Below are 57,671 nucleotides of genomic sequence, written 5' to 3' on the forward strand. Positions count from 1 at the left end.
TCTATGTCTGTCAGCATTGCGGAAGAAGAAGTCAAAGCGATTGGAATTGACTATCTTTTGGGTCACTACGCAGCTTGGAATTATTTTCAAACCGTCAAAACCCCTGCAAGCGAGAAGTTTGTGCAAGCGTTCAAGGCGAAATATGGTTCGGATCGCGTTGTGAACGACCCGATGGAAGCCGGTTACATTATGGTATATCTCTGGAAGCAAGCGGTTGAGAAAGCAAAAACGGCTGATCACCTCGAAATGGTAAAAGCTGCGGCTTACGGTCAAAGTTTCGATGCACCTGAAGGGAAAGTTACTATAAACGTAAACCACCACCTATCTAAGTTCGTGCGGATTGGAGAAGTCAAAGACGATGGTCTATTCCAAATCGTCTACGAAAGCAAGGATGCCGTAAAACCGATACCCTGGAACCAATTTTTAGCCGAAACCAAAGGTTATGCTTGCGATTGGCTGAATCCTTCTAAGGGTGGTAAGTATAAAATAACTTAGCTTTTATCTTGCACCTGTAAGATAGTGAAAGTCACGAGCGATCGCCAGATAATAACTGATAAAGTTGAGCTACCCAAAGTTGAAAACAGTGTAATATGCCTGGGTTTCTATTAGAAGTTGGTACAGAAGAACTACCTGCAAGTTTTCTCAGTGATGCTTTAGTGCAATGGCAGGAACGCATTCCCCAAAGCCTGGAAGCAAACAGCCTCAAGGGTGAAAGCGTCCAGGTGTATGGTACTCCCCGGCGGCTGGCGGTAGTAATTAAAGGTCTACCATCCCAGCAACCAGACCGAGAAGAAGAAATTAAAGGGCCTCCAGCCCAAGCCGCCTTTAAAGATGGTCAGCCCACAGCCGCCGCCGCAGGCTTTGCCAAAAAGCAAGGTGTGGAAATAGATGCGCTGTTCCTTCGCCCCACTGACAAAGGGGAATTTGTCTTTTTACAAAAAAGAATTCCTGGCCGTCCTGTGGCGGAAATTTTGACAGAACTTATTCCCCAGTGGATTTGGGCTTTAGAAGGTAAGCGATTGATGCGTTGGGGTGATGGGGATGCAAGGTTTTCCCGACCGATTCGTTGGCTGGTAGCTTTGTTAGATGATACGGTGCTACCTCTAGAATTAGTGAATGGTTCTAAAACGATTCAGAGCGATCGCATTTCTCAAGGTCATCGGGTCTTACATCCTGAACCTCTGACAATTGCCCAAGCTACTGATTATGTTACCACTCTCAAGTCTGCATCTGTCAACGTTGACCCAGTAGAACGGGCAAATATTATCAAAGAGCAGGTAAAGGCAGTAGCAGAGAATTTAGGCGGGTATACGGTAATTTACCCCGATTTGTTAGAGGAAGTAACCAACCTTGTAGAATATCCCTCTACAGTTGTGGGGAAATTTGAACCAGAATTTTTGGAATTACCAACTGAGGTAATTACTGAAGTCATGGTTACTCATCAGCGTTATTTTCCTGTATTCAAACCAGATAGTTTTGAGCAAGAATTATTGCCCAATTTCATCACCATTTCTAATGCTGATCCCCATAAATCAGATATTGTTGCCGTCGGGAATGAAAGGGTAATTCGTGCCAGATTAGCTGATGGCAGATTTTTCTACGAAGCTGATTTAACTAAGCCAATAGATAGCTTCTTACCACAGTTAGAAAAAGTCACTTTCCAAGAAGAATTGGGTTCGGTGCGTGCCAAGGTAGATAGAATAGTTAAAATTGCCGAGCGAATCAGCAGCCAATTAGAATTAGCTGAAAATCAAAGCCAAAGAATCCAACGTGCTGCTTTATTATGTAAAGCAGATTTGGTTACACAAATGGTGTATGAATTCCCGGAATTACAAGGTATTATGGGAGAAAAATACGCCTTAGCCAGTGGTGAAGATGCGGAAGTCGCAAAAGCTATTTTTCAACATTATTTGCCAACGGGAGCCGGTGATATTTTACCTGGAACAATCACGGGTAAAATTGTCGGTTTAGCAGATAGATTAGATACCTTGGTGAGTATCTTTGGTTTAGGTTTAATTCCCTCTGGTTCCTCTGATCCTTTTGCCTTGCGACGTGCTGCTAATGCTGTAGTTAAAATTGTTTGGTTTGGTAATTTACCGATAAATTTAGATGATTTATTGACGCAAATAGCCACAGACTTTGCAGCGAAATATCACAAAGATCAGGCATCCTTAACCAGAGCGTTGCAAGAGTTTTTCTTACAACGCATCCGCACTTTACTACAAGAAGAAAAACAGATTGATTACGATTTGGTAAATGCAGTTTTGGGAGAAAATGATCCAGAATACACAGAACGGACGTTAAAAGATTTATTGGATGTACGCGATCGCGCCTTATACTTACAACAAATCCGCAACGACAGTACCTTAGATAACATCTACGAAACTGTTAATCGTTCCACACGATTAGCCGCCCAAGGTGATTTGGATACAAAACAGCTAGAACCAACAACCGTAGTTCGTCAAGAATTATTCCAAAAGTCTTCTGAGGTAGCTTTGTATAATGCCCTAATGGAATCAGTACCGCAAACTCAAGCAGCACAAGAGACCCGAAATTATCAACTGTTAGTAGCAGCACTAACAAAAATTGCTCCCACAGTTAGTAACTTCTTTGATGGCCCAGATAGCGTTTTAGTTATGGACTCCGATCCCGAAATTAAGCGCAATCGATTACATCTGCTGGGACTAGTTCGCAATCATGCCCGTGTTTTAGCTGATTTTGGTGCGATCGTTAAAAATCTGTAGCGTAGGTCAACAAAAACTTGTGTAATTTTTGCCAATAAACGCTACTATAGGGAGTGCTTAACCAGGGACTTATAGCTGCAATCTATGTCCAGAGCTACTGTAATTGGATTGGGAAAGTCCGGTGTTGCTGCGGCGAGATTGTTGAAGCGGGAAGGTTGGGAGGTAGAGCTAAGTGATGGCAACACCTCCGAAACCCTCCTGCAACAACAACAAGAACTCGCTGCCGAGCAAATAACCGTAAAACTAGGCCAATCCCTAGAATTGAATGGTGCTAATTTACCGCAATTAATAGTCGTTAGTCCTGGCGTACCTTGGGATATTCCCGTATTAGTTAAGGCACGCCAATTAGGTATTGAAACCATTGGGGAAATAGAACTTGCTTGGCGAAATTTGCAATCGCTACCTTGGGTAGGAATTACAGGTACTAACGGCAAAACTACTACCACAGCTTTAGTTGCTGCCATTTTCCAAGCAGCAGAATTAAACGCACCCGCCTGTGGTAACATTGGCCACGCCGCCTGTGAAGTTGCCCTATCTCAGCCAAAGAGAGCAGCAGAAAAATTTGATAACTCCTCACTTGATTGGGTGATTGCCGAACTTAGCAGCTATCAAATAGAATCTTCCGTCTCTCTTGCTCCTCGTATTGGTGTTTGGACGACTTTCACACCAGATCACCTCAGTCGTCATCAGACTTTAGAGAACTATTACAATATCAAAGCCAAGTTATTACGTCAGTCAGAGTTGCAAGTGTTTAATGGTGATGATGCCTACTTGAGGCAGCTAGGACTAAATGCTTGGCCTGATGCCTATTGGACAAGTGTCAAAGGAAAAGATTCCCTAATTAGCGAAAAAGGCTTTTACATTCAAGATGGCTGGGTTGTGGAAAAATTGACTGCAACCTCTGCACCAGAAGCGATTGTGAAAGTATCTACTTTGCGGATGGTGGGAGAACATAACCTACAAAATCTCTTGATGGCAGTCGCAACGGCAAGATTAGCGGGAATTAATTGCGATGCGATCGCGCGTGGTATTGTTGAATTCCCCGGTGTTGCCCATCGTTTGGAGCATATCTGTACTTGGGAAGGGATTGATTTTATTAACGACAGCAAAGCCACCAACTACGATGCTGCTGAAGTTGGTTTAGCATCCGTTAATAGTCCAGCGATTTTAATTGCTGGTGGAGAAGCCAAAGCAGGTGATGATACTGGTTGGCTAGCAAAAATTCACTCCCAAGCTGCTGCTGTATTATTGATTGGCTCTGCTGCGCCCGCATTTGCCAAACGTCTCCAAGAGGTGGGGTATTATTCTTACGAAATTGTGGAAACAATGGAAAAGGCAGTCCCCAAATCGGCGGAATTAGCCAAGCAGTATCAAGCGCATGTAGTGTTGCTATCTCCAGCTTGCGCGAGTTTCGACCAGTACTCGAATTTTGAGGTGCGGGGCGATCGTTTTCGTCAGTTGTGCCTTGCTTGGGCAGAAGCCTGGAAGCTTCAATACAACTCGATTCTTTCATCTCCTCTGCCTTAGCTCATTCACTGTGTAGCTGCAAGTCACATAGTGAATGAATCATGTAAAATTATTAACAATTTTCGTATTTGGTAGCAAATAACTGTACTATACATAGCTAATAATACTGTACAGCCAGGAGAGATTTATGAACTTAAAATTGGTCGCAGCTTGGCAATATGCACAGAAAATTTTTGTTTTTCCAAAAAATATTATATTTTTTGGGTTGGCACTTTTGCTAATTTTAGGTTTTAGTACGATTGTAAACTTCACACCATTGGCTCAACCTGCCACAGCTCAAACGAGTCCACTCTCAACCACTATTCCACGTTATGTCGTAACGGCTGAATTTGGTAGAGATAGACCAGGTAGCGATTACACATCTTTTTTCACCTCACCATCCGCTTCACTTTGCCAGCAGTCTTGTATTAATGATAGCAGCTGTAGTGCTTATACCTATGTTGTACCAGGAGTACAAGGTAGTAATGCTGTTTGTTATTTAAAATCTGTAGCGCCAGCATCAACACCAAATAGCTGCTGTGTATCCGGTGTGAAATTGTAAGCGAAAAGTGCGGTGCGAACTTCCGCCAATCTGTACTAGAAGGATTGTTTAGAGCTAATTTAGTGGTTTACTATAATTATGTTTTGCTGTAGTTTCCAACTTCAACCTCATGAGCGATGCTGGTAGGTTTAGGAATAAGTAAACCATCTTCTAGCATTCCTTCTAGATGAAATTCAATAGCTTCTGTAATCATCTGCTTGACTTCTTCTAAAGTTTCACCCACAGCTACACAACCTGGTAAATCAGGGACATAAGCGCCGTAGCTAGTTGCTCCCTTTTCAATCACAACTGTATAACGCATCAGTCTTCCTCCAATTGAGCTTGTCTCCAGATATTTTTCAGAGTACCAATTGGCACATCCACATTTGGCTTACCAGCCACTGTTACAGTACCAGGTTTATCAGGATGTTTGAACTCTCGATTTTCAAACAACCTCTTAAACCTAGCTCCACCCGATTTTTTGCCGTTAACGTCACCTTTTAACCATCTATCAAAAGTTATCTCAACTTTTTTAGGGACTTACTGTAGCACTTGAGAGTGAATATCTTTGTACCACGATCTGCAATACGGTTCGGTTAAGAAAATTCTAGATCCAAAGACGCGATAAATCGCCGTCTCTACAAGGATCAATCTTTCGTCTTGACGGCGATTTATCGCGTTTGGTGCCTAAACCGAACCGTATTGCCCGGTCTGTCTATTTTGAGTTGAGTTAATGATGCTTTTTGATTATAGTAATTTGGCTGTTACTTTAACTCTAGTATATGACAAATCAAAGGACATCTATCAATTAATTGGACAACGGTTTTCCTCATACCAATCAAATCTTTGAGCAAGCAAATAATTAAGCTAAATCAAGTTTTTCAATTCATCTCGGCGATTATTCAAGAGGTAGTATCTTTTGAATCTAGGGAGGATAAACAATGCGGCTTTCAGATCCAGGACAACAAGTATTAGTGTCTGGGGATTATACCTAAATATCTAACTTAAAGACACATTAGGTTATTACTTATGATAGTTACTATAACTCTCTTGGATAGGTGAAAGTGATGAGTGAGAGTAAATATACTTAGTAGCTGAGGTTCAAAGCATGGACTCCACAAGTAAAGTTCAAATTGTGGACTCGTCCTGGTACGTTCCACTACCGATGAAAGAGTATGCAATGAGCCGAGTAACTGTCTACTTTTATAGCGACGGGTGGGTTCCAATTAAATATTGTTCTTTGGGAAAGGCAATTTTGCTTCACCAAAAGGCAAGCTTAGAAGGCAAGGAAATTTTATTATTTCCTGCTGATTTAGACCCTAATCAATTCTCAAACTCTTTTAAAATGCATTGAGGTAGACTATTTTTCCAAATTATTGGCAACGAATGAATCGGCTATAGAGGCGTATATATGATATATACGCCTCTATTTGTTAAATGGAATTAAAGATCACCAGATAATCAAACCAACCCAGAACGCAATGCAACGACTGCTGCTTGCACGCGATCGTCTACTGCTAATTTATTCATAATCCCTCGGACGTGAGTTTTGATGGTGTTGGGACTCAGGTAGAGTTTTTCGGCAATCTCTGGGTTACTCAACCCGTCTACCATGAGTTTCAAGACTTCTAACTCGCGCCCAGATAAGTTGGCGGTGTTGGTGGTGGGTGAAGGCGGTTTGAGATTATCAATTACTCGCCGCGCAATTTGAGGATCGAGATAGGCTGCACCATCAACTGCGGCGGCGATCGCACTTAACAATCGTTCCACACTTGCACCTTTAATACAATATGCATCTGCACCGCTAGATAGTGCCGCAATAATTTCTGTCTCTGTTTGATGAGATGTCAGCATCACCACATGAGTTGCTGGTAGCGCCGCCTTAATTTGCTGTGTGGCGGCAATGCCATCCAATCGCGGCAATCCAATATCCATAACCACCAAATCAGGTTTTAGTTGCAGTGCGGCTTGAACTCCCAAATAACCATCTTCAGCTTGTCCAACTATCTCTAACTGAGGATGAGCCATTAACGATTGCTCTAATCCGAGTTGCATCATCGGATCATCTTCAACAATTAACACGCGCAACGGCGGAGCATTGGCTGGTAAATTTAAAGGATAGCGAGTATCTAAAGACATTTTTATTATCTATAAGTCCTTTGTTCTTTGCCTTTTTTCCCTGCCAATGACCAATGACTAATGACCAATGATCAATGACTAATTTATTCTTCCACCCGATAGCCTAACTCTGCTAAACTGAGCCGCGACTGTCGCCATTTTGGTTGGACTTTGACAAATAATTCTAGGTAAACTTTACCAGCGATTAACTTTTGGATTTGTTCGCGAGCTTCACTACCAATTGCTTTGAGCATCGCTCCGCCTTTACCAATGAGTATGCCTTTTTGGGAATCGCGCTCAACGTTAATAGTAGCAAGTACACGAGTAATGCTGGGAGTTTCTTCTACTAAATCAATGGCGATCGCTACTGAATGGGGTACTTCTTCACGAGTCAATAATAAAATTTGTTCTCGGATCAATTCACCCATAATAAAGCGTTCTGGCTGGTCAGTTACCAAGTCTGGGGGATAATATAATGGTCCAATTTCTAGATGTTCAATTAATAATTCTTGAAGTTGGGGTAATCCGGCACTAGTCTTGGCAGAAAATTTCACGATTTCCCATTCATGAGACTGGGCCATCTGGGCGTAGCTATCATCTAGAAACTGAGAATCAGCTGGTTGTTGGTCGGTTTTATTCACACCCAAAATCACCGGTGTTTTACTGCGACTGAGCAATTCGGCAATATAGCGATCGCCTGCACCACAAGCTACTGCTCCATCTACCACAAACAGTAATACATCTACTGATTCAATGGCAATTTTCGCATTTCGCACCAATACTTCGCCCAATTGATGATGGGGCTTATGAATTCCTGGCGTATCTACAAAAATTAACTGTGCTTCTGGTGTAGTCAAAATGCCGCGCAAACGGTTACGTGTCGTTTGCGCTACTGGTGATGTAATGGCAATTTTTTGTCCTACCAATTGATTCATCAAAGTAGATTTACCGACATTTGGGCGACCGATAATGCCGATAAAACCTGACTGGAACTCAGGAGGAGCCTGGGGGATTGTTACTTCTCCTGAAAAAGAGAAGGTGTAATTATCAATACTAGTCACCTTTGGCTCCACCTTTATATTTTACAGTTGGGATAACTTGGTTTTTTATTAAACACAAAACAAGCATAAAAACACCCTAGCATTTTCGGGCATTGCTTTTGCTTAGGTTTAATCTACTACTGGCTCTACAGTTATATTTTACAGCTGGGATAAGTTGGTTTTGTTTTTAGGGACTTCCAAAGAAAAAAATATCCCAAAACTGACGCAAAAACCTCTGTATTTCTCCTCTCTCTGTGTTCTCTGCGCCTCTGTGGTTCGTTTATTTGCATAATTTATTTCTTGGAAATTCCTTAGACATCAAATGAAGATAAAATTACTTTGGTATTTACAGAGAAAGCTTTTTTTAGTTAAATAGTACTAACTTGGTTTTAAGTTCAATCTACTACCAAGTATGCTTCATCGAAATGTCAACATTGTCAAGTTTAAATTGATGGGTAAGCAAGTTCGTAGTAAGCACTTGAGTGCTTTAAAGTCCTGACTACGAATTTGTTCACCCCTCGTAACTATAATCCGACAGACCAGTTATGACTATTTGGCTTAACTGCGGTAAGCGATGACGGCATAAAATGGGTCTCCTCCAGCTGCACCGAACCACTGTAAGAAATTCGGTAATGTTGACTTATGAGCTATAACTTCTGCGGTTGTAAATCCTGGGACTGAGGCAAAGTAATCTTTGACTAATTCCACTCGAACTGCTTCTGAAGCCTCCCGCCAAGCTTGAATCGCTTTTTCAAAAAACATCCGGTGAGAAAAACTGATAATTGCCACACCACCGGGTTTGAGGATGCGGTAAATTTCGGAAAATACTGCTTCTGGATATTGCACATACTGCACAGATACGCAATTGAGAACAGCATCAAAATCTTCATCTGGTAAGGGTAGCTGCGGATTTTCGTTAAGATTTTGGACAAAGTAATGATTTAACCGAGGATTACGTCCTAATTCCTCAGCATTGAGTCCGTGTCCCTCCACATGGGAAAACTCTATATCTTCTGGCAGATGAGACACCCAGCTGCTCATCATATCAAAAATACGAGTGTTGGGTTTCAAGCGATCGCGATATAAATCTGTTAGCTGTTGAATAAATCCTTCATCGACATGGGTGACGAAGCGCGGATAGGCATAGAACAGCTTATCGTCTGTGTCGTCTAATTTCAGGCGTTGATTCGGTCTTAACTGCATAAATATCTGTTTTGGAGAACTTTTTCCGAAAATGCGACAACTTCAGGTATTTTTAAACAATCACTATGTAACATATTTTAATGACATCAGGACACTTAAACGAGTCTAAATAGCAGCATTCAATTTTATCAATTCAATGTTCTATAAACTACACTTCTTGCAGCATATTTGCCGAAAAATCCGCCTAGTCGGATTATTACCTTATTTGAGTTTGTTAGCTTGGATACTGCCCTTATTATTATTTACTTCTGGACACGATAGCCTGATGGCACATGATGAAGCCCTTTATGCTTGGCGTGCGCGTCTGATGTTTGATTCTGGTAATTGGATAACTCCTTGGGAAAGGGCACATCATAAAACCCCTGGACCTTATTGGTTAATCGCCAGTTTTTACAAGCTGTTTGGTATGAGTGATATGAGTGCGCGTATTCCTAGTATGATTGCGGGCATTTTTTGCTTATGGCTTGTGTATAAAATCGCCAAAATTATGCTAGAGAAAAAGTTAGCTTGGCTAGCTGCTGCAATTTTAAGTGTGGAGTTTCTCTGGTTGCAATACTCTCGTTTAAGCACACCTGATGTCCCGATGATTTTCTTGGTACTTTTAGCTATTTGGTCTTTGATGAAAACGGAATTACATCCTAAATATCGCTATTTTTGGAGTTTTCTAGCTGGTTTAAGTTTAGGTTTAGGCTTCTTAGTCAGAAGCTTTATGATTTTTTTGCCTATTATAGCTTTATTGCCTTATTTAATTTGGGAACATCGCCGTCACCGTCATCTTAGTAACCCAATTTTATATTTAGGCTTTTTTGTAGGTTTAATACCTACCTGCGTTTGGCTGTGGTTAAGCTGGCTGCACTACGGAAATCATAGTTTTGAGGAGTTGATCAAGTTTGTTGTGCATCTAGGTTTTGAGGATCAGAATAATAATGGACGGCTGTTTTATGTATGGAATATTCCTTTAAAAGCATTCCCTTGGGCTTTCTTTGGGATTTTAGGTTTAGTTCTGACTCTCCATCGTCCTATTCCTCGTTACCATTTGATCTTAGTTGGGTTTCCACTTGTCCTATTTGTAGAACTAAGTCTTTTTAGTACTCGCTTCCCTCACTATAGTCTTTGCCTTTATCCGTTTATAGCTTTGTTTGCATCTGTGGGTTTAAACTGGTTAGGCAATATTTATAATACAGGAATCCCTCCCCAATTCCCTGTTCAAAAGAGCAAAAAAAATATATTAAACCTTTTCGCCAAGAAAAATCTTCCTCGAAATCTCAGCTATGGCTTTGGTGGTTTAGGTGTTGTAGTTGTTATAGCGAGTATTGGGGTTCTGGGTTGGGGTGCTTCTGACATCCGCAAGTATGCAACTATTGGCTTGGCTATGGGGTTGGGTTGGTTAATTTTACCTGTGGTGTGGATTAGTCGTTACCACTTTGGTAAAAAGTTCCTCACAGCACGTTACTGGATTGCAGGTTGGTTAATTCCCTGTTGGCTGGCTTTGGCGGCCATGGGTAGCATCGGTCTTTTAGGTGACTATAACCCTATTTTGAAAACTTTTTTACAACAAAGTGCGATCGCTCCAATTCTCCAATCTCATCTTATCTACTATGTGGAAATAGACCAGAAAACCGAAATACTGCTTGATTTATATCTTTCTATTCATCCCCAACGAGTAGTCTCTATTTCCCAAATACCACCTTTGAGCTATGCTTTGATCTATACTGACCAGTCCCCTAATTTATCTCGCCCTCACCGCCTTGTTGGTAGAGTCGAAGAGTACCAGTTGATTCAAGTTCTTCCCTAAGACAGATACAAACCACTTGTTGCGAAAAAAGGCTAATTTATCTATAATATTACGTACACTAAGTATTTTGTGATATGGTTTCTACATCTAATCACTCCCCAGCTTTAGAGTCGTGGCAGCAAAATCTGGCACCATACAATTTGGGCTACAGAATCAAATTACTCTCGCAACTCGTCAGTCGCAAGTTTACTGAGAGGCTAGAACCCTTTGGACTAACACCATTTCACTGGTTGGTGTTGTGCTGTCTTTGGCAAGAAGATGGTTTACCTACTTCTAGTATTGGAGACAAACTCAAACAAGTAGGAGGGACTTTAACAGGCGTACTAGATCGGATGGAAGAACGTGGCTTGGTGCGTCGAGAACGCGACACCCACGATCGCCGCATCTGGCGCATCTGGCTAACGGATGCAGGTAAGGAATTAGAAGTTGTGTTACCGCCAATCGCCGCAGCCGTGCGTGATGAAGCGATGGACGGTATTTGCTTTGCCGATCGGGAAGTGTTTTCCCAAATTTTGAATCGGGCGATCGCTAACCTCTCCTAAAGATGATCCCATAATCACCCGACTGGGTGAGGCAGTATCAAGATTTGTTCTGAGATAATATTACGCATACTAAGGAAATAAGATTTTTTTCCGGGAATATTACGCATTCTAAATAAACGATTATCAATCAAATCATTGAACGAACAAGGGAGTTAAGAATCATGGGTGCTAATACTTTGAACGGACGTAACGGACACAAAACCCCAATTTTAGAAAAAGAAGTGATTCCTGATTCCGAGACTCTAGAAGCTATTACCACAGAGACATCCACAACCGCCGAAGCACCTGTTGTCACTCCTGAGATTGAGAAAGAAGTTCCACCGAAGCGGAAAAAACCGACTGGTTTAATTTTGGCAGGATTAGGCGTGGGTGCGATCGCCGCAGGTACTTTTGGTTTTCATTATTGGCAATATGCCTCCACCCACCAGGAAACAGATAACGCCACCGTTGCGGGAAACATTCACCAAATTAGTACTCGCATTCCCGGAACTATAAGTGAAGTGCTGGTGAATGATAACCAACTGGTGCAACCTGGACAATTATTGGTGAAGTTAGATCCACGAGACTATCAAAGTAAGGTACAACAAGCAGAAGCCGCCCTACAAAACGCTCAAGGACAGGCGCAAGCCGCCCAAGCAAATATTGCTTTAAGTTCACAAACCACCACTGGTAAGACAACTCAAGCGCAAGGGGATGTTAGTAGTGCGGCATCAGCAATTTCCACAGCCCAAGCAGCAGTCAAAGAAGCCCAAGCTGGGATACCAGCAGCGCAAGCTGAAGTCAGACTAGCCCAAGCAGGTATTCCCGCAGCTCAAGCGCAGGTAGCGCAAGCAAATGCCAATTTGGAAAAAGCTAAAACAGATTACAATCGTTACAACGAATTGTATAAAACAGGTGCAATTCCTCGTCAGCAACTAGACGCAGCCAAAGCAACTTATGATGTGGCGACGGCACAAAAAAACGCCGCCATTCAGGGAGTAGAACAAGCCCAAGCCAAATTAGCTTCCGCCAAAGTTGGTGTAGCCCAAGCCCAGTCTCAACTAGCACAAGCCCGAGAAAATGTAGTCACCGCCCAAGCTAAATTGGCAGCATCCAAGGGAGGATTGCAACAAGCTACCGCCGGCGGACAAGATACAACAGTCAAACGTAGTCAATACGAAGCGGCAAAAGCAGCGATCGCCCAATCAGAAGCATCGCTCAAAGACGCAAAATTGCAACTATCTTATGTTAATGTTACCGCCCCCAGTGCCGGACGCATCGGTAGGAAGAACGTGGAAGTTGGCAACCGAGTTGCAGCCGGAACACCATTAATGGCGATCGTGGATAACAACTATTGGGTAGTTGCCAACTTCAAAGAAACTCAATTAGAAAAGATGCGTCCCGGAGAGCCAGTAGAAATCAAGCTGGATACCTTTCCTCATCATACCTTTGTTGGTCGTGTTGACAGTATTTCGCCAGCTTCCGGCGCTGAGTTTGCCCTATTGCCACCGGATAATGCTACAGGTAACTTTACTAAAGTTGTCCAACGCATTCCAGTAAAAATAGTATTCGATCAAAAGAGCATTCAAGGGTACGAATCGCGGATTACTCCGGGGATGTCTGCGGAAGTTGCTGTGGCAGTCAAGTAATAGTATCTTCGGTAAATTACTTTTCATTCCCGAAAAACCCCTCCCCACTCTTCGGGCTACGGTGTACACACAAATATTCTCAAGTTGTCCCCAGGCTTTTGATCCCCCCAACCCCCCTTAAAAAGGCAGGGCTGTTTCATTCCCTAAAAGGCTCTGATTTACAAGCGCTTCAAGCAGAAAATTCAGGTGAATAAAAAACCTGATTGGGCAAGAAAATCGCGTTTGCACTGAAATTTACTCGTTGAAGTGGTATCTTTTCAATGACCAAATCAAGCAAATTTCTGACTTATACTATTGACAAAATCTCTAAGAGATCGAATGAAACAGCCCTGCCTTAAAAAGGGGGGCAAAACTTCTTAAAGTCCCCCTTTTTAAGGGGGATTTAGGGGGATCTTCCCAAATTAGCTGCAAACAGATGAAAAACCTCTTTCTAGCTGTGATCTGTTTCTACATCTATAGAGAGGCGTATAGAGATGAAGTGAGATGATATTTATCAGAGCAGATTGGTATAAAGCAAGCCATAGATGAAAAAACCGCTACTACCCGCATTAAGATCAAAAAACTACCGTCTGTTTTTTGCTGGACAAGGTATTTCCCTAATTGGGACGTGGATGACACAACTTGCCACGATTTGGCTAGTTTATGACTTAACAAATTCCCCGTTAATGCTAGGAATTGTGGGATTTTCGAGTCAAATTCCGAGCTTTTTTTTAGCTCCCTTTGGCGGAGTCTTTGTAGATCGCTTTTCTCGGTATCATACCTTAATTGCTACGCAAGTCTTGGCGATGATTCAATCGTTAACATTAGCAGCACTCGCGCTAACTGGTGTAATTCAGGTATGGCACATCATCGTCTTGAGTTTGTTGCAAGGATTTATTAACGCCTTAGATGCGCCAGCCCGCCAAGCTTTTGTGCCAGAATTGGTTGAGCGTAGAGAAGATTTAGCCAATGCGATCGCGATCAATTCAACGATGTTCAACGGTGCGCGATTAATTGGCCCTGCGATCGGGGGTTTATTAATTGCTGGCGTTGGAACTGGCTATTGTTTTTTAATTGATGGTTTGAGCTACATAGCTGTCATCGCCGCTTTATTGGCGATGGAAGTTAAACCTTGGAAAAATGTAGTAACTGTCGGTAATCCCTTGCAAAAAGTCAAAGAGGGATTTGTATATGCCTTTAGCTTCCCACCTATTCGATCCATCTTATTACTATCAGCTTTAGTCAGTCTTATGGGACTGCAAAACACTATTCTTGTACCAGTTATTGCCGAACAAGTTCTCAAAGGTGGTGCAGAAACTCTGGGGTTTTTGATGGCGGCATCTGGAGTTGGAGCTTTAACTGGTGGTATTTATCTAGCTACGCGCCAAACAATCATGGGAATTGGTAAATTGATTGCCTTGGCTCCAGCCATTTTAGGAATTGGTCTAATTGCCTTTTCTTTGTCTAGATTTTTACCGCTTTCTTTATTCACAATGTTATTTGTTGGCTTAGGAACAATTCTTCAAATTGCTGCTAGCAACACCTTTTTACAAACAATTGTTGAAGAAGACAAACGTGGGCGGTTGATGAGCTTATATACAATGTCATTTTTGGGGATGATTCCCATTGGTAATTTATTAGGAGGTTTATTAGCAAGTCATATTGGTGCGACGAACACTTTAATAATTGATGGGATAGTTTGTATTTTAGGGTCGCTCATTTTTAGCAGACAGTTACCTGCTTTAAGGAAAATAATGCGTCCAATTTATGAGCAAAAGGGTATTGTTACGACTTAGGAAGTTTAAGATTAGATTTATGTTATACCAGTTGTCAGTTGAGTATAATACAGACCTAACCCCCAACCCCTTCCCTACAAGGGAAGGGGGGCAAGATTCAAAGGCTCTATCCTCCCAGGAGAGAGGTAAAAGCAGTATTGTACTTAAGCGAGAACCTTTATAATAGGGTTTTTCTAATAATCATATTGTAATTTCGCCGCGCAGAGAGCAAGAGAAGATTTAATAATAGATTTTTTGCTACTTAACTTTGAAACAGGAAGAACACTATGACTAATACAGGTGTAATTCGTCAGCAAGGGCAAAATCCTGCTATACCACCAGAACGTGTACCGCTAAAAATCTGGATTGGTGTATTAGCCAGCATGCTTGGTGCATTTATGGCAGTATTAGATATTCAAATAACTAATGCTTCGCTGCAAGATATTCAAGCAAGTTTAGGAGCAACTCTAGAAGAAGGTTCTTGGATTTCTACAGCGTATCTCGTAGCAGAAATTGTGGTAATTCCTCTAACCGGATGGTTATCACGGGTATTTTCACTACGACGTTATCTGTTAGTGAATACTGCACTATTTATTTTCTTTTCTATCTGCTGTGCTTGGTCGTGGGATCTAAATTCCATGATTTTCTTTCGGGTATTACAAGGTTTTAGTGGAGGAGTATTAATTCCCACTGCTATGACAGTTGTATTAACAACTTTACCTCAATCTAAGCAATCAGTTGGTCTGGCTGCATTTGGTTTTAGTGCAGTTTTTGCACCATCAATTGGCCCGACATTAGGAGGTTGGTTAACAGAAAATTTTGGTTGGGAATACAACTTTTATATAAATGTAATTCCAGGGGCATTAATGCTAGCTGGCGTTTGGTACGGAATTAAGCAAGAAAAACCCCAGATTAATTTATTGAAACAAGGTGACTGGTGGGGAATTATTGCAATGGCTATTGGTTTAGGTTCCCTGCAAGTTGTTTTAGAAGAAGGTAGCCGTAAAGATTGGTTTGGTTCAGCGTTAATTGTGCGCTTAAGTGTCATTGCGGCAATTTTTTTGGCGATATTTTTCTATATTGAATTAACTCGTAAACAACCATTTATTAATTTACGGCTGGTGTTTCGGCGCAACTTTGGTTTAGCGAGTATTGTCAATGTATCGCTGGGAGTAGGATTATATGGTTCAATTTATATTTTACCTCTGTATCTTGCCCAAATTCAACAATACAATGCGTTGCAAATTGGTGAAGTCTTAATTTGGGCTGGTATTCCCCAACTGTTTATTATTCCCCTCATACCCAAATTGATGCAACGCATTGATGTGCGGTTAATGGTAGCTGTGGGTGTGACTTTGTTTTCCATCAGTGCATTTATGAACTCTGGAATGACTAATCAAACTGGATTAGAGCAGTTACGCTGGTCGCAATTTGTGCGGGCAATGGGACAACCTTTAATTATGGTGCCGCTTAGTTCTATTGCCACTGCTGGGTTGAGTCAAAAAGAAGCAGGTTCAGCAAGTGGTTTATTTAATATGATGCGGAATCTGGGCGGTTCTCTAGGAATTGCATCTTTAGCAACTATATTAAGTAACAGAGAGCAATTTCACTCCAATAGATTGGGTGATGGAGTATCTTTATATAACCCAGAAACTCAACAGCGAATTGACCAGATGACACAGTATTTTATCAGTCGGGGAGCCGATTTGAGTACAGCCCAAAATCAAGCGATCGCATCTATATCTAACGTCGTCCGTCGGGAAGCATTTGTAATGGCTTTTAACGATTGTTTCTACTTTATTGGCATTGCATTATTACTCAGTGGGATTGCAATTTTATTCTTAAAAAAGGTGAAGCCAACTGCTGGTGCTGTCGCTCATTAGATTTATGATGTGGGTTGTAATGTTTGACAAAACTATTAAAGTCCTAAAATGGTCATTAAGTGAGTACTATTTGAACTGCCTGTAATACCAATTCTGTATGAAGATGCGCTAAACCATATTTAAGTACAAGAAAGAAAAACGAACCGCATTCGCGCAGCGTCTCGTAAGAGGTTGTTTGAAAAGTTGTAAAGTATACTCAAAACCCCGCTTCCATTCCTCTCCCCGAAAGGTCGAGAGGCTTTGAAACCCCCATTCCCTTGTAGGGAAGGGGGGCTGGGGGGTTAGGTTTTTGAGGCTTAGATGTTACCAAAAAAACTTTTCAAACATCCTCTAAGAGTTGGACACAAAGAAAGAAAGAAGTTAAAAGGGTTTGGCGCAGCCTCACAAAGAAATGTATAAGTCGAAGAAGTCCCAATACGGTTTGGATAAGGTTTTTTGATGACACGCCGCTAATCGCAAAGCAAAGACGCGATAAATCGCCGTCTCTACAAAGGACTGATTATTGTAAAGACGGCGATTTATCGCGTCTCTTGCCTTAACCGAACCGTATTGGAAGAAGTCCTGCTTAATTACCAGGTAGATTATTTGGATCTACACCTAGAGAACGTAAATACTGTGCTAACTGTTCAGCCCTTTGCCGTTCTTGTTCAGCCCGCGATCGCTCCTGTTGTGCCTGTTCTCCATCTGTCAAATACCGATTTCCTTGCTCATCGTACCAACATAAAAATTCCTGTTGTATACCAGCAATTACAGCTTGGTGTCGCCCAATACCTAACCCCACCTCTGGCATCAAATAGGGTTCACCTATTTGTAGTTGGTAGTTTCCATCGATCAACTTATAGACTTCAAAGGGTTGATGTTGGTCGCGTCGCCAAAACTCCGGGTTATAAATTACGTAGTACAATACACTGAGTTTTCTATATATATCTATCTTCTCGTCATATTCACCTCCTGGGGTGTGGGATACCATTTCTAACGTGAATATTGGAACTATCCCATTTTCTTCCCAAACAGCGTAACTTTTGCGTGATTTACCACCCTTTTTCCGTTCTACTCCCACACTTAAAAAAGCATCTGGCACTACAGCTACTCTGGGATTTACTCCTGTGGTGTGATACACTCCCATATCTACTCCGAAGTACCAATCCATACGATTTGCCCAAATGGAGTTGAGCAAGAAAAGTAAAATGTTGGGCAAAAAGTTTTGGTCTTCGTTATCCACTGGTGTATCGTCTGAACAAGGAAGTTCGTCAGTAGTTGGTAACGCATTTTTGAGATCAGGTGAGAGCATAACCGTTGTCTCGCTGGCCTTTGATACCCTTATTATAAATGGGTGGCGAAAAGTTTAACGTTTGGGTGGAGCTTCACCAAACTTAATTAAAAGCGCGATCGCAATACTAACAAGCAAAATTAACGTCATACTCAAGGCTGAACCAAATCCCCAATTTTGGGTTGCTCCAAGAAACTGGTTATAAATTAACCGCGCCGCCGTCATACTAGAAGCACCACCAAGTAATTCTGGATCGACAAAATCCCCCAAACCTGTGATGAATACAAGCATGGAAGCAGCTGCAATTCCCGGAAAAATTTGCGGTACAGTTACTTTGTAAAAAGTTTCCATAGGATTTGCACCTAAATCAGCTGCTGCTTCTAATAACCGCTTGTCTAGCTTTTCGAGAGAAGCATATAAAATCAAAACCATGTAGGGTAATAAGCTGTAACTCATGCCAATAAATACAGCTTGACTCTGGTTAAGTAATTCCAAAGTAGGTAAGCCTAAATTGCTGAGTAAACTGTTAAATAAACCAGTCGGACGAAGAATTGTAATCCAAGCATAAGAGCGAAGTAACGAGGAAGTCCACAAAGGTAAGACAAAGCCTAACACCAGCAAATTTCGCCAACGCTGCGGTGCTATCTGAGCAATCCAATAGGCCACAGGGAAGCCCAAAATTAAACAAATGATGGTGGTACCAAAGGCAAAAAATAGCGATCGCACAATTACTTGTACATAAAGGGGGTCAAATATTCGGATGTAGTTTTTGAATCCGTTGGGATTGACCAAATCTCCTGGTCGAATGTCTGCAACTAAACTTAACTCGAAAATTATCAAAGTTGGCAGCACCAACAAAAGTAATAACCAAATCCCAGATGGTGCAAGTAATACCAAGGGTTGGAGCCAATTTACTCGTGGGCGATGCAATTCTTCTATTTTAGAAATATCATTATTTTCCAAATTAATCACTCCTAACTCCTAACGTACAGACACCATTAATCGTGTCTCTCCAAAGTACAGACGCGATTAATCGCGTCTCTCCTAACTCTTTTATTTAACTGCTAGTTAATTGAGTCCAATAACGATCGTAAACATCTTCAAAATCTCCTACAGGAGTAACACGCTCACAATTTTTTAAAAGTGACTCTGGCGGAAACAGATTAACGTTGTTTTGTATTCTTTTTGGCAATTGCTCAAATCCGGCGCTATTGGGGGTAGAAATATTTAGGCGTTGACTGATTTGGGCTGCTATTTCTGGTTGCAAAATCATGTTAATCCAAGCATAGGCTCCAGCCTGGTTGGGGGCTGTTTTGGGAATTACAATAGTGTCTGTCCATAATGAAGAACCACTGCGAGGAATCACATATTTGAGTTTAGGGTTTTCTTGAGAGATTTTGACTGCATCTGCTGAATAACACATTGCCAGTATTAAATCTCCTGCCAGAATTTGATTTTGCCAAGCGTCGGTGTCAAAACGTGCGATCGCAGGTTTTAGCACCTTCAACTTTTCATAAGCTTGTTTGATTTCTTGTTCATTTTTTGAATTGTAAGAATAACCTAACATTCGTAAAGTTGCACCCATCACTTCTCGAACATCATTAAGCAAAGTCATTCGCTGATTAAGTTGGTCTTGGTTTTGCCAAAGATAATCCCAGTCTTGTGGTGCATCTTTAACTTTTTCGGAATTGTAAAGTAAACCTGTCGTCCCCCAGTTAAAAGGTATACTGTAGCGGTTATTGCGGTCATAACTAGGATTCTGAAACCTGGGAAATAAATTTTCTAGTCCGATTAAGCGCTCGTGATTTATTTCTGCTAACAAATCTTTGTCTACCATCTTCTGCACCATATAATCAGATGGGTTGATGATGCTGTAAGTGCCACCCCCTCCAGCTTGCAATTTAGCCAGCATGACATCATTGGAATCATAGACATCCGCTAGCACTTTCATGCCAGTTTGGCTACTAAAAGTTTTCAGTAATTGGTTGTCAGTATATTGTGTCCAGGTAAAGACATAAAGTTCTTGACGTTGACCATTTGTATTAGAATTAGCACGTACTTCAGCCAGCCTCCAGCCACAACCAGCTAAAGATAAGCTAGAAAGTGCTGCCACCCCTTTTAAAAATTCGCGTCTGTTAGTCATTAATTTAATAGTCAATCATCTTCTGTGTTGTTGCCGATTGATTCTAGATATGGCTTTAATTGGAGTGTTGATATAGCAATCCGATTTGATTTGTGCAACCCGCAGATCCCCGACTTCTCTAAGAAGTCGGGGATCTTGTTTCTGCGCGTTTGATTCAGGATTACTATAGCTAGTTTAAAGATTAACTTAAGCGTATCTACCTGTGCAACTCTTAATAATTTACTGGAGCATCCCAAATGTGCAAAAACCTTGATATAGCGGTTCTCGGCCCTTGTGAGGTACAAGAACCCCACCCCCCAACCCCCTCCCCGCTCTTCGAGAGGGGGCTTAAGATGTACCTCACTAGATTGAGAAACGCTATAGCCCTCATCACCTAACCCCTTCTTCCATCTTTGGGATTCGGGGAACTAGAATTATGTCTCCCCTCTCCCAAAGTGCGACAGGGGTGAGGGAAAAGATTTAAGCTCTCATTGGGATGCTCCCTAATTTACAGCTATCAGCTAACGCAAGTACGTTGCTGTTCCTTAAGGGGTTTCGGCATTTCCCTTATAAAAATTAGCTAGTCAAATTATCAAGGAAACCCAGTCTGGCAAGCTCAACTGCACTTCTGTACTAGTAAAAATAACAGGGTTTCTCCTTACCTTACCAGTTAAAACTGTGACAGTAGTTTTGGATAACTGTAAGAGGATGTTTGAAAAGTCGTCATCTCGGTAGCAAAACGTTTCAGATCCCCCTAAATCCCCCGATAAATTGGGGGACTTTGACTCCGGTTCCCCCCTTAAAAAGCTTGTCATTACCAACATTTTTTCAAAAATCAGCACCTCATAAAAAGTGACGTTCTAGAACCCTGATTTCCTCGTAGACTATTCTCAATATACAAATTTAATGAGAACACATAATTCGTTTACAACCATTAAGCGATGCTCTGCAATTATTGCCATGTAAGGGTTTCAGGAGATGTTGGTAATGACAAGCCCTTAAAAAGGGGGGGTAGGGGAGATCAATAAGTGCAAAGATACAGCCAACTACTTTTCAAACACCCTCTAAGGAGAATTATCCAAATGTCTAATTGGCAAAACTTTCGCTCCCAATGGCAGCGAGTTCGATCTGACTTTTCACGGGATCTGGAAAACCTCTCTCCTAAAAGCACAGAGACTTTGAATTTTCTTCCTTCCCGCATTGGGAAGGGGATTAGGGGGTTAGGTTTTTCGTGGGCCTCATATAACGTGAAAAGTCAGCGAGTTCGATATTATCTGATTTTCCTAGCTGCCCTCTGGTTGAGCTTAGGGATTCCAGGTTGCAGTTTCTCTCTACCCAATTCTCAAACAGCTTCATCTCCTGATCCAGTCCAGATAAAGCCGACTGCACAACGCTTTGACGGTATGACGATTAATGTCATTACCCATGATGGAGCGCAAAAAGTGGCGACTTTGCGACATATTGCTGGGTTTGAAGCCCTAACTGGAGCGAAGGTCAATCTGACGACTGTTCCCTTTAAAGATTTGTATGACACGCTGCAAACGAGCTGGTCTGGTAATAATTCAAAGTACGATATGGCACTTGTTTTACCTCAGTGGCTGATCGACTTTATTAATGCTGGCTCTTTGGAAGATTTAAGCGATCGCACGAAGTCTGATGCTGCTTTGGAATGGTCAGATATTGCTCCCCTCTTTCGGAATTTCAGTGCCACTTACAAGGGACGCACCTACGCTATTCCCTTAGATGGCGACTTTCATATGATTTATTACCGCACGGATTTGTTAAAGGAAGCGGGGTTAACGCCTCCAGGAACGTGGGATGAGTATCTGGCGATCGCTAAAAAGTTTCACGGCCAAGACCTGAATGGCGACGGTACACCAGACTATGGCTCTTGTATTGAAAAACGTCCCAAAGAATTTAGTGCATCGATATTGGGTTCATTTATCACTCCCTTTTTGCAATCTCAGGGAACTGCACAAGGGATATTTTTTGACCCGGAGACGATGAAACCCTTAGTGAACAATCCAGGATTTGCCAGGGCACTACAGATATACAAAAAAACAATGGATTATGGAGTTCCCGACGATCAAAACCTGAGTCAGTCCAAAGCAAGAGAATTATTTCTCGGCGGCAGGTGTGCCCTGACTCTTGACTGGGGGGATGTGGGTACGCTGGCGATCGCTCCTGCCACATCGAAAGTGATTAACAAAGTGGGAGCCTTTATCACTCCCGGCACAACTCAAGTACTCGATCGCCAAACGGGTAAGCTGGTTGCTTGCGACAAGTTTAGCTGTCCTTACGCCATTGGAAGAGTCAATCACGCGCCCTATGCCGCTTATGGGGGATGGGTGGGTGTCATTGCAGCAAAGACAACCCCAAAGTTGAAAGATGCCGCATACTCCTTTTTGTCTTATATGGGGCAACAGGCGCAGTCAAATATTGATGTCACCCTGGGCGAAACGGGGTTCAACCCTTACCGAGTTTCTCAATTTGAGAAACTAGACCCCTGGATTAAAGCTGGGATGTCACCGGAAGCTGCCAACAGCTATTTAGGAGCGATCGGTGTGAGTCTAAATAGTTCCAATATGGTCTTGGATTTGAAAATTCCCCGCAATCAGCAATATATCGAAGCACTAGATGCGATTCGAGCAGATTTCTTAGCCAACAAAATTACCAAAGAGGAAGCAATGCAACAGATTGAACAGAGATGGGAGCAGATTACCAACAAAGTGGGGCGTGAGTCTCAACGCGCCGCTTACCGCGCCAGCCTTGGCCTAAACCCATAAAAAATTAATATATCTGGGAATAATAAATCTGTAAATCGTTAAGATTTGGCTTTTAATTGCCAGAGGGAAGGAATTATCAAATGTTTAATTGGCAAAACTTTCGCTCTCTGTTGCAGCGAGTTCGCTATTGTCTAATTTTCCTGGCTGTCCTCTGGTTGAGTTTAGGGGTTCCAGGTTGTAGTTTTTCCCCACGCAATTCTCAAATCTCTTCATCATCTCAGCCGACAAAAACTGCAAGCTCAACCCCACAACGTTTTGACGGCATCACAATTAACTTTCTTAGTCAAACTGGAAACATCACAGCATTTAAGCACCATATCTCTGAGTTTGAAGCGCAAACTGGTGCAAAAGTTAATCTGATTGCTGTGCCGTATAACAATTTGTACGACACTCTCTGGAAAGATTGGTCGGGTAGTGCTTCCAAGTATGATGGGGCGTTTTTCGTTTCTCAGTGGATGACAGATTTTGCCAAGACGGGCTATCTGGAAAACCTGACACAGCGTGTCCAGACTGATACCGCCCTGCAATGGCAAGATGTTGCGCCCTTCTTCCAAAACTTTAGTGCTACTTACCAAGGACAAATCTACGCAATGCCTCTGGATGGAGACTTTCACATGGCTTACTTTCGTAAAGACCTCCTGGAACAGGCAAAATTAGAACCGCCCAATACTTGGGAAGAGTATCTAGCGCTAGCCAAGCGATTTCACGGACAAGACCTCAATGGTGATGGTCAGCCTGACTATGGATCTTGCATTGACAGAACTTTTGATCCGATGAATGCGGCTTGGTTGTTTTGGTCAATAGTCAGTCCTTTTCTTCAGAGTCAGGGAACTGCCCAAGGGACATTTTTTGACCCAGACACGATGAAACCTTTGGTTAACAATCAAGCCTTTGCTAGAGCATTGGAAATTTCCAAACAAGAAAGAGATTATGGATCTGCCCAAACCACAAGCCTAAGCAACCTTGCAACACAATTATTTATTAGAGGGCGATGTGCGCTAGCAATTAGTTGGGGTGACATTGGCACTATGGCAATTAATCCAGCTACCTCTAAGGTTATTGACAAAGTTGGTGCGACCATTACCCCAGGCACAACCCAAATCCTTGATCGCAATACTGGCAAGTTAGTCGCCTGTGATAAGTTTACCTGTCCTTATGGCATTCAAGGAGTCAATCATGCTCCTTATGCTGCCAGTGGCGGGTGGGTTGGCATTGTTAATGCCAAAGCCAAGTTCAAGGTGAAAGATGCAGCATACTCGTTTCTCTCCTTTATCAGTCAACCAGCACAATCAAATATTGATGTCACTATTGGGGGAACAGGTCTCAATCCTTATCGCATTTCTCAATTTAAAAACCAGGAAGCCTGGATCAAGGCGGGTATGACATCGGGCGCTGCTAACAAATACTTGGGTGGGATTGGTGTTAGCCTGAACAGTCCGAATATGGTTTTGGACTTACGCATTCCCCAAAATCACCGCTATCAGACAGATGTGCTGGGGTCAGTTATGATTGATTTCTTAACCGACAAGATAACCCGCGAAGAAGCAATACAACGGATTGAAAAAGGCTGGGAACAGATTACCAATGAGGTTGGGCGTGAGTCTCAACGCACAGCTTACCGCGCCAGTCTTGGCCTAAACCCATAAAAAATTAATATATCTGGGAATAATAAATCTGTAAATGGTCAAGATTTGGCTTTTAATTGCCAGAGGGAAGGAATTATAAAATGTTTAATTGGCAAAACTTTCGCTCTCAGTGGCAGCGAACTCGATATTATCTAATTTTCCTCGCTGCTATCTGGTTGAGTTTAGGGGTTCCAGGTTGCAGTTTCTCCCCACCCAATTCTCAAACAGCTTCATCTCCTCAAACCACCCAGAGCAACCCGACTGCACAACGGTTTGACGGTGTGACGATTAATGCCATTACCCATGATGAAGCCATTTATACGGGGACTAAACGACATATTGCTGAGTTTGAAGCCTTGACTGGAGCGAAGGTCAATCTAACGGGTGTTCCCTTTAAAAATCTCTACACCATATTACAAAACAACTGGTCTGGTCAGAATTCAAAGTACGATATGGCAGTTATCTTACCTCAATGGCTGATCGACTTTATCAATGCTGGCTATCTGGAAGATTTGACTGCACGAGTGAAGACTGATGCTGCCTTGCGGTGGGAAGATATCGCTCCGATTTTTCGGAATGTCAGCGCGACTTATAAAGGGCACATCTACAGTATTCCCTTGGATGGCGATTTCCACATGGTTTATTACCGCACAGATCTGTTAAAGGAAGCTGGTTTAACGCCTCCAGAAACGTGGGAACAGTATTTGGCGATCGCTAAACGGTTTCACGGCAAAGACCTAAATGGCGACGGTAAACCAGACTATGGCTCTTGTATTTCCAAGCGTGCCCATGAGAATAGCACAAGTATGTTAATCTCCATTGCCACTCCTTTTTTGCAATCTCAGGGAACAACACAAGGGGCATTTTTTGACATAGACACCATGAAACCCCTAGTAAACAATCCAGCTTTTGCCAAAGCATTGGATATTTACAAACAAACGATGGATTATGGGGTTCCCCAGGATCAAAATCTGGGTGGTTCTAAAGCTAGAGAATTATTTATCACTGGCAGGTGCGCCCTCACCATTGATTGGGGCGACGTTGGGCCACTAGCTATTGATTTGTCTGTGTCTAAAGTGATGGATAAAGTGGGTGCTGTCGTCACTCCAGGTACGACTCAAGTCCTCGATCGCCAGACCAACAAATTGGTCGCCTGCGATAAATTTACCTGTCCTTATGCCATTGGTGGTGTCAATCACGCCCCCTACGCTGCCAATGTCGGTTGGACTGGCGTGATTAATGCCAAGGCAACAGCAAAAGTGAAGGATGCCGCCTATGCGTATCTCTCTTACATGAGTCAATCGGCTCAATCCAGTGTGGATGTGACGATTGGCGCAACAGGCTTCAATCCCTACCGAATGTCTCAATTTGAAAACTCAGATCCGTGGATTAAATCTGGGATGTCCTCTGAAGCTGCCAACAACTATCTCGCAGCGATCGGGGTCAGCCTGAACAGCCCCAACATAGTTTTGAATTTGAGCATTCCCCATAATCAGCAATATCAATTTGAAGTCCTCGATGCCGTTGTATCTGATTTCTTAGTAAACAAACTTACCAGAGAGAAAGCAATGCAGCAGATTGAACAGAAATGGGAGCAGATTACTAACACAGTGGGGCGCGAGTCTCAAAAGTCCGCTTATCGGTCTAGCCTTGGTCTGGGGTGATATTGGCCCCCTCGCTATTGATAAGGCGGTGTCTAAGGTGACAGATAAAGTGGGGGCTTCAATTACACCGGGGACGACTCAAGTGCTCGATCGCAAGACCAACAAACTGGTCGCCTGCGATAAGTTTACCTGTCCTTACGCCATCGAGGGTGTCAATCACGCGCCCTACGCTGCCAACGGGGGCTGGGTGGGTGTGGTGGCAGCAAAATCACCACCAAAAGTAAAGGATGCTGCCTACGCATTTCTCTCTTACATGAGTCAGCCTGCTCAGTCCAGTATTGATGTTACTCTTGGCGAAACGGGGGCGAATCCCTACCGCATTTCGCACTTTAAAAATTTCGATCCTTGGATTAAATCAGGGATGTCGTTTGAAGCTGCCAATAACTACTTAGGGGCGATCGGTGTCAGCCTGAATAGTTCCAATATGGTTTTGGATCTGATAATTCCCCAGAATCAACAATATATCGAAACCCTTGATGCTATTCGAGCGGATTTCTTAGTGGACAAAATTACAAAAGAGGAAGCAATGCAGCAGATTGAACAGAGATGGGAGCAGATTACCAATAAAGTGGGACATAAGTCTCAACGCGCCGCTTACCGCGCCAGCCTTGGGCTAACCCAATGAGGGAGAAATCAATTCAAAATTCAAAATTAAAGAATTTATTTCTGCCTCCTCTTTCCCAATGCCCAATAACCAATTGTTCATTTTACAGATGAAGTGGGCATCTTAGAAATAATTGGGCAATGACTAATAATATACTTGCTCATATTAGTAGTTTTGGGCTGTAAAAGGAGCCACACCAGTGCAAAATTGGAACCTCAGCACAAAAATCATTGCTTCCTATTCAGTGCTAATCGCACTGATGGCTGGAACATTGGCTTCGGGGATGTATTGGCAGTTGTACTCTAGTCAACGGCAGGCAATCCGTAATCGTCTTTTGGCGATTGTCAGTCTGGCAGTTCCCCAAATCGATAGCGATTATCACGGATTGGTTCTCCAGCGTAGCGATCGCACTTCGGCGTTTTACAAAATTAATCAAGATAAACTTGTAGCCATTCAAGCAACCAGTAAAGATATCAAGCGTATTTATACGGTACGCCAGCAACCAAATAAAAAATTTGTCTATGTCTTAAACTACGACCCGAACGATCAAAGCAAAGGTGTATTGATTGGCATGGATTACATCAAGTCCTTAGATGATTTGTATGCAGCCGTTGCCCGGAATGCACCCTTTGTTGAGCCAGAATTTCACCAAACTACAAATGGCGAAATTCTTCTTTACGGCTATGCTCCAATTGCCAATGTTCAGGGACGGGTGAATGGATTTTTGGTGGTTGAACTAGACGCAAGTTCTGTGGTGCGCCAAGAATATTCGGTAGCGGAATTTGCTCTGGTAAATTTTTTCGCTGTGTTGTTACTGACGGTAGTTTTAGTGCGTTGGCTATCGCGATCGCTTGTTGTGCTACCTATTTTACAACTCAATAACGCCGCCAAGCAATTAGAAACGGGGAATTGGAATGCAACCCTACCGAGCCAGCGCACCGATGAACTTGGAGAACTTTCGGCATCTTTCAATAGTATGGCCAAACAGTTGCAAACCTCCTTTGCTACCTTAGAACAAAAGGTAGAAGAACGAACGCTAGAACTAGCAGAAGCCAAAGAAAAAGCCGATACTGCAAACCAAGCCAAGAGCGAGTTTCTGGCTAACATGAGCCACGAACTACGCACTCCACTTAATGGCATCCTGGGCTATGCCCAAATTCTCCAAGGTGGTGAACCCTTAACAGAACGAGGTAAAAAAGGTCTGGATATCATCTATCAGTGTGGCAATCATTTGCTCAATCTGATCAATGATATTCTTGACATCGCCAAAATCGAAGCCCGCAAGTTGGAACTTTACCCTGACGATGCCTATTTCCCGGCACTTCTAGAAGGCATTGCAGAGATGATGCGCGTTCGGGCTAATCAAAAAGGAATTCCCTTTAACTATCAACCTGATTCTGATTTACCCGTGGGAATTACAGTCGATGAAAAACGCCTACGCCAGGTGTTGATTAACTTATTGGGGAATGCCATTAAGTTTACTGAGGAAGGCGGGGTGACGTTTCGCGTTAAAACTGACAAACTGAAAACTGGAATCTATCGAGTTCGCTTTGAGATCGAAGATACAGGAGTCGGGATATCGCCATCTGGACTCACGAAAATCTTCCAACCCTTTGAACAAGTGGGTGACGTGAAGAAACAAGGAGAAGGTACTGGACTAGGACTAGCAATTAGTCAGCAAATCGTTTCGATGATGGATAGCACCCTAAATGTGGAAAGCCAACTGGGACAAGGTAGCACCTTCTGGTTTGAGGTCGAACTTCCCGAAGCCAAAGAATGGGCGGCAACTCTGCGAACAACTAAGAAAGGTAAGATTGTCGGATTTGAAGGCAGCCAACGCCAGGTGCTGGCAGTTGATGACCGTTGGGAGAATCGGTCAGTTTTAGTCAGTTTACTGGAACCTTTGGGTTTTGCAGTGATTGCCGTCAGCAACGGTCGGGAAGGATTGGAAAAGGCGAAGGAGATTCATCCCGATCTGATTATTACAGACTTGATGATGCCAGAGATGGATGGTTATGAGATGCTGCGACAGTTGCGACAGATTCCTGAGTTGCAGAATGTTCCAGCGATCGCCTCTTCAGCTAGTGTATTTGAAAGTAACCAAAATGAGAGTATCACAGCTGGAGCCGATGCGTTTTTACCCAAGCCTGTAGAAGCCTCAGCGCTACTGAAGTTGTTGGAAAAATACCTAAATCTGAAATGGATTTATGACCAAAACTCCATTGCTGTGGAGCCGATGAGTGCCAACTCCGAAGCAATATCTTCATCCACCCCAGATGAGATCGTTCCCCCGACTGAGGAGGTTTTGTCGCAGTTGCACACATTGGCGTTGCAGGGACGCTTGATGGCCATCGAGCAACAGCTAAAAAGTTTGGAAAAAATAGATGAGCAGTACCAACCATTTGTGAAAGCAGTACGTGAGTATGCAGATAATTTCCAGACTGAAAAAATCCGAACATTCATTGAGCAGTATCTTCCCTGAACAAAGGGACTAGTACAAGAAGGCAAAAGTAAAAAGGCAAAAGTAAAAAGAAAGAATGCTTATTTTGTAGGCTTTCTGGCTATTTAAAATGGTTGCTTTATTTACGCCGTGTCGTATTAGGGACTGTTTTCAAACTTGGGGAGACCCCATCGGTTTTAGCGTCTCCCCTTGGGAGAAGACCGCGCTGGCTCCCCTTAAAAGGGGGGGAAAAGAAATTCTAAGAGGCAAGCCTTTTTAAGGGGGGTTGGGGGGATCTCCAAAGACTCAGGTGCTTCAAGAAGGGTTTGAAAACCCAATCCCCAATCCCCAATCCCCAATCCCCAATTCCCAATCCCCAATCCCCATTTTCGCCATGACAGCATTCTCTAAAAATTCCGTTACATTTAACAATCCTGTTACCAGTCAGTTTGACAATGGCATTATTCTCATTGTCGATGATGTACCAAATAACTTGAAGGTGCTTTCAGATACCTTAGCCAATGCTGGTTTTGAAGTTGCGATCGCCACCAGTGGTGAGGGCGCTTTACAGCAACTAGAACATACTCCTGTGTCTTTGATTTTACTGGATGTGATGATGCCAGGTATGGATGGCTTTGAAACCTGTCAGCGCATCAAAGGCAATCCCAAAACCCGAAATATTCCAATTATCTTTGTCACCGCCCTTTCTGAATCGGTAAATAAAGTCAGAGGCTTTGAACTTGGAGCCATTGACTACATCACCAAACCGTTTCAACAAGGTGAAGTTTTAGCACGGGTGCGAACTCACTTAAAGCTTAACCAATTAAGCCAGTCTCTTGAAGCCAGAAATGCAGAACTACAACAACTCACTGGGCAACTAGAACAACGAGTTAATGAACGAACCCAGGAATTATTTGGATCGATTGAAACCCTGAAGCAAACTCAACAATTGATGCGCTTAGTGTTTGATACTATTCCCCACTGGGTAGGCTGGAAAGATATCAATTCAGTTTATTTCGGCTGTAATCAAAGTTTGGCTGATGTCCTAAACTTAAGTTCGCCTGATGAAATTGTGGGTAAAACCGACTATGATTTACAGACGAGCAAAGAAGAATCCGATTGGTTTGTCATGTGCGATCGCCGGATCATGGAGTCTGGTCAAGCAGAATTTCATATCATTGAGCAATCTCGACGGGCGGATGGTCAGCAAGTTTGGTTGGATACAAGCAAGATGCCTCTACGTGATGCTAAAGGGAATATATTCGGCATTTTATTTGTGACCGAAGACATTACTGAACGTCAGCAAGCACAAGAAGAACTCCAACGACAAAAACAAAATCTAGAAGAAGCACTAGCAGAACTTCAAGGCACTCAAGTGCAATTAGTGCAAAGTGAAAAAATGTCGGCGCTGGGAAACCTTGTCGCGGGGGTGGCACATGAAATTAATAACCCTGTCGGCTTCCTGGGCGGCAATATTCAACCCGCTTTAGATTATATCAAAGATATATTTGGCTTAATGGATTTGTATCAACAGGAATATTGTACTCCCAGTAGAATAATTCAAGACGAAATTGAAGCAATTGACCTCGATTACATCCGCGAAGACTTACCTAAGTTAGTGGGTTCTATGCGAGAAGGTGTGAAGCGGATTCGGGATATTAGTACTTCCTTACGAACCTTCTCTCGTGCTGATAGCGATCGCCCCGTTGCTTGTAATATTCATGATGGCATCGACAGCACTATTCTGATTCTCAAACATCGCCTCAAAGCTTCGGAAAATCGCCCAGAAATTCAAGTTATCAAAGAGTATGGTCAGATCCCATTATTAGAATGTTTCGCTGGGCAGTTAAATCAGGTATTTATGAATATTTTGGCAAATGCTATTGATGCTTTGGAAGAGTCAAATATTGGACGCAGTTTTGAAGAAATTAAAGCTCATCCCAATTGCATCACAATTAGTACTAAAATTACCGACGATCGGCAGAAATTAATTATTAAGATTAAAGATAATGGTAAAGGGATGAATGAAGAAGTAAAACAAAAGGTTTTTGGTCATTTATTTACTACCAAAGCCGTTGGTAAAGGCACAGGATTAGGGTTGGCGATCGCACGTCAAATCGTCGAATCAACTCACGGCGGAAAATTGAGTTTTAACTCAGTTCTGGGTGAAGGTACTGAATTTATCATTGAAATTCCGGTATAACTTTCGGCTCTTTTGTTAAACAGCTTCAGATATCTGGGAATACTAAATCTGGAAGTCTTAAGGATTTAGCAGTATGGTTAGCACTTTGACTTTAGTCAGTATTCCTGGATATCGCATCAGCGAAGAACTTTACAATGGTTCCAGAACCCTAGTTTATCGAGGGTATCGAGAGGCTGACTCATTACCTGTAGTCATTAAGCTGCTAAAAAATCCTTATCCCAGTTTCTCTGAACTCTTGTCGTTTCGTAATCAGTACACCATTGCTAAAAATCTCAACTCACCTCTGATTGTCCAAACCTACAGCCTGGAACCCTACCAAAATAGCTATGCGTTAGTGATGGAAGACTTTGGGGGGATTTCTCTCAAAAATTATTTCGCCTCTGTAGAGACGCGATATATTGCGTCTCTACAACAGTTTTTAGAAATAGCGATCGCACTTTGCAACACCTTAGATGTACTCTACCGCGAGCGGATTATTCACAAAGACATCAAACCCGCCAATATTCTCATTAATCCAGAAACCAAACAAGTTAAATTAATCGACTTTAGTATTGCATCTTTACTACCACGGGAAACGCAGACACGAATCAATCCCAATGTGTTGGAAGGTACACTCGCTTATATTTCCCCAGAACAAACAGGAAGAATGAATCGGGGGATTGATTACCGAACTGATTTTTATTCTCTGGGTGTGACATTCTACGAATTACTCACGGGAGAATTACCATTTAAATCAAACGATCCGATGGAGTTGGTGCATTGTCATATTGCCAAACTTCCACCCCTAATACATGAAATTAACCCACAAATCTCGTCTGTAGTCTCCGAGATTGTCAGTAAATTGATGGCAAAAAATGGTGAAGACAGATATCAAAGTGCATTGGGACTGAAGTTTGATTTAGAAAATTGTTTACATCAGCTACAGTCAACTGGTATAGTTAATGGTTTTGAAGTTGGACAACGGGATGTTTGCGATCGCTTCATCATCCCCGATCAACTCTATGGACGAGAAACCGAAGTATCAACTCTATTGCAAGCCTTTGATAGAGTCAGCCTTGGTGCAACAGAAATGATGCTGGTAGCTGGGTTTTCGGGAATTGGGAAAACAGCAGTTGTCAACGAAGTTCATAAACCAATTGTCAGACGGCGCGGTTATTTTATCAAAGGGAAATATGACCAATTTCAACGGAATATTCCCTTGGGTGCCTTTGTCCAAGCCTTCCGAGATTTAATGGGGCAATTGTTAACAGAAAGTGATGTCCAAATTCAGCAATGGAAAAACAAGATATTAGATGCTGTTGGCGAAAATGGACAGGTAATTATTGAAGTCATTCCCGAACTATCAAGAATTATTGGCGAACAACCACCAGCCGCAGAATTATCAGGAACTGCGGCACAAAATCGCTTTAATTTATTGTTTCAAAAATTTACCCAAGTTTTTACTAGTGCTGAACATCCCTTAGTGATGTTTTTAGATGATTTACAGTGGGCAGATTCAGCATCACTGAAGTTAATGCAGCTTTTAATGGGTGATACAAAGCATCTTTTGTTAATTGGTGCGTATCGTGATAACGAAGTCAACCCAGCACATGCTTTGATGTTGACTTTGAGCGAGATTCAAAAAGCACTGTTCACGATTAATACGATTAATTTAGCCCCACTGAGTCAACTAACAGTCAATCAATTAGTTGCTGACACACTAAAATGTCCAGAAATATTGGCATGGACTCTTTCTCAATTAGTCTATCAAAAAACTCAAGGGAATCCGTTTTTTGCCACCCAGTTTCTCAAAGCATTGCATCAAGAAAATATCATTCAATTTGATTTTGAATTAGGGTGTTGGCAATGTGACATTGTACAGGTTACGACTCAAGCACTTACGGATGACGTTGTTGCTTTTATGGCATTTCAATTGCGAAAACTGCCACAATCAACTCAACAGGTATTGCAGTTAGCTGCTTGTATTGGGAATCAGTTTGATTTAGCAACTTTGGCAATTGTTTCAGAACAATCAGAAATAGAAACGGCTGCGGATTTGTGGAAAGCATTACAAGAAGGGTTGATTTTACCGAAAGGTGATGTGTATAAGTTTTATATCGGGCAAGAAACTCTTGCACGTACACCAGAAAATATTGAGACTGTTACATACAAATTTTTGCACGATCGCGTTCAGCAAGCTGCTTATTCTCTGATTCCTAACGATCAGAAACAGTTCACTCATTATCTTATTGGAAACTTGCTCCTAGAGAATCTCTCACAGGCAGATCAAGAACAGCAGCTTTTTGAAATTGTTGGCCATCTTAACATCGGCAATTCATTCATTGTTGATCCCTCGAAACGTGAAGAACTTGCACAATTAAATTTGACCGCAGGAAATAAAGCAAGGAACTCTACTGCTTATGAAGCTGCCTCTAACTACTTTGCTAATGGTATTGATTTATTAGCTACGGATTTTTGGAAGAAGCAGTATCAGCTATCACTGGAATTGTTTCTACAAAGAGCAGAAGCTGAAACTATTTCAGGCCATTTTGAATCAGCATCTCATTTAATTGAAACAATTCTTGATGAAACGGATAACTTACTCGATCGATGTGCAGCTTACGAGCTAAAGATGCGACTGAATATTGTCTGTGGAGAACCTCAGGTAGCAATCGATGTAGCCTTACTTGCCATAAACCTATTAGGCATTGAATTAGAATCCGAACCTCTTATCAGCGTTAATTTTGATCAACTATTGAACCTACCGGAGATGAGTGATCCCGCAAAGCTCAAAGGAATGGAAATTCTAATGGCGGTCAGTCCTGCTGCCTATACCAACCAACCTGAATTACTGTTGCCAGTAACCCTTACCATGCTCAAACTATGCAATCAGCATGGTAATTCACCGATTGCGGCCTATGCCTACGCTTTGTATGGTGTCTTACTCTGTGGGTCTATGGATAATATTGAATTGGGTTACCAATTTGGTCAGCTTTCGCTCAAAATCCTTGAGAAATACAATGCTCATTTCCTGAAAAGTAAGGTATATCAACTCTTCTATTCAAGTGTATGTGCTTGGAAAGAGCCAGTTTCCGCAACCATTGATGGTTTGCTAGAGTCCGTTCAAAGCGGATTAGACACTGGGGATGTAGAGTATGCCCTGTACAGCTTGAAAGAATACTGTAGTTATTATTTTCTAACAGGTGCATTTCTTGATGATGTAGATGATATCTACAAAAAATATAAAAATCTCAGCCGCAACATTGAGCACGTACATAATGAAATTGCAATTTGGCAACAAATAGGATTAAACCTAAAAGATTTATCTGATGGAGATGTACTGATTAGCCTTGAAAATCTCAATGAGGAAGATACATTTAAGTACTTGAAAGAGAAGCAACAAAATATAGTTTTGTTTGGTGCTTACTTTGCCAAATGTAATCTTTACTACTTCAAAGGTGATTACGCGAAAGCCATTGAAAATGCAAACAAAGCGAAGACTTACATTGACTTTGTAAGTGGTAAAATCTATACCACAGTTCATAACTTTTATTTCTCGCTGGCATTATTAGGACTTGCCCAAACATTAGAACCAGCACAACGCTCGGTATACCTCAATCAAGTCGAGGAGAATCAAAATCAACTGCAAGTCTGGGCTAATCATGCCCCCATGAATTTTCTTCACAAATTTCATCTCGTCAAAGCTGAAATTTGCCGAGTTCTGGGAGATTACAAGGAAGCGATCGAACACTACGATCGCGCTATTGCTCTTGCTAAAGAACACGGCTATATCCAAGAAGAAGCCTTAGCTAACGAACTGGCAGCTACATTCTACCTCGGATGGGGCAAAGAAAAATTCGCCACAGGCTATATGCAAGAAGCTTACTATTGTTACGCAAAATGGGGTGCAAAAGCCAAAGTCGTTGATCTAGAAACACGCTATCCTCAATTACTTGCTCCCATATTACAGCAAACTCGTTCTCTCCTTTCCACTCAGGAAACTATCTCTGCTTTGGGAACCGTCACCTCCACAAGTTCTGCCACTTCTAGCAGTAGTGCCTCTGTAGCTCTAGATTTAACGGCTATCCTCAAAGCTTCCCAAACTATCTCCAGTGAAATCGAACTGTCCAAACTACTTTCATCGTTACTTAAAATCGTCATCGAAAATGCGGGGGCTGATAAATGCGTGTTAATGCTGTTGCAAGACAGTCACCTGTTGATTCAAGGCTCAATGACTCTGGGGACAGAACCAGTGGTGTTGCAGAGCCTTGGGGTTGAGGAGAGTCAAGATATTCCCCACAAGCTAATTTACAAAGTCAAGCACAACAATCAAACTGTTGTCCTGATGGATGCGATCGCTGATCCGACCTTAGCCAATGACCCGTATATCATGCGTCAGCAGCCTTATAGTATCTTGTGCAGCCCGATTTTGCATCAAGGGAAATTGCTGGGCATTTTATATCTAGAAAATAATTTAGCAAGGGGGGCGTTCACGAGCGAACGCGTTAAACTGCTCAACTTACTCTGCGCTCAAGCCGCAATTTCTTTGGAAAATGCCCGACTGTATCAAGAGTCTCAACAAACCTTGATAGAGTTAAAAGCCAGTAAAGCTCGATTCCAGAAACTAGCTGATAATCTGCCGGGGACAATTTACCAGTTCCGGATAGATACGGATGGCAAAGCTTCCATGCCCTATGTTAGTTCTGGTTGTGCGGCTATCTACGAAGTACCACCAGAAGACTTGATGAATGGAGTCACCAACTTTCGAGAAATGGAACATCCAGACGATCGGGAAGCTTTCACGCAAGCAGCTATCAATTCAGCCACAAATCTCACACCCTTTAGAGAGGAACTACGGATTATTACACCTTTTGGGAAAGTGAAATGGGTGCAAATGGCCTCTCAACCAGAAAAACAAGCTGATGGTTCTGTGGTTTGGGATGGGGTGACGCTAGATATTAGCGAACGCAAAAAAGCCGAAGCCGCCATCATCCAGAAGTCTCAACAGTTAGAACAAGCCCTAGGAGACTTGCAGCAAACCCAACTACAAATGATTCAAAGTGAGAAAATGTCAGCATTGGGTAATTTAGTTGCTGGTGTAGCTCACGAAATGAATAATCCTTTGGGTTTTATTGCTGCTAGTCTAAAACTTGCTAAACCTACATTTACTGATATTGTTGAACATCTCGGACTATATCAAGAAAGTTTACCCAACAAAAGTGAAGAAATCCTTGACCACGCTGAAGAAATTGACCTAGATTATAGCTTATCAGACTTGCCCAAGATGATTGATTCCATGTCTATGGCGTGCGACAGGTTGAAAAACATCAGCACCAGTTTACGTACTTTCTCGCGTGCCGATCAAGATTACAAAGTACCATTTAACATTCACGAAGGGATTAGTAGCACCATTTTAATTTTGAAACATCGTCTCAAGTCTAATGAACAACGTCCCGCCATTGAGGTTGTCACCAACTACGGGAATTTACCTCAGGTTGAATGCTTCCCAGGTCAATTAAATCAGGTATTTATGAATCTTTTAGCCAACGCTATTGATGCTTTGGAAGAGTCAAATATTGGACGCAGCTTTGAAGAAATTAAAGCCAATCCCAATCTCATTACAATTACAACCTCAATCGAGAATACTAGCGTTAAAATTACCATTCTGGATAATGGAAAGGGGATGAACGAACAAGTAAAATCAAAAGTATTTGACCATTTATTTACTACGAAAGCTGTTGGTAAAGGGACAGGATTAGGGTTGGCGATCGCTCGTCAAATTGTGGAAGAAACTCACGGTGGAAAATTGAGCTTTAACTCTGTTCTAGGTGAGGGTACAGAATTTGTCATTGAAATTAGGGTATAATTTCCGGCTTTTTTTGGTAAACAGCTTCAGATATTTGGGAATACTAAATCTGAAAGTTTTCAGGATTTAGCTCTATGGTAAGTATAAAAGTCAGTATTCCCGGATACAAGGTAAGCGAACAACTCTACAATGGTTCCAGAACCATAGTTTATCGAGGGTATCGAGAGACTGACTCATTGCCGGTAGTGATTAAACTGCTCAAAAACCCTTATCCCAGCTTCTCTGAACTTTTGTCGTTTCGCAATCAGTACACCATTGCGAAAAATCTCAACTCACCTCTGATTGTCCAAACCTACAGCCTGGAACCTTACCAAAATGGCTATGCGTTAGTGATGGAAGACTTTGGGGGGATTTCTCTCAAGGAGTGGGGAGTAGGGAATAGGGAGTGGGGAGTTGGGGAAAGTGTAGAATCTTTGATGGAGTTTTTAGAAATAGCGATCGCACTCTGCAACACCTTAGATATATTATATCGGGAGCGGATTATTCATAAAGATATTAAACCCGCCAATATTCTCATTAATCCAGAAACCAAACAAGTTAAATTAATCGACTTTAGTATTGCATCTTTACTACCACGGGAAACACAGACACTAATCAATCCCAATGTCTTAGAAGGGACACTAGCTTATATTTCCCCAGAACAAACAGGAAGGATGAATCGGGGGATTGACTACCGGACTGATTTTTATTCTCTGGGTGTGACATTCTACGAATTACTCACAGTCAAGTTACCTTTTGCTTCAAACGAGCCAATGGAGTTGGTGCATTGTCATATTGCAAAACTTCCACCACCACTTTTAGGGAACAGGGAAGAAATTCCGCAGGTGATTTCAGATATTGTGATGAAATTGATGGCGAAGAATGCCGAAGATAGATATCAGAGTGCTTTGGGATTGAAGTTTGATTTAGAAAATTGTTTACATCAACTACAGTCAACTGGTATAGTTAAAGGCTTTGAAATTGCAGAAAGGGATGTGTGCGATCGCTTCATCATCCCCGACAAACTCTATGGACGAGAAACCGAAGTTCAAGCCTTACTTGATGCATTTGAAAGAGTCAGCCTTGGTACAACAGAAATGATGATGGTAGCTGGGTTTTCGGGAATTGGAAAAACAGCAGTTGTCAACGAAGTTCATAAACCAATTGTTCGCCAACGCGGTTATTTTATCAAAGGAAAATACGATCAATTTCAACGAAATATTCCTTTTTCGGCATTTGTGCAAGCATTTCGGGATTTAATTGGAGAATTGTTAAGTGAAAGTGATGTCCAAATCCAGCAATGGAGAAACCAAATATTAGATGCTGTTGGAGAAAATGGACAGGTAATTATTGAAGTCATCCCCGAACTATCAAGAATTATTGGTCAACAACCATCCGTTATAGAATTATCAGGAACGGCGGCGCAAAATCGCTTTAATTTATTATTTCAAAAATTTACCCAAGTCTTTACCAGTTTTGAACATCCATTAGTGATGTTTCTAGACGATTTGCAATGGGCAGATTCGGCATCACTGAACTTAATACAGTTATTGATGGCTGATACAAAGCATCTTTTATTAATTGGTGCGTATCGTGATAACGAAGTCAGCCCAGGACATCCATTGATGTTGACTTTGAGCGAGATTCAAAAAAACCAAGCCACAATTAACACGATTACTTTAGCACCACTGAGTCAAGGGCAAGTAAATCAGTTAGTTGCTGACACACTGAAATGTACAGAAACTCTGGCATGGTCTCTTTCTCAATTAGTCTCTCAAAAAACTCAAGGGAATCCGTTTTTTGCCACCCAGTTTCTCAAAGCATTGCATCAAGAACACCTGATTAAATTTGATTTGGAGTCAGGGTGTTGGCAATGTGACATGGTACAGGTGAGAACTCAAGCAGTTACAGATGACGTTGTGGCATTTATGGCAGTTCAATTACGAAAACTGCCACAATCAACTCAAGATATATTGCAGTTAGCTGCTTGTATTGGCAACCAGTTTGATTTAGCAACTTTAGCAATTGTTTCAGAATTATCTGAAATTGAGGCGGCTGCTGATTTGTGGAAAGCATTACAAGAGGGATTAATTTTACCGCTCAGTGATGTTTATAAGTTTTATGTTGGGCAAGATAGTCTTGCAATTACTCAAGAAAATCAAGAGACTGTTACATACAAATTCTTACACGATCGCGTCCAACAAGCTGCCTATTCTCTGATTCCCCACGACCAAAAACAGACGACTCATTACCAAATCGGACAACTACTTTTACAAGAGATTCCTCTAGCAGCTAGAGTTGACCGGATTTTTGAAATCGTCAATCAATTAAATTACGGAACTGCTTTAATTACCCAAGAAACAGAACGAGATGAACTAGCACAAATTAACCTGATTGCTTGTCGGAAAGCCAAAAGTGCCACCGCCTATCAAGCAGGGCGTGAATATGCCAGCATTGGATTATCAATCCTGGGAGAAAATGCTTGGCAGCAGCAATATGAAATGACGCTATCATTCCATGATGATGCGGCGGAATTGGCAATGTTGTGCGGCGATTTTGAGGCGATGGAACAGTTGATTGATATTGTTATTAAACAGGCACACTCTTTACTGGAAAAAGTCAATGTTTACCGCCTTAGCATTCAAGCAAATTCCTCTCGTAATAAACTGATTGAAGCCATTACGATCGGTCAACAGATATTGCAACAGTTGGGTGTAACTTTTCCCGAATCACCCACACCAACAGATATTCAACAGTCAATCCAAGAGATTAGCGAACTGATTGGAGATAGGGAAATTGAAGATTTTGTTCACCTCAGCGTCATGAATGATGCAAACAAAATTGCAATTATCCAGATGGCCACCAGCCTCATGACACCAATTTACCTCTCTGGCTCTCCCTTGTTCCCATTACTGACTTCGTTATCAGTCAAATTGTCTTTGCAGTACGGAAACATCGCTATTTCAGCTTATCACTATGTTTGCTATGGTGTCATTCTCTGTAATCTCTCACAAGATGTGGATTTAGCAGTGCAGTTTAGTCAGTTGGCATTGAATGTCGTCTCAAAATTCAATGCTAAAGCAACTAAACCTGAGGTATTAATGACATTGGCAGGGGCTATCCTACACCGCAAATCTCATATCAAAGAAACGTTACCACTCTTGAGAGAAGGCTATGCAACTGCCCTAGAAGTCGGAAACATACAATGCGTTGGAAATAGTGCCTACTGTTTCTGTCTAAATGCTTTTTGGTGCGGTCAGCCCCTTGTTACTTTAGAGCAGGATACGCGCACCTACTACAATGGTTTGGTGCAAATTAACCAATTGACAACAGCCAATTACTGCCTAATCCATTGGCAATCTATTTTAAATTTACTGGGAGTTGGGTCGCATCCCACCATTTTGTCTGGGTCAGCCCTGCAAGAAGCGGAATTTCTGTCCTTGCTGCTGTCTGCGAATGACCTAAATGGGTTGTATTTATTCTATTTGTATAAGCTGACCCTTTGCTTTTTGTTTGGAGAAGTTGAGCCAGCTAACAATTATGCACTCTTAGCCAGAAACTATTTAATGGCTGTGGCGGGACTAGTCGGCGAACCTGTATTTTATTTCTATGATTCTTTGATTGCCACAGCACAGTTGAGCCAATCGTCATCTGAGGTTTCAGAAGCATTAGAGCGGGTAACACAAAACCAAACCAAGTTACAGCACTGGACGCACCATGCTCCAATGAATTACCAGCATAAGGTTGATTTAGTAGAAGCCGAAAAATGTCGAGTGTTAGGGCAAAAAGCCGAAGCCATTGACTTTTACGATTTGTCGATATCTGGAGCCAAAGCCAACGAATATATCCAAGAAGAAGCCTTAGCCAACGAACTCGCAGCTAAATTCTACCTCGACTGGGGCAGACAGCGCATTGCTAGTGACTACATGATTGAAGCCTACTATGGCTATGCTCGTTGGGGTGCGAAAGCCAAAGTTGCTGAATTAGAAAGACGCTATCCTCAACTGCTGGCTTCTATCCTCCAACAAACTCGCACTGCTTTCTCGGTTAACGAAACCGTCTTCGCCACAGGTACAGTCACCTCCACTAGTTCTTCCTCCAGCGTCTCTGATTCCCTCGATTTCAAAGCTATTCTCAAGGCTTCCCAAAGTATCTCCGGCGAAATCGAACTGGAAAAACTGCTTTCATCGTTACTTAGAATCCTCATCGAAAATGCGGGGGCTGATAAATGTGTGTTAATGCTGTTGCCAGACGATTCGCTACGCGACACCAAAGGTGAACGCTTACTAATTAAAGGGTCAATTATTGAGGGTTCCGAACCCGTCGTGTTGCAGCGCCTTCCCATTGAAGACAGCCAGGACATTCCTCTGAAGCTGATTTACAAAGTGAAGAACAATAGGCAGACTGCTGTACTACTTGATGCAACGGCTGATCCGACCTTAGTCAATGACCCCTATATCATGCGTCAGCAACCCAAGAGTATCTTGTGTAGCCCAATTTTACATCAAGGTAAGTTCCTGGGCATTTTGTACTTAGAAAATAATTTAGCGACGGGGGCGTTCACAAGCGATCGCGTGGAACTACTCAATTTACTCTGCGCCCAAGCTGCAATTTCTTTGGAAAATGCCCAACTTTACAAGCGCTCGCAGCAATATGCCCAACAGCTAGAGCAGTCCTTCGCCGAATCGCAGCAAAAATCAGAAGATTTGCAACAAGCATTGCAAGATTTACAACAAACTCAATTACAAATGGTGCAAAGTGAGAAAATGTCAGCACTGGGCAACTTAGTTGCTGGTGTCGCTCACGAAATGAATAATCCTTTGGGTTTTATTGCTGCCAGTCTCAAACTTGCTAAACCAACGTTTACTGATATTGTTGAACACTTAAAACTCTATCAGGAAAGCTTTGCAAATCCAGGTGATGAAATCAAAGACCACGCTGAAGAAATTGACCTAGATTATAGCTTATCAGACTTACCCAAGATGATTGATTCCATGTCCATGGCGTGCGACAGGTTGAAAAACATCAGCACCAGTTTACGTACTTTCTCGCGTGCCGATCAAGATTACAAAGTACCATTTAACATTCACGAAGGGATTAGTAGCACCATTTTAATTTTGAAACATCGTCTCAAGTCTAATGAACAACGTCCCGCCATTGAGGTTGTCACCAACTACGGGAATTTACCTCAGGTTGAATGCTTCCCAGGTCAATTAAATCAGGTATTTATGAATCTTTTAGCCAACGCTATTGATGCTTTGGAAGAGTCAAATATTGGACGCAGCTTTGAAGAAATTAAAGCCAATCCCAATCTCATTACAATTACAACCTCAATCGAGAATACTAGCGTTAAAATTACCATTCTGGATAATGGAAAGGGGATGAACGAACAAGTAAAATCAAAAGTATTTGACCATTTATTTACTACGAAAGCTGTTGGTAAAGGGACAGGATTAGGGTTGGCGATCGCTCGTCAAATTGTTGAAGAAACCCACGGCGGAAAATTGAGTTTTCACTCAGTTCTGGGTGAGGGTACAGAATTTATCATTGAAATTCCGGTATGATTTTTGGCGGTTTTTGGTAAACAACTTCAAATATCTGGGAATACTAAATCTGGAAATCTCAAGGATTTAGGAAGATGGTTAGTACTTTAGTCAAGATTCCCGGATATCGCATCTATGATTTACTCTACAATGGTTCCAGAACCCTGGTTTATCGAGGCTATCGAGAAACCGACTCATTACCTGTAGTGATTAAACTGCTGAAAAATCCTTATCCCAACTTCCATGAACTCTTGTCGTTTCGCAATCAGTACACCATTGCCAAAAATCTCAACTCACCGCTAATCGTCCAAACCTACAGTCTGGAACCCTATCAGAATGGTTATGCGCTGGTGATGGAAGACTTTGGGGGGATTTCTCTCAAGGAGTGGGGAGTTGGGGGAAATGTAGAATCTTTGATGGAGTTTTTAGAAATAGCGATCGCACTATGCAACACCTTAGATGTACTTTACCGCGAGCGAATTATTCATAAAGACATCAAACCCGCCAATATTCTCATTAATCCAGAAACCAAACAAGTTAAATTAATCGACTTTAGTATCGCCTCGTTACTACCACGGGAAACACAGACACTAATCAATCCCAATGTATTAGAAGGGACACTAGCTTATATTTCCCCAGAACAAACAGGAAGGATGAATCGGGGGATTGACTACCGGACTGATTTTTATTCTCTGGGTGTGACATTCTACGAATTACTGACTGGAATTTTACCATTTCAATCAAACGATCCAATGGAGTTGGTGCATTGTCACATTGCAAAAATTACACCACTTTTAGGGGATAGGGGACAGGGGACTCTTAACAGGGAAGAGATTCCTCAAGTTCTCTGTGAGATCGTGATGAAATTGATGGCAAAAAATGCCGAAGATAGATATCAGAGTGCCTTGGGACTGAAGTTTGATTTAGAAAGTTCTTTACATCAGCTACAATCAACTGGTGTAATTAATGGTTTTGAAATTGCACAGAGGGATGTGTGCGATCGCTTCATCATCCCCGACAAACTCTATGGACGAGAAACCGAGGTATCAACTCTACTCCAAGCATTTGAGCGAGTCAGCCTTGGTGCCACAGAAATGATGCTGGTAGCTGGGTTTTCGGGAATTGGAAAAACAGCAGTTGTCAACGAAGTTCATAAGCCGATTGTGCGACAACGCGGTTATTTTATCAAAGGAAAATATGACCAGTTTCAGCGCAATATTCCTTTTTCGGCATTTGTACAAGCATTTCGGGATTTAATTGGAGAATTGTTAAGTGAAAGTGATGTCCAAATCCAGCAATGGAGAAACCAAATATTATCGGCAGTTGGAGAAAATGGACAGGTAATTATTGAAGTCATCCCCGAACTATCAAGAATTATTGGTGAACAACCATCCGTTATAGAATTATCAGGAACGGCGGCACAAAATCGCTTTAATTTATTGTTTCAAACATTTACCCAAGTCTTTACAAGTTTTGAACATCCATTAGTGATGTTTTTAGATGATTTGCAATGGGCAGATTCGGCATCACTGAACTTAATACAGTTATTGATGGCTGATACAAAGCATCTTTTATTAATTGGTGCCTATCGTGATAACGAAGTCAACCCAGGACATCCATTGATGTTGACTTTGAACGACATTCAAAAAAGCCAAGCAACGATTAACACGATTACTTTAGCACCACTGAGTCAAGTGCAAGTAAATCAATTAGTTGCTGACACACTTAAATGTACAGAGAGTTTGGCAGGGAATTTTTCTCAATTAGTCTATCAAAAAACTAAAGGAAATCCATTTTTTGCTACACAGTTTCTGAAAGCATTACATCAAGAAAATCTGATTCAATTTGATTTTTATTTAGGCTGTTGGCAATGTGACATTGTACAGGTGATAACTCTTGCAGTTACAGATGACGTTGTTGCTTTTATGGCATTGCAATTACGAAAACTGCCTCAATCCACTCAAGATATATTGCAGTTAGCTGCTTGTATTGGCAACCAGTTTGATTTAGCAACTTTAGCAATTGTTTCGTCAAAACCTTCAATTGAGACGGCTGCTGATTTGTGGAAAGCATTACAATTCGGGTTGATTTTACCGCTCAGTGATGTTTATAAGTTTTATCAAGATGAAAATGCTAATAGCTATTTGTTAATTGCTAATAGAAATCAACAAATAGCTATTAGCAATGAGCAATTAGCAAGTTACAAATTTTTACATGACCGAGTACAGCAAGCGGCTTATTCCCTGATTCCCGATGACCAAAAAACAGCAACTCATCTCCAAATAGGACAGTTACTTCGAGAAAATTTCTCCCCAATAGAGCTTGAGGAAAAACTGTTTGATATTGTCGGGCATTTGAATTTAGGAATGGAGTTAATTACTCAACCTAGCGTTCGCCAAGAATTAGCTCAACTGAATTTGCAAGCTGGAGTCAAGGCGAAAAATTCTACAGCTTACGCCGCAGCCAGGGTTTATTTGCAAACGGGGATTAAGCTATTACAAACAAACTGCTGGCAACATCAGTATGAATTGACTCTGAGTCTCTATGTGACGGCTGCGGAAGTTGCTTATTTGAATGGTGACTTTGATGGCGTGGAACAGATAGCAACAATAGTATTGCAATCAGCTCAAACGATTTTAGACAAAATTAAAATTTATGAAATTCAAATTGCAGCGCAAGTTTTACAAAGTAATGTGTTGGAAGCGATCGCAGTTGGCAGAAACGCATTAGGGCAATTGGGGGTGGAACTGCCTACAGAAGCTGACGGAGCTAAGACTAGTAAAATGCTACAAATCCTTACCACACAACTCGAAGGTAGACAAGTTGAAGATTTGATCGATCTGCCATTAACGACTGATCCCACCACTCAGGCCGCAATGGAAGTAATGGGAATGTTGTTTTCACCAATTATCCAAGGAATGCCCAGTTTATTACCCTTGCTTAGTTCAATGATGGTGAGTTTATCTCTGCAATCAGGCAATACTGTGCCATCAACAACTGGGTATGCTATTCACGGTATGGTATTGTGTGCTTTTTTGGAAGATACTTCCGCAGGCTATGCTTTTGGTAAATTGGCTCTAAGTTTACTGGAAAAATTTAATATCCAAAAGATTAAATCCGTTGTGATGTTTCTGTTTGGCTGCTTTATTCAACATTACCAAGAGCCATTGGATGCCACAATCCCAATTTTGAAAGCAGCATACCACACTGGCATAGAAACTGGAGATTTTTTATATGCTGGTTATGCCCTCGCTACCCACAGTAATGCTAGGTTTTTTAGTGGTGCAGAACTGAATAGTTTTATTCAAGACATGGCTGATTATAGCGTGGCATTGGCTCAGGTGAAACAATATTCTGCTCAAGTATATGTGGATCTGGGAAAACAAACGGCAGAAAACTTAATTGAACTAGTCACTCAACCACATTGCTTAATTGGCAATACCTACAATGAAACGTTGATGCTACCTAAACACCAGCAGGATAATGACCTAACAGCGATCGCCCAAGCCTATATCTACAAATTGTTGCTTGCTTACTATTTTGGGAATTATCCAGATGCACTCAACTATGTTGATCAAGCCAAGCTGTGTTTAATGGCTGTATCAGGATCGATTTTTGTGCCGATTTTCCATTTTTATGCTGCTTTAACTCATCTAGCACTTTTCCCCGTCCAGCCAGAGACAGAGCAAGCGGAGATTATTCTTCAGGTAGAAACCCATCAAACTGTTCTGCACCAGTGGGCGCGCAATGCCCCAATGAATCACTTGCATAAATGGCATTTAGTTGAGGCAGAAAAGTGTCGAGTTTCCGGCAACAAATTAACAGCAATGGAACAGTACGATCGCGCCATTACCCTTGCCAAAGAAAACCAATTCCTCAACGAAGAAGCATTAGCCAACGAACTTGCAGCCAAATTCTATCTCGATTGGGACAAAGAAAAAATCGCTCAAGTTTACATGACGGAAGCCTATTATTGTTACACCCGTTGGGGAGCCAAAGCCAAAGTAGTTGATTTAGAAACCCGCTATCCCCAACTCCTCGTCACAATTAGTCAAAAACAGCAACCATCTTTTAAACTGACGGAAACGATGCTTGCTATCTCCTCTCCCACCCTGCAAACTTCCACTTTCAATAATACTAGCCTCTGTGAAGCCCTCGATCTGGCAACCATTCTCAAAGCCTTTCAATCGCTTTCGAGTGAAATTGAGTTGGAGAAATTACTCTCAACCCTACTCCAAGTCATACTCGAAAATGCGGGAGCTGATAAATGTGCGTTGTTGATGCCAAAAGGCTCGCGCTGGGTAATTGAAGCCCTTTCTCAACTCGAACAGCCTCACGTTATCTTGCGTTCGCTACCCTTTGATGATGGTCAAACAGTACCCGTTACCCTGATTAATCGAGTCAAAAATACCCTCTCCTTGGCTGTAATTGAGAATGCAATAGTCGATCCAACCTTAGCGGCTGACCCTTATATGCTGCACCATTCACCCAAGAGTGTTCTCTGTGCGCCAATTCTCAACCAAGGTAAATTGATTGGTATTTTATACCTCGAAAATCACCTGACAGTGGGAGCATTTACACGCGATCGCCTACAAGTTCTCAAACTCCTCACTACTCAAGTAGCTATTTCTCTAGAGAACGCGCAACTCTATCAAAAATTAGAAGACTATTCTCATACTCTAGAACAAAAAGTAGAAGAACGCACCCAGGAAATCACAGAAAAAGCCACTCAGCTAGAATCAACACTCGATCAACTTTACTCAACTCAAGCCCAACTAATTCAAGTCGAAAAAATGTCCGGGTTAGGACAGTTAGTTGCTGGGATTGCTCATGAAATTAATAATCCGATTAATTTCATCTATGGCAACTTAGAACCTGCGGGTGAATACGTTGCATCCTTAATTGAATTAAATAATTTATATCAGCAACTCTATCCGCAACCATTGCCAGAGATTGCCGAGAAAATTGCCGATATTGAACTAGATTTTCTGGTGGATGATTTACAAAACCTGCTGAAATCGATGAAAACTGGAGCAAATCGTATCCGGCAAATTGTGCTGTCACTGCGAAACTTTTCCCGCTTGGATGAATCAGAAATGAAACCAGTAGACATTCACTCTGGTATTGATAGTACTCTGTTAATTTTGCAACATCGACTTCAGAGTAATAGTAAACATCCAGAGATTGCAGTCATTCACAAATATGGAAACCTGCCTTTAGTTAATTGTTATGCCTCTGCTCTGAATCAAGTATTTATGAATATGATCAACAATGCCATTGATGCTTTAGAATCATCAGATATAAATCGCCAACCGACTATTATAATTCAGACGGAATTCATAGAAGCAAAAAAGGTAGTTATCCGCATTGCAGACAACGGTATAGGGATGAGCGAGTCAGTGCAGAATAAGATATTTAATCCATTTTTTACGACGAAATCAGTAGGTAGTGGGACAGGCTTGGGATTATCAACTAGCTATTCGATTGTGGTAGAAAAACATGGGGGTAAGTTAAGCTGTATTTCCGCACCAGGACAGGGTGCAGAATTTGTCATTGAAATTCCGGTGTAATTTTTGCTCTTGTTTATAAAAAACTTGATATATCTGGGAATACTAAATCTGGAAGTTTCACAGATTTAGCAAGATGGTTAGCACTATTGTCAATATTCCCGGATACAAGGTAAGCGAGGAACTCTACAATGGTTCCAGAACTCTAGTTTATCGAGGGTATCGAGAGACTGACTCATTACCTGTAGTCATTAAGCTGCTGAAAAATCCTTATCCCAGCTTCTCTGAACTCTTGTCGTTTCGCAATCAATATACCATAGCCAAAAATCTCAACTCACCTCTAATCGTCCAAACCTATAGCTTGGAACCCTATCAAAATGGCTATGCGCTGGTGATGGAAGACTTTGGGGGGATTTCTCTCAAAAATTATTTCACCTCTAACCAGACGCGATATATCGCGTCTGGTGAAGAGTTTTTAGAAATAGCGATCGCACTCTGCAATACCTTAGATATACTCTACCGAGAGCGCATTATACATAAAGACATCAAACCCGCCAATATTCTCATTAATCCCGAAACCAGACAAGTTAAATTAATCGACTTTAGTATTGCATCCTTGTTACCACGGGAAACGCAGACACTAATCAATCCTAATGTGTTAGAAGGCACACTTGCTTATGTTTCTCCAGAACAAACAGGAAGAATGAATCGGGGGATTGACTACCGGACTGATTTTTATTCTTTAGGTGTGACATTCTACGAGTTACTGACTGGGGAATTACCGTTTAAGTCAAACGACCCGATGGAGTTAGTACATTCTCATATTGCGAAACTTCCACCAATGTTAGGGGATAGGGGACAGGGAATAGGGGATAGAGAAGAGATTCCCCAAGTTCTCTGTGACATCGCGATCAAATTGATGGCGAAAAATGCTGAAGACCGCTATCAGAATGCATTGGGATTAAAGTTTGATTTAGAAAATTGTTTACATCAGCTACTAGTTGATGGTAAGATAAAGGATTTTAAAATTGCACAAAGGGATGTGTGCGATCGCTTCATCATACCTGACAAACTCTATGGACGAGAAGCAGAAATAGAAACTCTACTGTCAGCATTTGAAAGAGTCAGCCTTGGTGCAACGGAAATGATGTTGGTAGCAGGTTTTTCGGGAATTGGAAAAACTGTGGTTGTCAACGAAGTTCATAAACCAATTGTTCGCCAACGCGGTTATTTTATCAAAGGAAAATACGATCAATTTCAACGGAATATTCCTTTTAGTGCATTTGTGCAAGCATTCCGAGATTTAATGGGACAATTGTTAAGCGAAAGTGATGCACAAATCCAACAATGGAGAAACCAAATATTATCGGCTGTAGGAGAAAATGGACAATTAATTATTGAAGTTATCCCCGAACTATCAAGAATTATTGGTGAACAAGCCCCAGCAACAGAATTATCAGGAAATGCGGCACAAAATAGATTTAATTTATTGTTTCAAAAATTTACCCAAGTTTTTACTAGTGCTGAACATCCATTAGTGATGTTCTTAGATGATTTGCAGTGGGCTGATTCAGCATCGCTGAAGTTAATGCAGCTATTGATGGCTGATACAAGTCATATGCTGTTAATTGGTGCGTACCGTGATAACGAAGTCAACCCAGGACATCCATTGATGTTGACTTTGAGCGAGATGCAAAAAAACCAAGCAACGATTAATACGATTACTTTAGCGCCACTGAGTCCAGAGCAAGTAAATCAGTTAGTTGCAGAAACACTTAAATGTATACAGAGTTTGGTATGGACTCTTTCAGAATTGATATATCAAAAAACTCAAGGAAATCCATTTTTTGCCACCCAGTTTCTCAAAGCATTACATCAAGAAAATCTGATTAAATTTGATTTGGAGTCAGGGTGTTGGCAATGTGACATGGTACAGGTGAGAACTCAAGCAGTTACAGATGACGTTGTGGCATTTATGGCAGTTCAATTACGAAAACTGCCACAATCAACTCAAGATATATTGCAGTTAGCTGCTTGTATTGGCAACCAGTTTGATTTAGCAACTTTAGCAATGGTTTCGGAAAAATCTTCAATTGAGGCGGCTGCTGATTTGTGGAAAGCATTACAAGAGGGATTAATTTTACCGCTTAGTGATGTTTATAAGTTTTATCAAGATGAAACTGCTAATAGCGATTTGTTAATTGCCAATAGAAATCAACAAATAGCTATTAGCAATGAGCAATTAGCAAGTTACAAATTTTTGCACGATCGCGTCCAACAAGCTGCCTATTCTTTGATTCCTGATGACCAAAAACAGATAACTCATTACCGAATTGGACAACTACTTTTACAACAGATTTCCCCAGAGGCTAGAGTTGACCGGATTTTTGAAATCGTCAATCAATTAAATTACGGAACTTCTTTAATTACCCAACAAACAGAACGAGATGAATTAGCTGGGCTCAATCTGATTGCTTGTCGGAAAGCCAAAAGTGCCACCGCCTATCAAGCAGGGCGTGAATATGCCAGCACTGGATTATCAATCCTGGGAGAAAAAGCTTGGCAGCAGCAATATGAAATGACGTTATCATTCCATGACGATGGGGCGGAATTGGCAATGCTCTGCGGTGACTTTGAGGCGATGGAACAGTTGATTGATATTGTGATTAAACAGGCGCACTCTTTACTAGAAAAGGTCAATGTTTACCGCATTAAAATTCAACTAAATACCTCTCAGAATCAACTGATTGAAGCCATTGCGCTCGGCATCCAGATCCTGCAACAGTTGGGTGTCACCTTTCCCGAAACACCCACGCTGACCGACATTCAACAGTCAATTCAAGAGATTAGCGAACTGATTGGAGATAGGGAAATTGAAGATTTTGTTCACCTCAGTGTCATGACTGATGCAAACAAAATTGCCATTATCCAGATTGTCAGCAGCATCATGCCAGCAGCTTACGTCTGTGTCCCTCCTTTGTTCCCATTACTGACTTCCTTATCAGTCAAATTGTCTTTGCAGTACGGAAACATCGCTATTTCAGCTTATAGCTATGTTTGCTATAGCATCATTGTCTGTAATCTCTCACAAGATGTAGATTTAGCAGTACAGTTTAGTCAGTTGGCATTGAATGTCGTCTCAAAATTCGATGCTAAAGCGACTAAACCTGAAGTATTAATGTTGCTGGGACAGTTTATCCGACACCGCAAATCTCATATCAAAGAAACGTTACCACTCTTGAGGGAAGGCTACGCAACTGCCCTAGAAGTCGGAAGCCTGTTAATGGCCGGAAATAGTGGCTACTGTTTTTGTCTCAATTCTTTTTGGTGCAGTCAGCCCCTTGTTACTTTAGAGCAGGATACGCGCACCTACTACAATGGTTTGGTGCAAATTAACCAATTGACAACAGCCAATTACTGCCGGCTCCATTGGCAATCTATTTTAAATTTACTGGGAGTTGGGTCGCATCCCACCATTTTGTCTGGGTCAGCCCTCGAAGAGACGGAATTTTTGCCCCTGCTGCTGTCGGCAAATGACCGATGTGGGTTGTATAACTTTTATTTGTATAAGTTGACCCTTTGCTTTTTGTTTGGGGAAGTTGAACAAGCCAACAACTATGCAGTTGAGGGCAGAAACTATTTAAGGGCTGCGGCGGGAACAGTCGGCGAACCTGCATTTTATCTCTATGATTCTTTGGTTGCTCTGGCACTGTTGAGTCAACAGTCGGTTGAGATATCACAAGCATTAGAGCGGGTGGCACAAAACCAAACCAAGTTACAGCACTGGGCGCACCATGCTCCCATGAATTACCAGCATAAGGTTGATTTAGTAGCAGCCGAAAAATGTCGAGTCTTAGGACAAAAAGCCGAAGCCAGTGAGTTTTACGACTTGGCTATATCTGGAGCTAAAGCCAACGAATATATCCAAGAAGAAGCCTTAGCCAACGAACTCGCAGCTAAATTCTACCTCGACTGGGGCAGACAGCGCATTGCTAGTGACTACATGATTGAAGCCTACTATGGCTATGCTCGTTGGGGTGCGAAAGCCAAAGTTGCTGAATTAGAAAGACGCTATCCTCAACTGCTGGCTTCTATCCTCCAACAAACTCGCACTGCTTTCTCGGTTAACGAAACCGTCTTCGCCACAGGTACAGTCACCTCCACTAGTTCTTCCTCCAGCGTCTCTGATTCCCTCGATTTCAAAGCTATTCTCAAGGCTTCCCAAAGTATCTCCGGCGAAATCGAACTGGAAAAACTGCTTTCATCGTTACTTAGAATCCTCATCGAAAATGCGGGGGCTGATAAATGTGTGTTAATGCTGTTGCCAGACGATTCGCTACGCGACACCAAAGGTGAACGCTTACTAATTAAAGGGTCAATTATTGAGGGTTCGGAGCCAATCGTGTTGCAGCGCCTTCCCATTGAAGACAGCCAGGACATTCCTCTGAAGCTGATTTACAAAGTGAAGAACAATAGGCAGACTGCTGTGCTGCTTGATGCAACGGTCGATCCGACCTTAGCCAATGACCCCTATATTATTCGTCAGCAGCCCAAGAGTATCTTGTGTAGCCCGATTTTGCACCAAGGTAAGTTGCTTGGGGTGTTGTACCTAGAAAATAATTTAGCGACGGGGGCGTTCACAAGCGATCGCGTCGAACTGCTCAATTTACTCTGCGCCCAAGCCGCAATTTCTCTAGAAAATGCCCGACTTTATCAGCGATCGCTAGAAGATGCTCAACAGCTAGAAGCAGCTTTACAAGAACTCCAGGGCGCTCAATTACAAATGGTGCAAAGTGAAAAAATGTCTGCACTAGGTAACTTAGTTGCCGGGGTAGCTCACGAAATGAATAATCCTTTGGGCTTTATTTCTGCTAGTCTCAAACAAACTAAACCCACTATCGCTGATATTACCGAACACCTTAAACTATATCAAGAAACTTTCCAGAATCCGAGTGAGGAAATTCAAGGTCATGCAGAGGAAATAGATTTAGATTATACCTTATCAGACTTGCCCAAGATGATTGATTCCATGTCTATGGCCTGCGATAGGCTCAAAAACATCAGCACTAGTTTAAGAACTTTCTCTCGTGCCGATCAAGACTACAAAGTGCCTTTCAATATCCACCAAGGCATTGATAGCACCATTCTCATTCTCAAACATCGTCTCAAGCCCAATGAACAACGTCCGGCGATTGAAGTTGTCACCAACTACGGGAATTTACCTCAAGTTGAATGTTTCCCTGGTCAATTAAATCAGGTATTTATGAATCTTTTAGCCAACGCTATTGATGCCTTGGATGAATCTAATACCGGACGCAGTTTTGAAGAAATTAAAGCCAATCCCAATCTAATTACAATTACAACCTCAATCGAGAATACTAGCGTTAAAATTACCATTCTGGATAATGGAAAGGGGATGAACGAACAAGTAAAATCAAAAGTATTTGACCATTTGTTTACTACTAAAGCTGTTGGTAAAGGCACAGGATTAGGGTTGGCGATCGCTCGGCAAATTGTGGAAGAAACCCACGGCGGAAAATTGAGTTTTAACTCTGTTATGGGTGAAGGTACTGAATTTATCATTGAAATTACGGTATAATTTCCGGCTTTTTTTGGTAAACAGCTTCAGATATTTGGGAATACTAAATCTGAAAGTCTTCAGGATTTAGCTCTATGGTAAGTATAAAAGTCAGTATTCCCGGATACAAGGTAAGCGAACAACTCTACAATGGTTCCAGAACCCTAGTTTATCGAGGGTATCGAGAGGCTGACTCATTACCTGTAGTCATTAAGCTGCTAAAAAATCCTTATCCCAGCTTCTCTGAACTCTTGTCGTTTCGTAATCAGTACACCATTGCGAAAAATCTCAACTCACCTCTGATTGTCCAAACCTACAGCCTGGAACCCTACAAAAATGGCTATGCGTTAGTGATGGAAGACTTTGGGGGGATTTCTCTTAAAAATTATTTCGCCTCTGACCAGACGCGATATATTGCGTCTGGTCAAGAATTTTTAGAAATAGCGATCGCACTATGCAACACCTTAGATATACTCTATCGCGAGCGAATTATTCATAAAGATATTAAACCCGCCAATATTCTCATTAATCCAGAAACCAAACAAGTTAAATTAATCGACTTTAGTATTGCATCCTTGTTACCACGGGAAACGCAGACACTAATCAATCCCAATGTCTTAGAAGGTACACTCGCTTATATTTCCCCAGAACAAACTGGACGCATGAATCGGGGGATTGACTACCGGACTGATTTTTATTCAGTCGGTGTTACTTTCTACGAATTACTTACAGGAGAGTTACCTTTTGCATCAAACGATCCGATGGAGTTGGTGCATTGTCATATTGCCAAACTTCCACCAATGTTAGGGGATAGGAGACAGGGAATAGGGGATAGAGAAGAGATTCCCCAAGTTCTCTGTGACATCGTGATGAAATTGATGGCGAAAAATGCTGAAGACCGCTATCAGAATGCATTGGGATTGAAGTTTGATTTAGAAAATTGTTTACATCAGCTACAAGTTTCTGGTGTGATTGAGCTTTTTGAGATTGGGAAACGGGATGTGTGCGATCGCTTCATCATCCCTGATAAACTTTATGGACGAGAAACCGAAGTATCAACTCTACTACAAGCATTTGAGCGAGTCAGCCTTGGTGCAACAGAAATGATGCTGGTAGCTGGTTTTTCGGGAATTGGGAAAACTGCGGTTGTCAACGAAGTTCATAAACCGATTGTTCGCCAACGTGGTTATTTTATCAAAGGCAAATATGACCAATTTCAACGGAATATTCCCTTTAGTGCCTTTGTAGAAGCCTTCCAAGATTTAATGGGGCAGTTGTTAACTGAGAGTGATGCACAGATTCAGCAATGGAGAAACCAAATATTAGATGCGGTTGGAGACAATGGACAGGTAATTATTGAAGTCATCCCCGAATTATCAAGAATTATTGGTGAACAACCACCCGCCATAGAATTATCAGGAACGGCGGCACAAAATAGATTTAATTTATTATTTCAAAAATTTACCCAAGTTTTTAGCAGTGCTGAACATCCATTAGTGATGTTTTTAGATGATTTGCAATGGGCGGATTCAGCCTCACTGAAATTAATGCAGCTATTAATGGCTGATACAAATCATCTTTTATTAATTGGTGCGTATCGTGATAACGAGGTAAACCCAGGACATCCCTTGATGTTGACTTTGAGTGAAATCGCAAAAACACTCTTGACGATGAATACGATTACTTTAGCACCACTCAATCAAGTCACAGTTAATCAATTAGTTGCTGATACACTTAAATGTACAGAAAGTTTGGCATGGACTCTTTCGGAATTAGTCTCTCAAAAAACCCAAGGTAATCCGTTTTTTGCAACCCAGTTCCTCAAATCATTACATCAAGATCGGCTAATTGAATTTAATTTTGAGTCCGGTTTTTGGCAATGTGACATTGTACAAGTGATAACTCTTGCGGTTACAGATGATGTTGTGGCTTTTATGGGTTTACAACTGCAAAAACTGCCACAATCAACTCAACATATATTACAGCTAGCTGCTTGTATTGGCAACTCTTTTGATTTAGAAATTTTAGCAATTGTTTCAGAACAGTCGGAAGTAGAAACGGCTGCAAATTTGTGGAAAGCGCTGCAAGAAGGGTTAATTTTACCAATTAGTGATGTTTATAAGTTTTATCAAGGAGAAGAACGCGAACAATTGGCGCTGTCAAAGGAGAATACCAGTAAACAATTAGCCAAATATAGATTTTTACATGACAGAGTACAGCAAGCAGCTTATTCCCTAATTGCCGATGAACAGAAAACAGTAACTCATCTCAAAATTGGACAGTTACTCCTGCAAAATACCTCTGAGATAGAGCTGGAAGAAAAACTGTTTGATATTGCCCCGCATTTGAATTTAGGAATTGAGTTAATTAGTCAAGCAAGCGATCGCCAAGCATTAGCTCAACTGAATTTACAAGCTGGAGTGAAGGCGAGAAATTCTACAGCTTACGCCGCCGCCAGGGTTTATTTGCAAACAGGGATTAAGCTACTTGAGGCAAACTGCTGGCAAAGTCAGTATGATTTGACTCTCAATCTCTATGTGGCGATGGCTGAAGCTAGCTATTTGAATGGTGACTTTGCAGACATGGAGCAGCAAGCCGCAGTGGTATTGCAGCAGGCACAGACGATTTTTGATAAAGTGAAAATCTACGAAATTCAAATCGCGGCACAAACGGCTCAGAGCCAAATACTAGAGGCGATCGCGGTGGGAAGAGAGGTGTTAAGTCAATTAGGGGTAGATTTACCGAGTGTGCCAGATCAAGCCCAAATAGCGAAAGCGCTACAAGACCTTAACCACCAACTCCAGGACAGAGAGATTACAGAGCTGATTGACCTACCGATGATGAGCGATCGCGCCGCCATCGCCGCGATGCAACTGTTAGGAATGTTGTTTGTACCAGTGTTCGTGGGAATGGCAGGTTTGGTACCCCTGTTGAGCGCGACGATGGTGAGGTTGTCGCTCCAGTTTGGCAATGCCCCTGCTTCGACGGTTGGCTATGTGATTCATGGAGTGGTACTGTGTGCCTTTTTGGGCGAAGTCGAAACAGGCTACGGGTTTGGTCGGTTAGCACTCTCGTTGCTGGAGAGGTTTAATGCTCAGGATATGAAGTCCAGCACTCTCAGCCGATTTGGGGCTTTTATCCAACATCACCAGGAAGCACTCTTAGCAACGCTACCAATGCTGAAAGAGGGCTACATGACTGGGATGGAAACCGGTGATTTTCTCAACGCTGGCTACAGCATGACAGGTTATGCCTGTACTGCACTTATGGCCGGTGTCAACCTGGACACGTTATCATCCGAATTGGCTACTTATAGTGCTACCCTGGCTCAGGTGAAACAAAATTCGGCACGTATTTATTTGGACATAAAGCGGCAAACAGTGCAGCATTTAAGAGAAACTGTGAGCCAACCTGATTGCTTAAGGGGCACCGCCTACGATGAAACGGTAATGCTGCCGAAGCACCGGCAGGATAACGATCTCAGCGCCCTCGCATTTGCCTACAGTTACAAACTGTTCCTTGCCTACTCTTATGGTAATTATCAGGCTGCGCTGGACTACATCACCCAACTCAAATCCTATTTGATGACAGTATCGGGATTGGTTTATATTCCCATTTTTCATTTTTATGCTGCGCTGACGCATTTGGCACTCTTCCCCACACAGCCAGAGACAGAGCAAACTCAAATTCTTCTTCAGGTGCAAACCCATCAAACCACTTTGCAACAGTGGGCGCACAATGCCCCGATGAA

General features: G+C 41.9%; 28 protein-coding genes and 1 pseudogene (2 of these 29 cut by a window edge). 20 read left to right on the top strand and 9 right to left on the bottom strand.

What is annotated here, in order from left to right; translation table 11 throughout:
• The 4 genes from urtA to V7K97_RS10495 all read left to right on the top strand — a co-directional run.
• Positions 1-495, top strand: the final stretch of a protein-coding gene (gene urtA / locus V7K97_RS10480) for an urea ABC transporter substrate-binding protein (RefSeq protein ID WP_334800848.1). It extends 810 nt beyond the left edge of the window; the window shows 495 of its 1,305 coding nt (coding positions 811-1,305); its start codon lies off the left edge, out of view; its stop codon occupies positions 493-495.
• 95 nt (positions 496-590) lie between these two features.
• On the top strand, positions 591-2,744 hold the full coding sequence (glyS, locus tag V7K97_RS10485) for a glycine--tRNA ligase subunit beta (RefSeq protein ID WP_334800849.1): 2,154 nt from the start codon (positions 591-593) through the stop codon (positions 2,742-2,744).
• A gap of 84 nt (positions 2,745-2,828) precedes the next feature.
• Positions 2,829-4,271: a UDP-N-acetylmuramoyl-L-alanine--D-glutamate ligase gene (gene murD, locus V7K97_RS10490; RefSeq protein WP_334800850.1), complete on the top strand. Its 1,443-nt coding sequence runs from the start codon at positions 2,829-2,831 to the stop codon at positions 4,269-4,271.
• Positions 4,272-4,398: 127 nt separating this feature from the next.
• Positions 4,399-4,812, top strand: a complete 414-nt coding sequence (locus V7K97_RS10495) for a PAN domain-containing protein (protein ID WP_334800851.1) — start codon at positions 4,399-4,401, stop codon at positions 4,810-4,812.
• A gap of 76 nt (positions 4,813-4,888) precedes the next feature.
• Here V7K97_RS10495 and V7K97_RS10500 read toward each other — a convergent pair whose 3' ends face one another.
• The 6 genes and pseudogenes from V7K97_RS10500 to V7K97_RS10525 form a co-directional block, all read right to left on the bottom strand.
• Positions 4,889-5,113 (bottom strand): type II toxin-antitoxin system HicB family antitoxin, encoded by a 225-nt coding sequence (locus tag V7K97_RS10500; protein ID WP_334800852.1) that lies wholly within the window; start codon positions 5,111-5,113, stop codon positions 4,889-4,891.
• Complete coding sequence (locus V7K97_RS31990; protein ID WP_442936896.1) at positions 5,113-5,193, bottom strand: hypothetical protein; 81 nt, start codon at positions 5,191-5,193, stop codon at positions 5,113-5,115. Before V7K97_RS31990 ends, V7K97_RS10500 begins: the two co-directional genes overlap by 1 nt.
• A gap of 21 nt (positions 5,194-5,214) precedes the next feature.
• Positions 5,215-5,649: pseudogene (locus V7K97_RS31995) on the bottom strand (hypothetical protein); the annotation flags it as partial.
• 603 nt (positions 5,650-6,252) lie between these two features.
• Positions 6,253-6,930: a response regulator gene (locus V7K97_RS10515; RefSeq protein WP_109008954.1), complete on the bottom strand. Its 678-nt coding sequence runs from the start codon at positions 6,928-6,930 to the stop codon at positions 6,253-6,255.
• Positions 6,931-7,013: 83 nt separating this feature from the next.
• On the bottom strand, positions 7,014-7,970 hold the full coding sequence (gene era / locus V7K97_RS10520) for a GTPase Era (RefSeq protein ID WP_334800853.1): 957 nt from the start codon (positions 7,968-7,970) through the stop codon (positions 7,014-7,016).
• Positions 7,971-8,507: 537 nt separating this feature from the next.
• A complete protein-coding gene (locus tag V7K97_RS10525) occupies positions 8,508-9,152 on the bottom strand; it encodes a class I SAM-dependent methyltransferase (protein ID WP_334800855.1) in 645 nt (214 codons plus the stop codon).
• Positions 9,153-9,288: 136 nt separating this feature from the next.
• Here V7K97_RS10525 and V7K97_RS10530 point away from each other — a divergent pair, with 136 nt between their 5' ends.
• The 5 genes from V7K97_RS10530 (at position 9,289) to V7K97_RS10550 (ending at position 16,754) form a co-directional block, all read left to right on the top strand.
• A complete protein-coding gene (locus V7K97_RS10530) occupies positions 9,289-10,947 on the top strand; it encodes an ArnT family glycosyltransferase (RefSeq protein ID WP_334800857.1) in 1,659 nt (552 codons plus the stop codon).
• A gap of 74 nt (positions 10,948-11,021) precedes the next feature.
• Positions 11,022-11,489 (top strand): MarR family winged helix-turn-helix transcriptional regulator, encoded by a 468-nt coding sequence (locus V7K97_RS10535; RefSeq protein ID WP_334800859.1) that lies wholly within the window; start codon positions 11,022-11,024, stop codon positions 11,487-11,489.
• Positions 11,490-11,650: 161 nt separating this feature from the next.
• Positions 11,651-13,117, top strand: a complete 1,467-nt coding sequence (locus V7K97_RS10540) for an HlyD family secretion protein (protein WP_334800860.1) — start codon at positions 11,651-11,653, stop codon at positions 13,115-13,117.
• Positions 13,118-13,641: 524 nt separating this feature from the next.
• On the top strand, positions 13,642-14,892 hold the full coding sequence (locus V7K97_RS10545) for an MFS transporter (RefSeq protein ID WP_334800862.1): 1,251 nt from the start codon (positions 13,642-13,644) through the stop codon (positions 14,890-14,892).
• A 266-nt stretch (positions 14,893-15,158) separates the two neighbouring features.
• Positions 15,159-16,754, top strand: a complete 1,596-nt coding sequence (locus V7K97_RS10550) for a DHA2 family efflux MFS transporter permease subunit (RefSeq protein WP_334800864.1) — start codon at positions 15,159-15,161, stop codon at positions 16,752-16,754.
• A 565-nt stretch (positions 16,755-17,319) separates the two neighbouring features.
• Here V7K97_RS10550 and V7K97_RS10555 read toward each other — a convergent pair.
• The 3 genes from V7K97_RS10555 to V7K97_RS10565 all read right to left on the bottom strand — a co-directional run bounded on the left by V7K97_RS10555 (position 17,320) and on the right by V7K97_RS10565 (position 20,167).
• A complete protein-coding gene (locus tag V7K97_RS10555) occupies positions 17,320-18,045 on the bottom strand; it encodes a Uma2 family endonuclease (protein WP_334800866.1) in 726 nt (241 codons plus the stop codon).
• 54 nt (positions 18,046-18,099) lie between these two features.
• Positions 18,100-18,993 carry an ABC transporter permease gene (locus tag V7K97_RS10560; protein WP_334800887.1) on the bottom strand — a complete coding sequence of 298 codons (894 nt, stop codon included), beginning with the start codon at positions 18,991-18,993 and terminating at the stop codon, positions 18,100-18,102.
• 88 nt (positions 18,994-19,081) lie between these two features.
• The gene (locus tag V7K97_RS10565; RefSeq protein WP_334800867.1) at positions 19,082-20,167 is read right to left on the bottom strand and encodes an ABC transporter substrate-binding protein; all 1,086 of its coding nucleotides are present in this window, start codon (positions 20,165-20,167) and stop codon (positions 19,082-19,084) included.
• Between the two features lie 1,061 nt (positions 20,168-21,228).
• Between V7K97_RS10565 and V7K97_RS10570 the strand changes: the two genes are divergently transcribed.
• The 11 genes from V7K97_RS10570 to V7K97_RS10620 all read left to right on the top strand — a co-directional run.
• Entirely contained in the window at positions 21,229-22,932 is a 1,704-nt protein-coding gene (locus V7K97_RS10570) for an ABC transporter substrate-binding protein (protein ID WP_334800868.1), read from the top strand.
• Between the two features lie 80 nt (positions 22,933-23,012).
• Entirely contained in the window at positions 23,013-24,578 is a 1,566-nt protein-coding gene (locus V7K97_RS10575) for an ABC transporter substrate-binding protein (RefSeq protein ID WP_334800869.1), read from the top strand.
• An 80-nt stretch (positions 24,579-24,658) separates the two neighbouring features.
• A complete protein-coding gene (locus tag V7K97_RS10580; RefSeq protein WP_334800870.1) occupies positions 24,659-26,221 on the top strand; it encodes an extracellular solute-binding protein in 1,563 nt (520 codons plus the stop codon).
• Positions 26,222-26,258: 37 nt separating this feature from the next.
• Complete coding sequence (locus tag V7K97_RS10585; protein WP_334800871.1) at positions 26,259-26,846, top strand: hypothetical protein; 588 nt, start codon at positions 26,259-26,261, stop codon at positions 26,844-26,846.
• A gap of 178 nt (positions 26,847-27,024) precedes the next feature.
• On the top strand, positions 27,025-29,307 hold the full coding sequence (locus V7K97_RS10590; protein ID WP_334800872.1) for an ATP-binding protein: 2,283 nt from the start codon (positions 27,025-27,027) through the stop codon (positions 29,305-29,307).
• Positions 29,308-29,659: 352 nt separating this feature from the next.
• Positions 29,660-31,468, top strand: a complete 1,809-nt coding sequence (locus V7K97_RS10595) for a hybrid sensor histidine kinase/response regulator (RefSeq protein WP_334800873.1) — start codon at positions 29,660-29,662, stop codon at positions 31,466-31,468.
• 73 nt (positions 31,469-31,541) lie between these two features.
• The gene (locus tag V7K97_RS10600) at positions 31,542-37,313 is read left to right on the top strand and encodes a trifunctional serine/threonine-protein kinase/ATP-binding protein/sensor histidine kinase (RefSeq protein ID WP_334800874.1); all 5,772 of its coding nucleotides are present in this window, start codon (positions 31,542-31,544) and stop codon (positions 37,311-37,313) included.
• A gap of 74 nt (positions 37,314-37,387) precedes the next feature.
• Positions 37,388-42,856: a trifunctional serine/threonine-protein kinase/ATP-binding protein/sensor histidine kinase gene (locus tag V7K97_RS10605; protein ID WP_334800875.1), complete on the top strand. Its 5,469-nt coding sequence runs from the start codon at positions 37,388-37,390 to the stop codon at positions 42,854-42,856.
• A 74-nt stretch (positions 42,857-42,930) separates the two neighbouring features.
• A complete protein-coding gene (locus V7K97_RS10610) occupies positions 42,931-48,405 on the top strand; it encodes a trifunctional serine/threonine-protein kinase/ATP-binding protein/sensor histidine kinase (RefSeq protein ID WP_334800876.1) in 5,475 nt (1,824 codons plus the stop codon).
• 73 nt (positions 48,406-48,478) lie between these two features.
• Entirely contained in the window at positions 48,479-53,941 is a 5,463-nt protein-coding gene (locus V7K97_RS10615) for a trifunctional serine/threonine-protein kinase/ATP-binding protein/sensor histidine kinase (RefSeq protein WP_334800877.1), read from the top strand.
• Between the two features lie 74 nt (positions 53,942-54,015).
• Positions 54,016-57,671 carry the 5' portion of an AAA family ATPase gene (locus V7K97_RS10620; RefSeq protein ID WP_334800878.1) on the top strand. The gene runs 2,248 nt beyond the window's last position, so 3,656 of the gene's 5,904 nt are visible here — the first part of the coding sequence; the start codon lies at positions 54,016-54,018; its stop codon lies off the right edge, out of view.

Origin of the sequence: Nostoc sp. (assembly GCF_036917815.1) — a bacterium.
Taxonomy (GTDB): domain Bacteria; phylum Cyanobacteriota; class Cyanobacteriia; order Cyanobacteriales; family Nostocaceae; genus Nostoc.

What these genes read in the sequence shown, in the direction of transcription:
- glyS (WP_334800849.1), top strand. Translation starts at nt 591, where the DNA reads ATGCCTGGGTTTCTATTAGAAGTTGGTACAGAAGAACTACCTGCAAGT.
- murD (WP_334800850.1), top strand. Translation starts at nt 2,829, where the DNA reads ATGTCCAGAGCTACTGTAATTGGATTGGGAAAGTCCGGTGTTGCTGCG.
- V7K97_RS10495 (WP_334800851.1), top strand. Translation starts at nt 4,399, where the DNA reads ATGAACTTAAAATTGGTCGCAGCTTGGCAATATGCACAGAAAATTTTT.
- V7K97_RS10500 (WP_334800852.1), bottom strand. Translation starts at nt 5,113, where the DNA reads ATGCGTTATACAGTTGTGATTGAAAAGGGAGCAACTAGCTACGGCGCT.
- V7K97_RS10515 (WP_109008954.1), bottom strand. Translation starts at nt 6,930, where the DNA reads ATGTCTTTAGATACTCGCTATCCTTTAAATTTACCAGCCAATGCTCCG.
- V7K97_RS10525 (WP_334800855.1), bottom strand. Translation starts at nt 9,152, where the DNA reads ATGCAGTTAAGACCGAATCAACGCCTGAAATTAGACGACACAGACGAT.
- V7K97_RS10530 (WP_334800857.1), top strand. Translation starts at nt 9,289, where the DNA reads ATGTTCTATAAACTACACTTCTTGCAGCATATTTGCCGAAAAATCCGC.
- V7K97_RS10535 (WP_334800859.1), top strand. Translation starts at nt 11,022, where the DNA reads ATGGTTTCTACATCTAATCACTCCCCAGCTTTAGAGTCGTGGCAGCAA.
- V7K97_RS10540 (WP_334800860.1), top strand. Translation starts at nt 11,651, where the DNA reads ATGGGTGCTAATACTTTGAACGGACGTAACGGACACAAAACCCCAATT.
- V7K97_RS10545 (WP_334800862.1), top strand. Translation starts at nt 13,642, where the DNA reads ATGAAAAAACCGCTACTACCCGCATTAAGATCAAAAAACTACCGTCTG.
- V7K97_RS10550 (WP_334800864.1), top strand. Translation starts at nt 15,159, where the DNA reads ATGACTAATACAGGTGTAATTCGTCAGCAAGGGCAAAATCCTGCTATA.
- V7K97_RS10555 (WP_334800866.1), bottom strand. Translation starts at nt 18,045, where the DNA reads ATGCTCTCACCTGATCTCAAAAATGCGTTACCAACTACTGACGAACTT.
- V7K97_RS10565 (WP_334800867.1), bottom strand. Translation starts at nt 20,167, where the DNA reads ATGACTAACAGACGCGAATTTTTAAAAGGGGTGGCAGCACTTTCTAGC.
- V7K97_RS10570 (WP_334800868.1), top strand. Translation starts at nt 21,229, where the DNA reads ATGTCTAATTGGCAAAACTTTCGCTCCCAATGGCAGCGAGTTCGATCT.
- V7K97_RS10575 (WP_334800869.1), top strand. Translation starts at nt 23,013, where the DNA reads ATGTTTAATTGGCAAAACTTTCGCTCTCTGTTGCAGCGAGTTCGCTAT.
- V7K97_RS10580 (WP_334800870.1), top strand. Translation starts at nt 24,659, where the DNA reads ATGTTTAATTGGCAAAACTTTCGCTCTCAGTGGCAGCGAACTCGATAT.
- V7K97_RS10595 (WP_334800873.1), top strand. Translation starts at nt 29,660, where the DNA reads ATGACAGCATTCTCTAAAAATTCCGTTACATTTAACAATCCTGTTACC.
- V7K97_RS10600 (WP_334800874.1), top strand. Translation starts at nt 31,542, where the DNA reads ATGGTTAGCACTTTGACTTTAGTCAGTATTCCTGGATATCGCATCAGC.
- V7K97_RS10605 (WP_334800875.1), top strand. Translation starts at nt 37,388, where the DNA reads ATGGTAAGTATAAAAGTCAGTATTCCCGGATACAAGGTAAGCGAACAA.
- V7K97_RS10610 (WP_334800876.1), top strand. Translation starts at nt 42,931, where the DNA reads ATGGTTAGTACTTTAGTCAAGATTCCCGGATATCGCATCTATGATTTA.
- V7K97_RS10615 (WP_334800877.1), top strand. Translation starts at nt 48,479, where the DNA reads ATGGTTAGCACTATTGTCAATATTCCCGGATACAAGGTAAGCGAGGAA.